Origin of the sequence: Pedobacter sp. UYP30 (assembly GCF_040547165.1) — a bacterium.
In the GTDB taxonomy this organism is placed as follows: Bacteria; Bacteroidota; Bacteroidia; order Sphingobacteriales; family Sphingobacteriaceae; genus Pedobacter.
On record NZ_JBEPPD010000001.1, the window covers coordinates 288,358 to 346,028 of the forward strand.

The 57,671-nt window shown below is 37.6% G+C and carries 56 protein-coding genes and 2 tRNA genes (2 of these 58 only partly in view); 26 read left to right on the plus strand and 32 right to left on the minus strand.

What is annotated here, in order from left to right:
• The 9 genes from dnaE to ABIB40_RS01345 all read left to right on the plus strand — a co-directional run.
• Nucleotides 1–2,215: the end of a DNA polymerase III subunit alpha gene (gene dnaE / locus ABIB40_RS01305; RefSeq protein ID WP_354355153.1), read on the plus strand. Its footprint begins 2,219 nt before the window's first position; 2,215 of the gene's 4,434 nt are visible here — the last part of the coding sequence; its start codon lies beyond the left edge, outside the window; the stop codon is at nucleotides 2,213–2,215.
• Nucleotides 2,216–2,380: 165 nt separating this feature from the next.
• The gene (trxA, locus tag ABIB40_RS01310) at nucleotides 2,381–2,701 is read left to right on the plus strand and encodes a thioredoxin (RefSeq protein ID WP_354355155.1); all 321 of its coding nucleotides are present in this window, start codon (nucleotides 2,381–2,383) and stop codon (nucleotides 2,699–2,701) included.
• 86 nt (nucleotides 2,702–2,787) lie between these two features.
• Nucleotides 2,788–4,008: a PQQ-dependent sugar dehydrogenase gene (locus ABIB40_RS01315; protein ID WP_354355157.1), complete on the plus strand. Its 1,221-nt coding sequence runs from the start codon at nucleotides 2,788–2,790 to the stop codon at nucleotides 4,006–4,008.
• 469 nt (nucleotides 4,009–4,477) lie between these two features.
• On the plus strand, nucleotides 4,478–5,062 hold the full coding sequence (locus ABIB40_RS01320) for a sigma-70 family RNA polymerase sigma factor (protein WP_354355159.1): 585 nt from the start codon (nucleotides 4,478–4,480) through the stop codon (nucleotides 5,060–5,062).
• A gap of 80 nt (nucleotides 5,063–5,142) precedes the next feature.
• Nucleotides 5,143–5,409 (plus strand): hypothetical protein, encoded by a 267-nt coding sequence (locus ABIB40_RS01325; protein ID WP_354355161.1) that lies wholly within the window; start codon nucleotides 5,143–5,145, stop codon nucleotides 5,407–5,409.
• A 126-nt stretch (nucleotides 5,410–5,535) separates the two neighbouring features.
• Entirely contained in the window at nucleotides 5,536–6,030 is a 495-nt protein-coding gene (locus tag ABIB40_RS01330; protein WP_354355163.1) for a YkgB family protein, read from the plus strand.
• A 54-nt stretch (nucleotides 6,031–6,084) separates the two neighbouring features.
• Nucleotides 6,085–6,243, plus strand: coding sequence for a hypothetical protein (locus tag ABIB40_RS01335; RefSeq protein WP_354355165.1), 159 nt, complete (start codon nucleotides 6,085–6,087; stop codon nucleotides 6,241–6,243).
• Nucleotides 6,244–7,464: a lactonase family protein gene (locus ABIB40_RS01340; RefSeq protein ID WP_354355167.1), complete on the plus strand. Its 1,221-nt coding sequence runs from the start codon at nucleotides 6,244–6,246 to the stop codon at nucleotides 7,462–7,464.
• A 130-nt stretch (nucleotides 7,465–7,594) separates the two neighbouring features.
• Nucleotides 7,595–8,365, plus strand: coding sequence for a flavodoxin family protein (locus tag ABIB40_RS01345; protein WP_354355169.1), 771 nt, complete (start codon nucleotides 7,595–7,597; stop codon nucleotides 8,363–8,365).
• Nucleotides 8,366–8,824: 459 nt separating this feature from the next.
• Here the strand turns inward: ABIB40_RS01345 and msrA are convergent, their stop codons facing one another.
• From msrA to ABIB40_RS01365, 4 genes are all read right to left on the minus strand, one after another.
• Nucleotides 8,825–9,316 (minus strand): peptide-methionine (S)-S-oxide reductase MsrA, encoded by a 492-nt coding sequence (gene msrA / locus ABIB40_RS01350; RefSeq protein ID WP_354355171.1) that lies wholly within the window; start codon nucleotides 9,314–9,316, stop codon nucleotides 8,825–8,827.
• Nucleotides 9,317–9,375: 59 nt separating this feature from the next.
• A complete protein-coding gene (gene msrB, locus ABIB40_RS01355) occupies nucleotides 9,376–9,687 on the minus strand; it encodes a peptide-methionine (R)-S-oxide reductase MsrB (protein ID WP_354355510.1) in 312 nt (103 codons plus the stop codon).
• 43 nt (nucleotides 9,688–9,730) lie between these two features.
• Nucleotides 9,731–11,713: a M1 family metallopeptidase gene (locus ABIB40_RS01360; RefSeq protein WP_354355173.1), complete on the minus strand. Its 1,983-nt coding sequence runs from the start codon at nucleotides 11,711–11,713 to the stop codon at nucleotides 9,731–9,733.
• Between the two features lie 480 nt (nucleotides 11,714–12,193).
• Nucleotides 12,194–12,267: transfer RNA gene (locus ABIB40_RS01365), tRNA-Ile, on the minus strand.
• 314 nt (nucleotides 12,268–12,581) lie between these two features.
• On the opposite strand from ABIB40_RS01365, the gene ABIB40_RS01370 reads away from it, so the two are divergent.
• From ABIB40_RS01370 to ABIB40_RS01380, 3 genes are all read left to right on the plus strand, one after another.
• On the plus strand, nucleotides 12,582–13,826 hold the full coding sequence (locus ABIB40_RS01370; protein WP_354355175.1) for a Pycsar system effector family protein: 1,245 nt from the start codon (nucleotides 12,582–12,584) through the stop codon (nucleotides 13,824–13,826).
• 155 nt (nucleotides 13,827–13,981) lie between these two features.
• Nucleotides 13,982–14,866: an SdiA-regulated domain-containing protein gene (locus ABIB40_RS01375; protein WP_354355177.1), complete on the plus strand. Its 885-nt coding sequence runs from the start codon at nucleotides 13,982–13,984 to the stop codon at nucleotides 14,864–14,866.
• Nucleotides 14,867–14,897: 31 nt separating this feature from the next.
• On the plus strand, nucleotides 14,898–18,503 hold the full coding sequence (locus ABIB40_RS01380; protein ID WP_354355179.1) for a BamA/TamA family outer membrane protein: 3,606 nt from the start codon (nucleotides 14,898–14,900) through the stop codon (nucleotides 18,501–18,503).
• 738 nt (nucleotides 18,504–19,241) lie between these two features.
• Here the strand turns inward: ABIB40_RS01380 and sucC are convergent.
• From sucC to ABIB40_RS01440, 12 genes are all read right to left on the minus strand, one after another.
• Nucleotides 19,242–20,435 (minus strand): ADP-forming succinate--CoA ligase subunit beta, encoded by a 1,194-nt coding sequence (gene sucC / locus ABIB40_RS01385; protein ID WP_354355181.1) that lies wholly within the window; start codon nucleotides 20,433–20,435, stop codon nucleotides 19,242–19,244.
• Nucleotides 20,436–20,640: 205 nt separating this feature from the next.
• On the minus strand, nucleotides 20,641–21,135 hold the full coding sequence (locus tag ABIB40_RS01390) for a hypothetical protein (RefSeq protein WP_354355183.1): 495 nt from the start codon (nucleotides 21,133–21,135) through the stop codon (nucleotides 20,641–20,643).
• Between the two features lie 138 nt (nucleotides 21,136–21,273).
• Nucleotides 21,274–21,981 carry an LOG family protein gene (locus tag ABIB40_RS01395; RefSeq protein WP_354355185.1) on the minus strand — a complete coding sequence of 236 codons (708 nt, stop codon included), beginning with the start codon at nucleotides 21,979–21,981 and terminating at the stop codon, nucleotides 21,274–21,276.
• 17 nt (nucleotides 21,982–21,998) lie between these two features.
• Entirely contained in the window at nucleotides 21,999–23,477 is a 1,479-nt protein-coding gene (locus tag ABIB40_RS01400) for a sodium:solute symporter (RefSeq protein ID WP_354355187.1), read from the minus strand.
• Between the two features lie 367 nt (nucleotides 23,478–23,844).
• Nucleotides 23,845–24,162, minus strand: coding sequence for a hypothetical protein (locus ABIB40_RS01405; protein WP_354355189.1), 318 nt, complete (start codon nucleotides 24,160–24,162; stop codon nucleotides 23,845–23,847).
• Between the two features lie 158 nt (nucleotides 24,163–24,320).
• Nucleotides 24,321–25,238, minus strand: coding sequence for a hypothetical protein (locus ABIB40_RS01410; RefSeq protein ID WP_354355191.1), 918 nt, complete (start codon nucleotides 25,236–25,238; stop codon nucleotides 24,321–24,323).
• Between the two features lie 200 nt (nucleotides 25,239–25,438).
• Nucleotides 25,439–25,753, minus strand: a complete 315-nt coding sequence (locus ABIB40_RS01415) for a pyridoxamine 5'-phosphate oxidase family protein (protein ID WP_354355193.1) — start codon at nucleotides 25,751–25,753, stop codon at nucleotides 25,439–25,441.
• Nucleotides 25,754–25,764: 11 nt separating this feature from the next.
• Nucleotides 25,765–26,181: a VOC family protein gene (locus ABIB40_RS01420; RefSeq protein ID WP_354355194.1), complete on the minus strand. Its 417-nt coding sequence runs from the start codon at nucleotides 26,179–26,181 to the stop codon at nucleotides 25,765–25,767.
• An 84-nt stretch (nucleotides 26,182–26,265) separates the two neighbouring features.
• The gene (locus tag ABIB40_RS01425; protein WP_354355196.1) at nucleotides 26,266–26,610 is read right to left on the minus strand and encodes a hypothetical protein; all 345 of its coding nucleotides are present in this window, start codon (nucleotides 26,608–26,610) and stop codon (nucleotides 26,266–26,268) included.
• 89 nt (nucleotides 26,611–26,699) lie between these two features.
• The gene (locus ABIB40_RS01430) at nucleotides 26,700–27,596 is read right to left on the minus strand and encodes a DUF6999 family protein (RefSeq protein WP_354355198.1); all 897 of its coding nucleotides are present in this window, start codon (nucleotides 27,594–27,596) and stop codon (nucleotides 26,700–26,702) included.
• Between the two features lie 8 nt (nucleotides 27,597–27,604).
• Nucleotides 27,605–29,455, minus strand: coding sequence for a beta-ketoacyl-ACP synthase III (locus ABIB40_RS01435; protein WP_354355200.1), 1,851 nt, complete (start codon nucleotides 29,453–29,455; stop codon nucleotides 27,605–27,607).
• Nucleotides 29,456–29,458: 3 nt separating this feature from the next.
• Complete coding sequence (locus ABIB40_RS01440) at nucleotides 29,459–30,178, minus strand: sterol desaturase family protein (RefSeq protein WP_354355202.1); 720 nt, start codon at nucleotides 30,176–30,178, stop codon at nucleotides 29,459–29,461.
• Between the two features lie 190 nt (nucleotides 30,179–30,368).
• Between ABIB40_RS01440 and ABIB40_RS01445 the strand changes: the two genes are divergently transcribed.
• The 3 genes from ABIB40_RS01445 (at nucleotide 30,369) to ABIB40_RS01455 (ending at nucleotide 32,372) form a co-directional block, all read left to right on the plus strand.
• Nucleotides 30,369–31,286 (plus strand): DUF58 domain-containing protein, encoded by a 918-nt coding sequence (locus tag ABIB40_RS01445; protein WP_354355204.1) that lies wholly within the window; start codon nucleotides 30,369–30,371, stop codon nucleotides 31,284–31,286.
• Between the two features lie 94 nt (nucleotides 31,287–31,380).
• A complete protein-coding gene (locus ABIB40_RS01450) occupies nucleotides 31,381–31,851 on the plus strand; it encodes a peroxiredoxin (RefSeq protein ID WP_354355206.1) in 471 nt (156 codons plus the stop codon).
• Complete coding sequence (locus ABIB40_RS01455) at nucleotides 31,848–32,372, plus strand: DsbA family protein (protein ID WP_354355208.1); 525 nt, start codon at nucleotides 31,848–31,850, stop codon at nucleotides 32,370–32,372. The genes ABIB40_RS01450 and ABIB40_RS01455 overlap by 4 nt, the downstream gene beginning before the upstream one ends.
• 243 nt (nucleotides 32,373–32,615) lie before the next feature.
• Here ABIB40_RS01455 and hppD read toward each other — a convergent pair whose 3' ends face one another.
• Together hppD and ABIB40_RS01465 are read right to left on the minus strand one after the other, a co-directional pair.
• Nucleotides 32,616–33,746: a 4-hydroxyphenylpyruvate dioxygenase gene (gene hppD, locus ABIB40_RS01460; protein ID WP_354355210.1), complete on the minus strand. Its 1,131-nt coding sequence runs from the start codon at nucleotides 33,744–33,746 to the stop codon at nucleotides 32,616–32,618.
• Between the two features lie 79 nt (nucleotides 33,747–33,825).
• Entirely contained in the window at nucleotides 33,826–35,028 is a 1,203-nt protein-coding gene (locus tag ABIB40_RS01465; protein WP_354355212.1) for a homogentisate 1,2-dioxygenase, read from the minus strand.
• 210 nt (nucleotides 35,029–35,238) lie between these two features.
• Between ABIB40_RS01465 and ABIB40_RS01470 the strand changes: the two genes are divergently transcribed.
• Nucleotides 35,239–35,691, plus strand: a complete 453-nt coding sequence (locus tag ABIB40_RS01470; RefSeq protein WP_354355214.1) for a hypothetical protein — start codon at nucleotides 35,239–35,241, stop codon at nucleotides 35,689–35,691.
• Nucleotides 35,692–35,790: 99 nt separating this feature from the next.
• Here ABIB40_RS01470 and ABIB40_RS01475 read toward each other — a convergent pair whose 3' ends face one another.
• From ABIB40_RS01475 to ABIB40_RS01485, 3 genes are read right to left on the minus strand one after another with little or no spacing between them, the layout of a single operon-like run.
• On the minus strand, nucleotides 35,791–36,405 hold the full coding sequence (locus ABIB40_RS01475; RefSeq protein ID WP_354355216.1) for a hypothetical protein: 615 nt from the start codon (nucleotides 36,403–36,405) through the stop codon (nucleotides 35,791–35,793).
• The gene (dcm, locus tag ABIB40_RS01480; RefSeq protein WP_354355218.1) at nucleotides 36,405–37,706 is read right to left on the minus strand and encodes a DNA (cytosine-5-)-methyltransferase; all 1,302 of its coding nucleotides are present in this window, start codon (nucleotides 37,704–37,706) and stop codon (nucleotides 36,405–36,407) included. Before dcm ends, ABIB40_RS01475 begins: the two co-directional genes overlap by 1 nt.
• Entirely contained in the window at nucleotides 37,696–38,022 is a 327-nt protein-coding gene (locus ABIB40_RS01485) for a helix-turn-helix domain-containing protein (protein ID WP_354355220.1), read from the minus strand. Before ABIB40_RS01485 ends, dcm begins: the two co-directional genes overlap by 11 nt.
• A gap of 262 nt (nucleotides 38,023–38,284) precedes the next feature.
• On the opposite strand from ABIB40_RS01485, the gene ABIB40_RS01490 reads away from it, so the two are divergent.
• From ABIB40_RS01490 to ABIB40_RS01500, 3 genes are read left to right on the plus strand one after another with little or no spacing between them, the layout of a single operon-like run.
• Complete coding sequence (locus ABIB40_RS01490) at nucleotides 38,285–39,289, plus strand: fumarylacetoacetate hydrolase family protein (RefSeq protein WP_354355222.1); 1,005 nt, start codon at nucleotides 38,285–38,287, stop codon at nucleotides 39,287–39,289.
• The gene (locus ABIB40_RS01495) at nucleotides 39,286–39,885 is read left to right on the plus strand and encodes a DUF2238 domain-containing protein (RefSeq protein WP_354355224.1); all 600 of its coding nucleotides are present in this window, start codon (nucleotides 39,286–39,288) and stop codon (nucleotides 39,883–39,885) included. The genes ABIB40_RS01490 and ABIB40_RS01495 overlap by 4 nt, the downstream gene beginning before the upstream one ends.
• A gap of 1 nt (nucleotide 39,886) precedes the next feature.
• Entirely contained in the window at nucleotides 39,887–40,774 is an 888-nt protein-coding gene (locus ABIB40_RS01500; RefSeq protein ID WP_354355226.1) for a flavin reductase family protein, read from the plus strand.
• 15 nt (nucleotides 40,775–40,789) lie between these two features.
• Here ABIB40_RS01500 and ABIB40_RS01505 read toward each other — a convergent pair whose 3' ends face one another.
• Nucleotides 40,790–41,443, minus strand: coding sequence for an ankyrin repeat domain-containing protein (locus ABIB40_RS01505; RefSeq protein WP_354355228.1), 654 nt, complete (start codon nucleotides 41,441–41,443; stop codon nucleotides 40,790–40,792).
• 416 nt (nucleotides 41,444–41,859) lie between these two features.
• Between ABIB40_RS01505 and ABIB40_RS01510 the strand changes: the two genes are divergently transcribed.
• The 5 genes from ABIB40_RS01510 (at nucleotide 41,860) to ABIB40_RS01530 (ending at nucleotide 46,582) form a co-directional block, all read left to right on the plus strand.
• The gene (locus ABIB40_RS01510) at nucleotides 41,860–44,418 is read left to right on the plus strand and encodes an FtsK/SpoIIIE family DNA translocase (protein WP_354355230.1); all 2,559 of its coding nucleotides are present in this window, start codon (nucleotides 41,860–41,862) and stop codon (nucleotides 44,416–44,418) included.
• Nucleotides 44,419–44,479: 61 nt separating this feature from the next.
• Nucleotides 44,480–45,130, plus strand: coding sequence for an outer membrane lipoprotein periplasmic chaperone LolA1 (lolA1, locus tag ABIB40_RS01515; protein ID WP_354355232.1), 651 nt, complete (start codon nucleotides 44,480–44,482; stop codon nucleotides 45,128–45,130).
• A 250-nt stretch (nucleotides 45,131–45,380) separates the two neighbouring features.
• Entirely contained in the window at nucleotides 45,381–45,653 is a 273-nt protein-coding gene (locus ABIB40_RS01520) for a hypothetical protein (RefSeq protein ID WP_354355234.1), read from the plus strand.
• Nucleotides 45,654–45,681: 28 nt separating this feature from the next.
• The gene (locus ABIB40_RS01525; RefSeq protein WP_354355236.1) at nucleotides 45,682–46,446 is read left to right on the plus strand and encodes an MBL fold metallo-hydrolase; all 765 of its coding nucleotides are present in this window, start codon (nucleotides 45,682–45,684) and stop codon (nucleotides 46,444–46,446) included.
• A gap of 52 nt (nucleotides 46,447–46,498) precedes the next feature.
• Nucleotides 46,499–46,582, plus strand: a tRNA-Leu gene (locus ABIB40_RS01530).
• Between the two features lie 305 nt (nucleotides 46,583–46,887).
• On the opposite strand, the gene ABIB40_RS01535 is transcribed toward ABIB40_RS01530, so the two are convergent.
• From ABIB40_RS01535 to ABIB40_RS01570, 8 genes are all read right to left on the minus strand, one after another.
• Nucleotides 46,888–47,628, minus strand: coding sequence for a LytR/AlgR family response regulator transcription factor (locus ABIB40_RS01535; protein WP_354355238.1), 741 nt, complete (start codon nucleotides 47,626–47,628; stop codon nucleotides 46,888–46,890).
• A gap of 113 nt (nucleotides 47,629–47,741) precedes the next feature.
• Nucleotides 47,742–48,842, minus strand: a complete 1,101-nt coding sequence (gene aroC, locus ABIB40_RS01540) for a chorismate synthase (protein WP_354355240.1) — start codon at nucleotides 48,840–48,842, stop codon at nucleotides 47,742–47,744.
• 135 nt (nucleotides 48,843–48,977) lie between these two features.
• Nucleotides 48,978–50,276: a 3-phosphoshikimate 1-carboxyvinyltransferase gene (gene aroA, locus ABIB40_RS01545; RefSeq protein WP_354355242.1), complete on the minus strand. Its 1,299-nt coding sequence runs from the start codon at nucleotides 50,274–50,276 to the stop codon at nucleotides 48,978–48,980.
• An 88-nt stretch (nucleotides 50,277–50,364) separates the two neighbouring features.
• A complete protein-coding gene (locus tag ABIB40_RS01550; RefSeq protein ID WP_354355244.1) occupies nucleotides 50,365–51,504 on the minus strand; it encodes a chorismate mutase in 1,140 nt (379 codons plus the stop codon).
• 86 nt (nucleotides 51,505–51,590) lie between these two features.
• Entirely contained in the window at nucleotides 51,591–52,424 is an 834-nt protein-coding gene (locus ABIB40_RS01555) for a prephenate dehydratase (RefSeq protein ID WP_354355246.1), read from the minus strand.
• Between the two features lie 325 nt (nucleotides 52,425–52,749).
• On the minus strand, nucleotides 52,750–53,655 hold the full coding sequence (locus ABIB40_RS01560; protein WP_354355248.1) for a sterol desaturase family protein: 906 nt from the start codon (nucleotides 53,653–53,655) through the stop codon (nucleotides 52,750–52,752).
• Nucleotides 53,652–54,722, minus strand: coding sequence for a 3-dehydroquinate synthase (gene aroB, locus ABIB40_RS01565; RefSeq protein ID WP_354355250.1), 1,071 nt, complete (start codon nucleotides 54,720–54,722; stop codon nucleotides 53,652–53,654). Before aroB ends, ABIB40_RS01560 begins: the two co-directional genes overlap by 4 nt.
• The gene (locus ABIB40_RS01570) at nucleotides 54,722–54,928 is read right to left on the minus strand and encodes an RNA-binding S4 domain-containing protein (protein ID WP_354355512.1); all 207 of its coding nucleotides are present in this window, start codon (nucleotides 54,926–54,928) and stop codon (nucleotides 54,722–54,724) included. The genes aroB and ABIB40_RS01570 overlap by 1 nt, the downstream gene beginning before the upstream one ends.
• 93 nt (nucleotides 54,929–55,021) lie before the next feature.
• On the opposite strand from ABIB40_RS01570, the gene ABIB40_RS01575 reads away from it, so the two are divergent.
• Both ABIB40_RS01575 and ABIB40_RS01580 read left to right on the plus strand, forming a co-directional pair.
• A complete protein-coding gene (locus ABIB40_RS01575; protein ID WP_354355252.1) occupies nucleotides 55,022–56,209 on the plus strand; it encodes a proline dehydrogenase family protein in 1,188 nt (395 codons plus the stop codon).
• Nucleotides 56,210–56,268: 59 nt separating this feature from the next.
• Nucleotides 56,269–57,033, plus strand: coding sequence for a Fic family protein (locus ABIB40_RS01580; protein ID WP_354355254.1), 765 nt, complete (start codon nucleotides 56,269–56,271; stop codon nucleotides 57,031–57,033).
• 19 nt (nucleotides 57,034–57,052) lie between these two features.
• Here the strand turns inward: ABIB40_RS01580 and ABIB40_RS01585 are convergent, their stop codons facing one another.
• Together ABIB40_RS01585 and ABIB40_RS01590 are read right to left on the minus strand one after the other, a co-directional pair.
• Nucleotides 57,053–57,370, minus strand: a complete 318-nt coding sequence (locus ABIB40_RS01585; RefSeq protein ID WP_354355256.1) for an Mpo1-like protein — start codon at nucleotides 57,368–57,370, stop codon at nucleotides 57,053–57,055.
• Nucleotides 57,371–57,373: 3 nt separating this feature from the next.
• A protein-coding gene (locus tag ABIB40_RS01590; protein ID WP_354355258.1) for an HAD family hydrolase crosses the window boundary here: on the minus strand, nucleotides 57,374–57,671 show its 3' end. The gene runs 338 nt beyond the window's last position; the window shows 298 of its 636 coding nt (coding positions 339–636); the start codon falls outside the window, past its right edge; its stop codon occupies nucleotides 57,374–57,376.

The window sequence follows — 57,671 nt, forward strand, 5'->3', positions numbered from 1 at the left end:
TCTTTTTGAAGCTGATAAGATTGCCAAGCTCATTCCTAACATGAAGCTTGCAAAAATATTTACGTTAGATGAAAAGCAGTTAAAGGCCGCACTTCGTGCCGATGAATATGAAAAGGTGGTCGAGCTGAAGTCGCTTCTGTTAAAAAAAGATTTAAGCGCAGAAACACTTACACAAGCTCAAATTTTAGAGGGTTCGCTTAGAAATACCGGCATCCATGCCTGCGGAGTAATCATCACACCAAGTGACATTACCGATTTTGTGCCTGTTGCTACTGCAAAAGATTCTGATTTGTATGTCACCCAGTTTGACAACTCGGTAGTAGAAAGTGCAGGTTTGCTAAAGATGGATTTTCTTGGTCTTAAAACACTTACTTTGATTAAAGACACCGTTAAATTGGTAAAGAAAAGACATGATATTCTGCTAGACCCAGATGCTTTTCCAATTGATGATTTACTTACTTACGAGCTTTTTCAACGGGGAGAAACCATTGGGATTTTTCAGTATGAAAGTCCGGGGATGCAGAAATACATGAAGGAATTGAAGCCTACGGTTTTTGATGATCTGATTGCAATGAATGCGCTGTATAGACCTGGGCCGATGGAATATATCCCAAGTTTTGTACGTAGAAAAAATGGCGAGGAACCCATTAAATATGATTTGGATGCTTGCGAAGAATTTTTAAAAGAAACCTATGGCATTACTGTTTATCAAGAACAGGTAATGCTTTTGTCTCAAAAATTGGCAGACTTTACCAAGGGCGAGGCCGATGTGTTGCGTAAGGCAATGGGTAAAAAGCAAAAAGCTGTTTTGGATAAGATGAAGCCAAAATTCATCGCGCAAGCTGAACAAAAAGGCCATGCAAAAGATGCTTTGGAGAAAATTTGGAAAGATTGGGAGGCATTTGCAGCTTATGCTTTTAATAAATCTCACTCCACATGCTACGCTTGGATCGCTTATCAAACCGCTTATTTAAAAGCACATTATCCGGCAGAATACATGGCCGCAGTATTAAGCAACAACATGAGCGACATAAAGCAAGTGGCATTTTTTATGGAAGAATGCAGGCAAATGGGCGTTGTGGTACTTGGGCCAGACGTGAATGAAAGTGATCTTAAATTCTCGGTAAATGCCAAGGGCGAGGTTCGTTTTGGCATGTCGGCGGTTAAGGGCGTTGGTGAAAAGGCGGTGGAAAGCATTGTAGAAGAGCGTGCTAAGAATGGCAGTTTTGCTAGCGTGTACGATTTTGCAAAACGATCTAATACTCGGGTAGTGAATAAAAAGGCTTACGAAAGTTTTGTTTATAGTGGGGCTTTAGATGCATTTGGAGGGCACAGGGCGCAGTATTTTTACATCGGCCCTAATGATAAAATGAATGGCATAGAGAAAATAATTAAATATGCCAATGATTTTCAAGCGAACGAAAGCACCTCTCAAGCCTCGCTTTTTGGTGGATCAAAAGCCGATATGATTTTAGAACCAAGCTTGCCGGTATCGCCAGAATGGGCGCTTATAGACCGCTTAAAATATGAGAAAGATGCCATCGGGATATTTCTATCCGGACATCCGTTAGATAATTATAAATTAGAACTCGAATTATTTTGCACGCACACGGTAAAAAACCTCTCTACCATTAACAAAGTGCGTATGGGTGATACCAATGAGGAAGTTTTGGCCGATTTTGAACCGCTAAAAAATCGAGATATCTGCGTTGGCGGCCTTGTGGTTGCTGCCGCGCAACGTGTTACTAAAAATGGCAAACCTTTCGGTACTTTCGTTTTTGAAGATTTTAACGACAGTTGCGAGTTGGCGCTGTTTGGCGAAGATTTTATTAAATTTAAGTCGTTTTTAACCGAAGGGTATTTTTTACAAATACGTGGAAGGGTAGGCGAGCGATTTGGCAAGGCTGGCGATTGGGAATTTAAGATTGGTTCTATCGCGTTGCTTTCTGATTTGCGAGATAAATTGGCGAAATGCATTACCATACAAGTTCCGCTAGATAAGGTAGATGATGTGCTGATGGAAGAAATACAGATTTTAGTGGACGACAACAAGGCAAGTACAGAACATCAAAATTGCGCACTTAATTTTTTGGTTTTCGATAAAGAAAAAAATATAAGAGTAGAATTGCCCTCTAAAAGCATTAAAATTAACCCGACAAATAAATTCTTAGAACAATTGAAGGGTTTACATGTTGTGAATTATAAATTAAACTAAGATTAAGGGTTAAAAGAGTTTAAAGATATTTTATTTGAAACTCCTTACACGATATTGAATCAGTGTAAAGAAAGAGTGTAATCCCTCAAACAAATGTCAAATTGGCATAGAAGGTGCGTTGGCATTACTATTGAATAAGTACATTTGAATACTAAAAAATAAATTATGGCATTAGAAATCACAGATGCAAACTTCGAGGAAGTTGTATTAAAATCAGATAAACCAGTATTGGTAGATTTTTGGGCAGAATGGTGTGGCCCTTGTCGCATGGTTGGCCCAATAGTAGAAGAGATAGCTAAAGACTTTGATGGTCAGGCAATTGTGGGTAAGGTAAACGTAGATAACAATCCACAAATTTCGATGCAATTTGGCATTAGAAACATTCCAGCTTTATTGTTTTTTAAAGGTGGAGAAGTGGTAGACAAACAAGTAGGAGCAGTGCCTAAATCGGTTTTAGCAGAAAAGCTCAACAAACAATTGGCCTAGTTTTTAGGTTTAACTGTTATATAATTTACGCCCAGCTCGATATGATCTAGCTGGGCTTTTTTCTGATAATTCTTTAATAAATAATTATGAACTATTTATCCAAAATTAATTCAACAATAGGTTTCTTTTCTATTGCGCTATTGGTTAACGCTGCTTCGGTAAACTTGGCCTGTGCCCAAAATCCTGTAGAAACTAAGCCTACAACGGCAGACTTTAAGCCTGCATTTGATGGGCAAACTCGTGCAAAAGGCGTTAAAACAACAACTCCTATCAAGATTGAGGTAATAAATAGTTCTCTACAATCCCCTTGGGGGCTTTCTATTATGCCCGATGGTAGGTTTTTGATCTCTCAAAAACATGGTACGATGGTTATTTTGGAAGCAGACGGAACAACTTCGAAAACCATAGAGGGTTTACCAGAAGTAAATGCAGAGGGACAAGGCGGATTGCTTGACAATACATTAGACCCAAACTTCGCAAAAAATAGAATGGTTTATTGGACCTTTTCCGAGCCGCAAGATGATGGAACTATTTTGTTGGCGGTTGTTAAAGGAAAATTATCTGACGATGAAACTTCTATCGAGGACCAAAAAATAATCTATCGTGCAACGCCATCTTATAAAGGTAAACTACAATACGGCTCTAGAATTGTGTTTGATAAAAATGGAAATTTATTTGTGAGTACTGGTGAACGCTCAGGTGCAGATATTCGCGTGCAAGCGCAACAACTAGATTCTTCTCTTGGTAAGGTCGTTCACATCACGCCCGATGGAAAAGCGGTGCCAAACGGCCCTTTTGCAGGTAAGGCGAATGCAAGACCAGAGATTTATGCTTATGGTTTTCGTAATCCCGATGGGTTCGCCATCAACCCGCAAACAGGCGATTTATGGGAAGCCGAATTTGGCCCAAAAGGAGGCGATGAGGTAAACATTATAAAGCCAGGTAAAAACTATGGTTGGCCGGTAATTACCTACGGAACAGAATATAGCGGTAAAATGGTTGGTGATGGCATCACTCAAAAAGCCGGAATGGAGCAACCTATTTATTACTGGAACCCCAGCATTTCGCCAGGTTGCATGGCCTTTTACGAAAGTGACAAGATTCCAGAATGGAAAGGAAATCTTTTTATGGGTGCGCTCGGCGGTCAGCATATTGCGCGTTTGCTGATTAAAAATAATAAAGTGGTGGGAGAAGAACGTTTGTTGGCGGATAAAGGCGAGCGTTTTAGAGATATGGCGCAAGGGAAAGATGGAGCACTTTACACCGTAACCGATGGCGGAAAGCTGTATAAAATTTCAAAAAAATAAAAATTCAAGTAAATACTTTTAGCCTCCTTGCAGAAATGTAAGGAGTTTTTTTTGCCCCAATTTTTTTCCTTTTCTAATTAAACGCTTGTCTGCCCTGCGTTTGGAGATAAATATAGTTTATGAGTTTATAATGTCCAACGTTTGTATTAAATCTCTCGATTAGTCCCTGCCGACCCCCGATAAATAGAAAAAAGATGTTTCTCGTGAAACAAATCTTTAGGTAATTGGTACTCGTATCTATAAAAATAATAGAAATTATTGCAGCTACTAAGACAGAACGAGGATGCGGAGACCTGCCAAATTAAATACAATTGCTCTTTTATACCTAAAACTGAAACCCTCTGAACTTCGATAAGTTAATTACTAAACAAAATTTAAAAAAGTTTGTAAGGAAAACTTCTTTTTTACGACAAACAATTAAGGTAGCACGGAAGAAAATCAAATTACAAATTATTTAACCCATTTGCTAATGGACAATATGGTTGAGGTAAAAAACAAGAGCGATTTAACATCTATCGGTGCAAACCCAAAGGAATGGGTATGTAATTATGCGGATTTTCTTTATCAGTTTGCTTTTAGCAGATTAAATGATGACGAACTTGCGAAAGACTTGGTGCAGGAAACCTTTTTATCTGCCCTGGAGAAAATAGGAACTTTTAAAGCAAGAAGTTCTGAAAAGACTTGGCTTACCGCTATTTTAAAGTATAAGATTGTAGACGTTTACCGTTCGCGCTCCTCTGCCATGCAGGCAGACAATAATCAAAACAAATTCTTCGAACAACAAGATGGACATTGGAAAGTAGAAGCCAGGCCAAAAGAATTTGGGATAGAACATTCTACTGCTTTAGAAGACAAAGAATTTCAGCATATATTAAAGTATTGTTTAGGAAAACTTCCAAAACTGTGGCACACGGTGTTTGCAATGAAATTTATTGATGACGAACAAGGTGGCGACATTTGCAGCAAACTAAATATTACCTCGTCAAATTATTGGGTGATTATGCATAGGGCAAAACTAAATCTTCGGGCTTGTTTACAGAAAAATTGGCTTTAGAAATAGAAGTTCGGCTGATTTCAGACCTTTTTGTAGAAAAAGGGCATCATACCAAATACCAACACTAAATTTATATACAGATGACAAAAAGAAAAATCGATAACGATTGCGAAAGAGCTACACGCCTTATAGAGCAAAAGCAATTTGATAAACTTTCAGTTACGGATGCGGTAGATTTGGTAGTTCATTTGGCAGACTGCTATGAATGCATGATTTATCAAAAACAAAGCGAACTTATAACAACGCTCTGCCGTAAGGTTTTAGGCGAACCACCAACAGGAATTTTACTCGACGATGCTTTTAAGGAAGCACTACAGAACAAGATTAACGAGATGCACGAGGACTAAAATCCCGACCGACCAAATAAAAAAAAAGGAAGAATTTTGTAAGGATTATCCAAAAAGTACGACAAAGTTATAAACGGATATTTTATTTTAAACCCGCTTATACATTTTTAAAAAACAATCGATACAATGGAAAATTTAAGTACAAACACAATTTCAGAAAATTCAGTAAACCTGCAAAAATGGGGAATTTTAGTAATCCGATATGGCCTGGCGCTTGTCTTGATATGGATTGGAATATTAAAGTTCACTTCTTACGAGGCGGAGGGAATTGCTCCTTTGGCAAGCAATAGTCCTATCATGTCCTGGCTTCCTTCCATGCTTGGGGTTACAGGGTTTGCCAAATTGTTGGGCGTGATAGAAATCACCACAGGCCTGTTGATATGTTGTAGGCCAATTGCGCCCAAAGTATCTGCTTGGGGAAGCCTTGCCGCATGCATTACGTTTATTATAACACTAACCTTTCTTTTTTCAACGCCAGGGATTGTACAGAAAGGATATTCATTTCCCTTTATCTCGCCAATGCCAGGCCAATTTCTTTTAAAGGATATTGTGCTCTTAGGGGCTTCTCTTTTTACGGCGGGTGAGGCTTTTGCTGCTGCACCACAAAAATCGATGTGGTAAGCATTCTTACCATTTACAAAATCAACTTTCAAATCAACAAAATAAAAATAAATTATGAAGCCTTTAAAAAGTAAGTTTACACTAATATGCACGGTTGCTATAAGCAGTATGCTGGTATTAAACAGCTGCAAGAAAGATCGGCAACACGGTAGTACCGACAACGATGTCTCTGGTTTTCTCTACACCACTACAAATGGAGAGGGTACCAACTAAGTGGTTAGATTTTCTCGCCATGCAAATGGAACCCTTAGCGATGAAAAAGCTTTCAGCACCAACAGTTTAGGTGGCGCAAATGTGGGCGCTGGTGGCGATGCCCATGGCGATTTTGATGCCCAAGGTGGTGTGCAGATTATAGGAAATTATTTACTTGCCGTAAATGCAGGCGGTAATGATGTCTCAGTTTTTGGGCTAGATAAAAAGACAGGCGACTTAACCTTTAAAAATAAGGTGGGTTCTGGAGGTACAAGACCGGTAAGTATTGGCTATACAAAGAAAAATGGCAGTGCAGATGAGTATTGGTTAGTAGTGGGCAATCAATGGAACAATCCAAAGGTGCAAAAAGATGGTGCGGCGATAGAACGCTATCCCAACAATGCTTTCTTTATGCAAGATCTTACTTTGCCCGATGCTACCGACAATGAAAGAAACATCCAACTTTTTACATTTAATGCCAGTACAGGGGCACTTACAAGTGTAAAACAATTAGATAAGTACGATCGCGAAAATGGAGGACCAACCACGGTTAGCTTTAGTGATGATGGTACTAAATTAGCTGTAGCCACATGGGGCATTGCCCATTTTGGCACTAAAGTTACTTCGCTTAATGAACAGCATCCAAGTCGGGTGTATGTATATGATTTTGCTAACGGAAATGTGAGCGGAGGCAGGTATTTTGAAGAAGCGGGTATTGCCGGTACAATAGGTTTTAGCTGGGCTAAAAATAAAAATACTACATTGTTCGTTTCAAATTTTAACGTCATTCCTTCCAAAATGGATAATAGCGTTACCGTTTTAACTGATGGAGGCTCATCGGTTACAAAAACGGCTAATTTTAGTTCTACACCTAATTTGGGCATTAATGAATCATGCTGGACAACTTTAAATCCGGCAGGCGACAAACTTTACGTGTCGAGTTTTCAAACAAGCCTTGTTTCTGCATTCAATGTGAATGGCACAAACTTGAGTTATTCATCCACCCAGGTTAGGGGCGATCTTGCACCAAAAGGAGGCGATTCTAAAGAAGTTTGGATATCGCCAGATAATAAATATTTATACAATACGGGCGCACTTCAATCTTTTTCGATTAATCTATTCAATATAGATAGCGATGGATTTACCTATAAAAAACAGTACATTCTTTCTACTACCGCAGATGGCGCAGGTATTGCAGGAAAGTATAACTTTTTGGGTTTAGTAGGTTATGATATTCCATAGTTCGTTTTTTAATGTGTTTTGATTGTTTTGCAGGATATTCCGATCTATAAGGAATATCCTGTTTTTTTAACTGTTGGCCATTTAACTTTTACCGTAGTAAAGAGTTTCGGCTCAATTAACAAGACAAAAGATGAAAAATATAAATTTTAGCAATTTAAGTGTAGTCTACATAAATTGTACTTTAAAAAAATCGCCAGAAACTAGTCACACAGATTTGCTAATGCAGGTTTCCAAAGCGATTATGCTTAAAGAAAAAGTTAAAACTGAGGAGATTCGTTTTATCGATCATGAGGTGGCTACTGGAATATATCCAGATATGAAGAAATATGGCTGGGAAGCGGATGAGTGGCCAGATTTATTTAAGAGAATTATAAAGGCAGATATAATTATTATAGGTACCCCAATTTGGCTCGGCGAGAAATCTTCTGTCGCTCAAAAGTTAATTGAAAGACTTTATGCAATGAGTGGCGAAACTAACGATAAGGGACAATATATTTTTTATGGTAAGGTAGGAGGGTGCATTATTACTGGAAATGAGGATGGAATAAAGCATTGTGCAATGGGTTTATTATATGCGCTGCAACATATTGGTTATTCCGTTCCGCCCCAAGCAGATTCTGGATGGATTGGAGAAGTTGGGCCTGGTCCAAGTTATGGCGATGAGGAATGGAAAGGTAAAAAGCTTAAAAAGCCAGTCGGTTTTGAAAGTGATTTTACCAATAGAAACACCACATTTATGACTTACAATTTACTTCATTTGGCTGCCATGCTGAAAGCAAACAAAGGCTATCCAAAATATGGCAACTCTAGGAAAGACTGGGATAGTGGCGAACGCTGGGGATTCGAAAACCCAGAATATAGACAAGGAAAAAAGAACGAAAATAAAAAACAACAGACTTAAGCTAACGTTGTGTGCTGCTCAGTATCGACAATAAATTTGTTCAAATAATACCTCGAAGCTCTGCTTCGGTGGTCAAAGCTGAAAGTTTGAAAACGAAGTTTTTTCATAAGGCTAACAATAGACTCTCTGCCACCAATACCCCGATAGCTCTGCCTCGTAGTCATTTATTGACATTAAAGATAGCGATGCAAAAATTAGCGAAATAAAACTGGTTCATTTGCCCGCATAAAATGCTCGGTTTTGTCTCTTGTTATCACGAAAAAGAGAGATGCCCATCTTGCTTAACAATATTCAACATCTCTAGTGGGCTCTTTATCATCTTGTTACAACCTCTGCTTAAAATCAAAATATTTTGAGCAGAGGTTGTAATCAAAAGGCTCGGCACAATCTTTTAAAGCAGGCGCCCTGAAGTTAAGCAGCCTTAAAAAGATACATGCATCATCAATTTTTTTGGTTTATTTATAAAAACGTTCCGAATCGCTCAAAATGGCAGGTATATCCATTCGGAATTCTAAGTAAATAATCCTGATGTTCAGGTTCTGCTGGCCAAAATTTTGCAATAGGTTCCAATGTCGTAACGACTTTTCCGCTCCATCTTTTGGAATTATTAACGATTTGGATAACCTCTTCAGCCACTTTTTCTTCTTCTTCATCTTGAATGAAAATTGCTGAGCGGTAACTAGCTCCTCTATCATTGCCCTGTCTGTCGACTGTTGATGGGTCATGAATTCTATAAAAATAATCGAGAATTTCTTTGAAATTTGTTTTTGAGGGATCGTACGTTAATTCAATTCCTTCTGCATGGCCAGGATGATTTCGATAAGTTGGGTTTTCGTTTTCGCCACCAATGTAGCCTACCTCGGTATCGATTATTCCAGGCCGCACCATAAATAAATCTTCCATTCCCCAGAAACAACCACCAGCTATATATGCTTTTTTATAGTTTTCCATATTTTTTTTATTTTATGTGTTGAGCCCAACTTATTTTATTAGTGAAACACTAATAATTGCTACAAGTTTTCTTTTACAAGATTAATTGATTCTGAATTAATACAGTAACGCAATCCACTGGGTGCGGGTCCATCAGGAAAAACGTGTTCCCGATGGGTATAGCAAACATTGCACATCACTTCTACACGCGTCATTCCAAAAGCATTATCGTTTTGGTATTTAATTGCATTTTGTTTGATAGGCGCTGTGAAACTCGGCCATCCTGTACCTGAGTTAAACTTAATGGTCGAATCGAACAATGGTGTATCGCAACAGATACAATTGTATTGTCCAGCATCGTGCGCACGGCAAAACCCTCCCGAACCGGCAATTTATCAAAAATTGAAGGTAACCTAAACATCTCATTTAAAAAAATCAATCCTTCCAAACATTGTTTTTTCTATTACTGTCTGGTAATTTTTGATTGGGATCCACTGTTACAGACTGAATTGATTGTGTGGTTGCTAAATGAATGGTTTGCACGCTGCTCTGCATCCAGGTTTCAACTGGCAACTTTATCAATTTTTTGCTTCCGTCTTTTAAAGTAACCTGAAGAGTAAGTGGTAAAGCCATTTTTTGCAGATTTACCAAAGTTATGTCGATACCTTTTTTAGCATCGTTGTTGGTGTAAACAACAGACTGTACGGCCACATCAAATTCCCAGTTATTATAAAACCATTCTTTCCAAAACCAAGAAAGATCTTCGCCTCCTTCACTTTCCATCGTTCTAAAGAAATCATCGGGCGAAGGATGTTTATAAGCCCAACGCTCTATGTATTTTTTAAAAGCATAGTCGAAACGGTCTTTTCCTAATATCTCTTCGCGCAGCAACACCAAACCAAAAGCAGGCTTAAAATACACCAATGGATGACGATATTGCTCCGTAAGCATATCAGCCCTCGCCATCATGTTGGGTGCATCTTGATCTTTCAGCAATGGAATAATCTCGTCGGCCGGGTTTCCTTTTTCTGGGGCGTACTCTCCATCTCTTTTTGGCGCATACTCTCCTTTGTTAAACTCATCTGCCGCATAAATATCTATAAAGGTGTTAAAACCTTCATCCATAAATGCATAGCGCCGTTCGTTGCTGCCAACAATCATTGGGAACCAATTGTGGCCAATCTCGTGGGCGGTAACCCAATACAGTTCATCGCCTTTGGCTTTCCAACCGTCAAAAACGATGCCTGGGTATTCCATTCCACCTGCAATACCGGCTTCGTTTATGGCAACAGGGTAGGGATAGACGAACCATTTTTCAGAGAAATATTCCATCGATTTTTTCAAATACTCCGTTGCCCTACTCCAAGCTTCCAATCCAAAACTTTCCACCGGATAAACTGACATGGCGAGTGCAGTTTTACCTTCTGGCAAATTCACTTTCGCGGCATCCCACATGTAGGCTTTTGATGCGCCAAAAGCCACATCGCGTGTATTAAACATTTTAAAATGCCAGTCTTTGGTTCCTTTATTTTGGTTGCTATTTTCTTTAACCACATCCTCCGCCGAGCGAATCATAACGGTTTTATCGCTTTGCTTGGCCTTAGAAAAACGCGTAAATTGTTCCGAAGAAAGTACTTCTTTTTCATTTTGTAACTCACCGCTTCCCGCAACAATCATTCCCGAAGGCACGGTAACGGTATAATCGAAATCGCCATACTCACAATAAAATTCGCCGCTGCCTAAAAATGGGAGCGTATCCCATCCATGCAAATCGTCGTAAACGCACATCCGCGGATACCATTGCGCTATTTCATAGATTTTTCCATTTTTGGTTTCGAAGAAATCTGTCCTACCCCCAAATGACCCGGGAATTTCATAGCTGTAATCAATATGAATGTCTATTTTTCCTTTTGATGAAAGAACTTCTGGTAAGCGAATCTGCATCCGCGTATCATTAACAACATAGTTGGCTTTAAATTTTTTTCCTTTATAGGTTAGGCTGATGCTTGCGAATTTATATCCATCGGTATGTTGATTTTCTGTAGAAACCGAATTTTTTGAAGATTTCAAATAAAAATTAGACCGTGCATCGTTGCGGTAGTTATTTTGATCTATTTCTAACCAGAGCGAAGAAAGGTCTGTCGGACTGTTGTTGGTATAATGAATGGTTTCTGTACCAGTTAGGGAATTTTGAAGGGTATCTATGCTTGCATGTAGCACATAATCTGCCCGATTCTGCCAATACTTGTCGCCAGGACTGCCATTTGCTGCTCGAAACTCGTTCCCGTTTTTTGTATACGCATTTTGCGCAAACAGTTTCAATGGATTATAAACAGATTTTTCTTTTGTGGTTTGTGCCGATAAAGAAAAGCAAGTTGAAAGTAAAAACGCTGATAGAGTGATTTTTTTGAGGTTCATGTGGCGTGAGTTGGCAAATTCGAGTTTGTTATTTAGCCAGAAGCTGGCATTTCGATCGCTAAAGTAAGCGAAATTTAGGAAACTATTTCGCGAAAAATTAGGTGTCAAAGTCGCCTACAGCAAAACTAAAGACTAGTTCTTGATTTGCAAAATATTTTGCTAGCGTCTGCCATGCTTAGAAAACATTTTACGCTTAATGTGGTATTCCCAAAAGGAACATAGAAGCTCAGAATGACAAGCGTATCTCGATTGTTCGATGTGCTATTAATGTAGAAAGTATGCTATAACATTATCGTTCAAAATCGAGTTGGAACCGAGAAAACAGAAAAAATTTTATTATTAAGAACCACCCTTGCATTAAATACGGCTCAAAAAACCTCGTAAATGACTCGTAACAAATCGAGTTTTGGGCTTTAAGTTGATCAAAGCTCAAAATCAATAATTAAAAAAACCGCTCCAAAATTTGAAGCGGTTTTTTTGTGGGCCCACCTGGGCTCGAACCAGGGACCAAAAGATTATGAGTCTTCTACTCTAACCAACTGAGCTATAGGCCCTGCAAAACATTGTTTTTTGCGATTGCAATGTTACGAAATTGTGCCCGATAATTGAAAAAAATTCTCAATTAAAAATAAATAGAATCCTCTTGAAACTCATTTTCAAGGAATTAGACTTCTTGCGCATCTCTCTTATTATTGCTTTAGGCTGTGTTTTAGACGACCCAAAGCAACAACTATTAAATTTTTCCTTCAGGTTTTGAGTTTTTAATTCCTTGTCGCCCTAAAACAAAAATATTTTTAACGTATTTTAGCATTGAAAAAAAGCTCTTTAATTGTAATGCCCAGCCAAATATTTTTAACAACAACCCTACATGGATTATAACCAGCTATTGCACGAGGTAAAAATATACGTAACCAATTATTACGAAACACATAACGACCCAAAATTGACCTACCATGATTTTGGTCATACAGAAAACGTTGTTAATGCAGCAACGCAAATTGGCAGTCACCACCAGTTAAAAGAACAAGATATGTTTATGCTGGTTACTGCGGCTTATTTTCATGACATTGGTTATTTCGATGACCCAAAAACCCACGAGGAAATTGGCGCAAGAATGGCAAAAGACTTTTTGACTGAAAAAAAAGTTCCGCTAGAAATGATTGCCCAGGTGCAAGCGCTAATTAACAGCACAAAAATGCCACAAGCACCGCACACAAATTTAGAGGAAATGTTGTGCGATGCAGACCTGTTTCATTTAGGGTTGAAAGATTTTGCAGAAAAATCAAAAAAAATACATGCGGAGGTTGCTCAGCTTGTAAATTTAAATTTGAGCAAAAAAGAGTGGCGAGAAAAAGACATTGCTTTTTTACAAAGCCACCATTTCCATACCGGTTATGTGAAGAAACTATTGCAGCGGCAAAAGCAAAAAAATTTAGATAAACTTGAAAAGAAAGTTGCAGCTAAACATTCAAAAAAAGAGGATAAACCATTAGAAGTTGTAAACGAAGAGTCTTCTGAAAATGAAAAGTCGCCACCAAAAATATTTGATGTACAAAATATAGAGCAGAGCAAAAAGAAGGGCGTTGCAAAAGGCGTGGAAACGTTGTTTAGAATCACTTCTACCAATAATCAACGCCTAAGCGATATGGCCGATAACAAAGCGCATATTCTTATTACGGTAAATTCTATCATGCTCTCCCTAATTGTCAGTTTGGTTTTAAGACGCTTAGATAACAACACTTTTTTAGTAGTGCCAACTTTTCTGTTGCTCTTTGTTTGCCTTACCTGTGTGGTAATATCTATTCTTTCTACTCGGCCAACCATACCTGCGGGCACTTTTACACAAGAACAACTCGATACTAAGAAGGTTAACCTCATCTTTTTTGGCAATTTTTATAAGATGAGTTTACAACGATATAGGGAAGGAATGATAGACGTAATGAACGATTTGGACTTTTTATATGGTACACTCATTACAGATGTGTACTCTCAAGGTGTAGTACTTGGAAAAAAGTACAAGTTAATTCGCTTGGCCTACAATGTTTTTATGTATGGCCTTATTGTCTCGGTACTTTGTTTTGTAATTACCTATTTCTGGTACGGAAAAATTTAGATACCTCGGTCAATGCAGAAATTATTTTACTCAACTTAACGAATACCATCAACTAAAACATACACAGACAGCTCGTATTGTAAACAAAAGTTGAAAAATATTGTTGATTTTCAAAAATATTTCACCAAATAAAATTAGATATGATCCACTTAAATATGTCCTTAAAAAAAATAGTGTTTTATACGTTAAGTGCAGTTTCCATAGCATTTCTAACGCTTTCTTGCGTAAATGCCGCTAAAGAAAAATCAGCGACCTTAGAAGCAAACGCAATGAAGAGCTATGACCTGAGTAAACCAGTGAAATTTAACATGGCGCAAACGCTGTTCGAAATTTCTGGAATTGCGTTTAATAAAGGCGATGCTAAGGAAATTTATGCCATACAAGACGAGGACGGTGAATTATTTCAGTTTAATTTAAATGATAAAACCCCGAAAGCGCTAAAGTTTGGTGGCCATGGCGATTACGAAGATTTAACCATCGTTAACAACCAGGTAATTGTTTTAAAAAGCAACGGAGAATTGCATCAGTTTCCATTATCTGCAATAAATGGTGCAGAAGTAAAAGATGTAAAGAAAATTAAAGACCTTGTTCCAAAGGCAGAGTATGAAGGTATTGCGTCCATAGAAAAAAGCAAAATGGTGTACATTTTAACAAAAGACAGCAAAGCCGATAGCAAAGAAAAAGCATCTACAGTTTATTCTTTCCATCTTAATGGTAAGAACGAATTAGAACCTAAGTCTATTTTCAAAATTTCGCATAAAGAAATCGAGGAATTAGATGGCAGTAAGAAAAGCCGTTATCGCCCGTCGGCTTTGGTTTTTAATCAGAAGACCGAGGAGTGGTTCGTGCTAAGTTCTGTAAACAAACAGTTAACCGTTACCGATGCAAATTTCAAAGTCAAAGCAACGTATAAGTTAAATGGCAATATTTTTAATCAGCCAGAAGGCATCGCTTTAGATAGCAACAATAATTTGTATATTTCTAACGAAGGCGGAAAGCTTGCTGCGGGAAACATTTTAATGTTCAAATATCATCCTTAACGCTAAAAAAAAACATTCAATCAAAACATATATGGTAAAAAAAATTACGCTAGTTCTTCTTTTTATTAGTTTTTTCTGTAGGGTTTATGCTCAGGAAGGCGTTAAGTATAGGATTATTCTTATAGGCGATGCTGGAGAAATGAACTCCATACAGCAACACGATTTAAAATATGCAGCCGAAAAAGTAATTGACGGCAAAACCACTGTTGTTTATCTTGGCGATAATATATATCCTAACGGGATGGCAATACCTGGAGATGCAAACAGAGCAGAGACAGAAAAAATCATAAAATCTCAGTTTTCGCCTATGCGAGAGGCTGGTGCGGCAGTTTATTTCGTTCCTGGAAACCACGACTGGGATCAATCTGGGCCAAATGGACTTGCCAAAATTAAAGCCCAAAGCGATTTTATTTATGCGCAGAAAGATTCACTCTTAAAACTCTTGCCCACAAATGGTTGTCCGGATCCGGTAGCCATTAATTTAACAGATAAACTTACCATCATTGCATACGATAGCGAATGGTGGCTTTTTCCGTACAATAAACAAAACCAAAAAGGCGAGTGCGATTGTAGAACTAAGCAAGACGTAATTGTAAAGATGGAAGATTTGCTTGCTGCTAACAAAGGGAAGCAGATTATTTTGGTTTCCCATCATCCTTTTCAAAGCTATGGCCCGCATGGCGGATTTTTTAGTCTACGAGATAATATTTTTCCGCTCACTTCTTTTTCGAATAGCTTATATATTCCTTTACCCATAGTCGGCTCGCTTTACCCAATTTTGAGAACCACTTTTTTAAGTCCAGAAGATTTAAATCATCCGCTCTACAAAGACATGGTTAAACAAGTAGAAGGCGTTTTTGGAGATTATCCAAATGTTACTTATGCAGCTGGGCATGAACACGGTTTGCAGCTAATAAAAAATAAACAGTTACAAATTGTGAGTGGGTCGGGCGCTAAAGTCTCGTCGACACGCGGCGGAAAATATTCTCTTTTTAATGAAACACAGCAAGGCTTTGTGGTTGCAGATCAACTTAAAAATAACGATATGCGTTACGAGTATTACATCTATGCAGACAGCGCGGCAAAAAAGGTATTTAGTTATACCAAAAAATTCGAAACCATTAAAATCAAGGCAATTGCTCCCGTTAAACCGATTACTCAAGATAGTATATTAGTGGCCTTAAAACCCAAATATGACAGCGTTGGCCGTTTTCATCGGTTTTTGTTTGGCGAAAACTACCGCAAAGAATTTGCTACGAAAGTTAATGTACCAGTATTGCGGGTTTCTGAATTGAAGGGAGGTTTACATGCCACAAAAAGAGGTGGAGGAAACCAGTCGAAGTCTTTACGTTTGGAAGATTCGAATGGGAAGGAATGGGTATTGAGAAGCGTAGAGAAGTATCCAGAAGTGCTTTTGCCGCCACAATTAAGGGAAACCTTTGCTAAAGACATTATCCAAGACAATCAAACAGCACAAAATCCTTACTCTGCATTGGTGGTTCCGGTATTGGCCGAAGCTTCAAAAATCCCTCATACAAACCCAATTATTGGTTGGGTATCGCCAGATAAAGGACTTGGAGAGTTTGCCAAAGGGTTTGTAAATACGCTTTGTTTGCTGGAAGAACGAGAGCCCGTGGGAGAATCAGACAGTTCGCCGAACATGGATGAAAAGTTGACTGATGACAATGACAATTCCGTTGATGGAAAAGCTTGGTTAAGGGCACGTGCGCTAGATGTGTTGCTTGGCGATTGGGATAGACATGAGGACCAATGGCGTTGGAAAGAGACCAAAAATAAAGGCAACTCGCATTATACGCCGGTTCCAAGAGATAGAGATCAGGTGTTTTTCAGGTCAGATGGCTTTGTACAACGTTTTGCGCAGGGGTCTTCTTTGTTGCCCCAAATGCAGGGATATGAGCGAGAGATAAAGAACATCGATTGGTTTTTATGGGAGGGAAGAGAGATAAGCAGCCGGCTGACGGCAAACATTGGTAAAGACGAATGGGATAAGATTATTAAAGACTTTTGCGCCAATTACAATGATCAGGTTTTAGAAAGAGCACTGCAACGCTTTCCAAAAGAAGTATATGGTTTGCACCATGATACAATTTTGGCTCAAATGAAGCAGCGAATTATAGATCTTCCTGTAATGATGGATAAGTACTATAATTTTTTTAACCGCATTGTAGATATAGAATTAACCGATAAAAATGAACTTGTTCATATTGATGATGCGCCAAATAAAGGCTTGACCATTAAAATAAACAAAATCTCTAAAAAGAATGAGGTTGAACAAGAGCTTTTTAATAGAACGTTTGATCCAGCCGTAACCAAAGAAATTAGGGTTTATCTTCATGACGGAAAGGATAGCCTTGTGCTAAACAACAAAACATCCAACATAGTTCTGCGCATTATAGGTGGCAAGAACAAAAAGGTGTACAATATAGAGGAGAGCCATGCAAGCGTAAGGCTTTACGATAAAGAAGATAAGAATGTTTATCTGGGAACGGGAAAAAACAATATTCGCAAAATTTTATCAAACGATACGGCTAACGTAAGTTACATTCCTAAAGACATGTATCGTAGAAATTCCATAGCGATAAATCCAGGCTATAACGTAGATGATGGAGTTCTATTGGGTTTGACGTATTGGCAAACAAACCCAGGTTTTAGAAAGCAACCTTGGGGCAATAAACAAACGGTATCTTTCTTGCATTCTTTTGCCACTTCTGCGTTTCAATTTAACTACAAAGGCGAATGGTTAAAAGCATTGGGCAAAGCAGATGTTATTTTAAAGGGGGATGTGTATGCTCCAGACAATACCCAGAATTTTTTTGGTTTAGGAAATGAAACGGAGTATAATCGAGACATAAAACCCATTTCTTATTACAGAACAAGGTTTAACATCTACCAAGTTGATCAAAGCTTTAGGTGGCGGAGGCCAAAATCTTCTTTTAGCGTTGGTCCATCGTTTCAATATTATCGATATGATAAAGGAGATAACCTTAATAAGTTTATTAGCCAAAATAACTTTACGAATGCACCAGATAGTATCGCTATAGAAAAAGACAAGGTTTTTGCAGGGGTAAAAGCAAATTTTTCTAACGATACCAGAGACAACGACTTATTGCCTGCACTTGGCAGTTACGTAGATTTTAACTTACTTATATATAAAGAGTTGACCCATTATGGCCACTCTTTCGGTCAATTTACAGGAAGTATTTCCCTATATAAAAATTTGGATGAAGGAAAGCACTTTGTAATTGCCGATAGGTTTGGCGGCGGAATAACGTTTGGTAAACCTGCCTTTTATCAAAACTTATATTTAGGTGGTGAGGGCAATTTGTTAGGTTATAGACAATATAGGTTTGCTGGCCAACATAGTTTTTACAACAACGTACAGTTTAGGGCAAAAATTGGCAATTTGGTAAATTATATACTTCCGGGGCAATTTGGAGTAATTGGATTTTACGATGTGGGCAGGGTGTTTGCAAAAGAAGAAGAATCTGACGTGTGGCACCATGGTGTTGGTGGAGGCGTATATTTTGCGCCGGCCTCTTTTACAGTGGTTAGGTTTGTTATGGGGCACTCAACAGAAGGATGGTATCCTTACGTAGGATTAAAGTTTAGATACTAAAGCTTCGGCTGTGCGGGCAAAAATTTAAACCCTGCTTAAATTTAGATAAATAAAATTGCCATAGCCAACCCGGTGGGATCGGCCTAGCAACAGTTTGGAGGAAAAAACGTCTGAAGCTGCTTGCAGAGAATTGTCGGATTACTCGTGCGAAGAGGATTCGCAGCCGCGCGCAGGAAAAAGCAAAGGAAAGGCCTCGACTCATCGATATTAAACAGCTTGGCGAATTTTAACTAAAGAGGTGCCAGCCATGAATGTATTCACGAGTGGATATTGATTAAATGCGTTCATGAACTCGCAGAAGTGCTCGGTTTTGCTAATTTTTGTCAAGAAAAAAGTAGGGCTCCCGTCCGGATAGGACAGCGTTGGTAAATTAGAGGTCGATTTTGGGAAGTTTGAAGACCGCAGAGAGAAATGAGATAGGATGCAATTGTCTTCAAAATTAACAACTTAAAAAAATAGTAGATGATGGCTTTTCTAAGTTTTTTTGGTCAGAAGTCTCAGATAAACAATAAAATTGTAAAATTTAAACCCTGATTAGTTTACATTTTTAATTGCTATACTCTGCAGCTGCTAGAACGCAATTTACCATCTCAACACAACTCAAAATAAACACGCTTCGGGTTGCTATTACCTCTAATAAAGACAAAGTTGAGCAAAATGTTTAAACATTAAAAAGGGCACTCTTTCAGCTTTAACCGCCAAAGGAATGCCCATAATATTATTATTTCTAGTTGAGTTTTAGCCTGCTAAAACCTTGCTAACCAAGTCTGCTGCTTCTTTTAATGCTATTGCAGAATATACTTTAAGGCCAGAATTATCTATTAGTGCCTTAGCTTCCTCCGCATTGGTACCTTGCAGTCTACAGATTATAGGTACAGGAATATCTCCAATTTCGCTATAAGCATCTATAACACCCTGCGCAACACGATCGCAACGAACAATACCGCCAAAAATATTGATTAAAATTGCTTTAACATTTGGATCTTTTAAAATGATGTTAAAAGCTGCTTTAACCGTTTGAGCATTTGCTGTTCCACCTACATCTAAAAAGTTTGCAGGCTCGCCACCGGCAAGCTTTATAATGTCCATGGTAGCCATAGCCAAACCTGCGCCGTTAACCATACAGCCAACGTTTCCATCTAAATTAACAAAGTTTAAGTTGCTTGCGCTTGCTTCAACTTCCATGGGATCTTCTTCTGTAACATCCCTCATGGCCGCATAATCTGGATGGCGGAACAAAGCGTTTTCATCTAGGTTAACTTTTGCATCAACGGCAATCACTTGATCATCGCTTGTTTTTAACACAGGGTTAATTTCAAACATAGAAGAATCTGTTGCGTCATAAGCTTTGTATAAAGAGGTAATAAATTTTACCATGTCTTTATGTGCGGCTCCCGTAAGTCCTAAGTTGAAAGCAATTTTTCTAGATTGAAAACCTTGCAAACCAACTTTTGGATCAATTTCTTCTTTAAAGATTAAATGAGGAGTATGCTCGGCAACTTCTTCAATATCCATTCCGCCTTCGGTGCTGTACATGATAATGTTACGGCCTTTAGCACGGTCTAAAAGTACACTTACATAAAATTCTTTAGTGGCAGAGGCTCCAGGATAATAAACATCTTGAGCAACCAAAACCTTACTTACCAGTTTTCCTTGAGGGCCGGTTTGAGGAGTAACCAACTGCATGCCGATAATGTCGGTAGCTCTTTGTTTAACTTCTTCTAAATTTTTCGCCAATTTAACACCGCCGCCTTTTCCGCGACCACCTGCATGAATTTGCGCCTTGATCACAACCCAATCAGAATTATAATCTTCTTTGAGTTGCTTTGCAGCTTCAACGGCCTTTTCTGGTGTATCGGCAACGATTCCTTCTTGAATCTTTACGCCGAAACTTTTTAAAATTTGCTTACCCTGATATTCGTGAATGTTCATTTGCTAAAATTTGCTCAAATCTACAATTTCAAAAGCCTCTTAACAAATAGATTCGCGGTTTTTTTACACAAAAGGAGGGGTAACGTTTGTTTTAAAGATGCATTCTTCCTATTTGGGTTTTATCAAAATTCATCTTTTTCGAGTTGGAAGTTGTTAAATTAAGCTTAGATGCAGGCGAGAAAAGCAAACTAATTGCAAAACCTTTTTAAAAGCTACCGCGCACAAAAAGCCCAATAAGTATTACGCCGATAATTAAAAACAATAACCTAGAAAAATATTCTCTGATGTATAAACCTGTTAAAATAGTCAATTCCTCATCTACATTGCTCTTAATCATTCCGCTGCCAGTTCTTGCCTTGTAGAAAACCTGTTTGTCGGTTCCATTATTTAAACTCCACTCGGTAATCCAATTTCTCTGGTACAAAAATTTAAATGAATCGCCATTTGTAAATTTAATTGTTGCATTTAAAGCAAGCCAGTTAAACGTAATAACTGCAAGAACCTCATTCCTATTGTTTAAGAGCAAGGTTTCGGCCTTACTAAGGCCTTGGGTTTTGAAAAGATAAATACCTGTCTGCGTGGTTGCAATGGCAGAGTTATGCCATGACTCAAAATTGAGCGCATATTTGAGCAACCCCTGGCTAAGAACCTGGTATTTACTATCAAATGTGTCTTTGTTCCAATTAAAGTCGTGGTTCATTAAAAATTCATTCTGTTATAGCTTTACGACCTTTAAAAACTTTCTTTGTTACAGCAATTAGCCAAAACCCTTTGATATTTGACCTTCGGAAGATAATCTAGGTAGGCTCGAAGCAATATCCTCGATTTTTTATAAAGCTTAGAAATTTGGTTTAAGCACATATTTATTGTAAAATCTAAAAATATGTTCGGCTGCCTCTTCTGCGGTATCTACCAATCTAAATAGATTTAAATCCTCTTCGTGTATGTTGTGTTCTGTTTTGAGCATTACATTTTTTATCCAATCTATTAAACCAGACCAATAAGGTTTACCCACTAAAATAATAGGAAAGCGCGCTATTTTGCCCGTTTGAATTAATGTTAACGCTTCAAATAACTCATCCATTGTACCAAAACCGCCTGGCAGTACAACAAAGCCCTGGCTGTATTTCATAAACATCACCTTGCGGATAAAGAAGTAATCAAATTCTAGCAGTTTGTTATGGTCTATGTATTTGTTGTGAAATTGCTCGAAGGGAAGCTCGATGTTAAGGCCAACAGACTTTCCGCCATTGGTGTAAGCGCCCTTATTTCCAGCCTCCATAATGCCCGGGCCACCGCCCGTAATTACGCCATAACCTCTTTCGGTAAGCAATTTACCGCATTTTTCTGCTATTTTATAATATTGGTGCGTTTCTGGCGTACGCGCTGAACCAAAAATGGTAACACAAGGGCCAATTTTGGCAAGCTTTTCAAAGCCATCTACAAACTCGGCCATTATTTTAAAAATCTGCCAAGAATCTGTTACTTTTATCTCTTGCCAATCTTTATTCTCGAAAGCACTTCTTATTTTTTCTTCACTCGTCATTTAATCGTATTTAAATTTTAGTATCTCGTCTGTTCTAAAGACTTTTTGCCTGTAAACCAAAGTAGTAAAAAGGTAATTAGCCCGTTTAAAACAATAAGTTCGAAGCCCAACGCATAGTTAAACCATTTTACAGAATGTTCTGCAATAATGTAGCACAGCACTGGCGAAAGTAAACAGATGTAGGGCACTAATTTATCGGCCACAGCTTTATTTGTTAACATTCCAAATGCAAACAAACCTAACAATGGCCCATAAGTGTAGCCCGCCGCGGTAAATATAGCATTAACCACAGAATCATCATTTATAATTTTAAAAACTAAGATTACAGCAACCATCACTACCGAAAAGCCAGCATGTACCCAATGTCTTTTACTTACCAACTTTGGGTCGTTTTGATCAGCCTTTTTATCAAAATGTAAAAAATCTACACAAAAAGAAGTAGTTAGGGCGGTAAGTGCAGAATCTGTTGTGGCAAAAGTTGCTGCGGTAAGTCCGAGCATAAATATAATTCCCGGGATGATGTTTAGATGTCTGAGTGCAATTTCTGGATATAAGCTGTCGGGCGTTTTCAAGGCTGCTACGTCTATTCCATTTTGTGCTGCATATAGGTAAAGCAAGGCGCCCACGCTTAAAAAGAAAATGTTCATCACCACAAATACCCCGGTAAACGTAAACATGTTCTTTTGCGCTTCCTTAATTGTTTTCATGCTGAGGTTTTTTTGCATCAAATCTTGGTCTAAACCAACCATGGCAACGGTAACAAAAACTCCGCCCAGAAATTGCTTAACAAAGTGCAGCTTGTTTCCCAAAAAGTTATCCCAGAAAAAGATTTTGGAGTAGCTGCTGTTTTTTACCGCTTCGAAGGTGCCCGCTACATCTAAATTTAACGATTTGGCGATGAAAACAATCGACAGCAACACCGAAAGAAGCAAAAATACGGTCTGCAAGGTATCGGTTATAATAATGGTTTTTAATCCCCCTTTATGCGTATAGGCCCAAATAAGTACTAGGCAAATGACAATGGTGATCCAGAAAGGAACATTCCATGCATCGAAAATAAATTTCTGCAATACAATGGCAACTAAATAAAGCCTAAAGGCAGAGCCAACGGTTCTGGAGATTAAAAAAATAACCGCACCAGATTTATAACTGTATTTGCCCAACCGCCGATCTAAATAGGTATAAATAGAAACCAAGTTTAGCCTATAATAAAGCGGCAACAATACTGTAGCGATGATAATAAACCCGACTGCATTACCCAAAATAAACTGAAAATACCCGAAATCGCTCTTTCCAACGGCTCCAGGTACAGAAATAAAGGTCACCCCAGATAGGGCAGTACCAATCATTCCAAAAGCAACCAGGTACCATTTAGAATTTCTATTTGCAATAAAGAAAGAAGAATTATCAGAATTGTTTTTAGAGGTTAGATAGGCAACTCCAATGAGCACCAAAAAATAACCCAAAAGAAAAGACAGCAGTACAAGTGGACTCATAAATTATATTTAGCCGTTAAATGTAGTAAAAACGGTTTTTAAAAAGACGGTTTTGTGAAATATTTACGTCGCCGCCATTAAGGCGTAATCAAAAAATACCAGTGGCTAAAAAAAAAGTCTCAACGGAAGCAATTATAGAGTTTTGGCCAGTTAGCAGTTTTTTAGAGCCCTAATTCCTACAATGCTGTAAATTTTATGGAGATGACTGGATGTTGAGCGAATCGTTAACAGATCTGTACCAAAATTATTCCGAGTAGTAAAGGTTCTGATTTGCTTTTCAGTGGATTTTAAATATTTTAGAGTATAATTTTTTCTAAGCGAATGAGCTGAAATCTAATATTTGACTTCCGAAGGCTAATTCAAAGTTTTAGTCACTTTGCATGTTAGAAAATCTCTTCTTGAGCATTTCCAAAGCACTGCCCAGCCAAAAATCAGTGCTTACAAGGCCGCTAGCTGTTTCTCCAGTACCAAAGCGTTCTACAAAGACTTTTTTGTTTGGCTCTAATTTATTACCTGTTAGATTTAAAAAAAGATCACTTAAAAGTTCGGCAAAACTTTCCTCGGTTTGCGGTCTTTGAAAAGAATCAATCTTTAGTTTCATCTCGTTCCAAAGAAGTGGATCGCCTTTAAGTTCCCAAGTAGCAGGTTTTTCTGTAAAAAGTGTGGATAATGGTAGGATTTGCATATTCTTAGATTTTAATTAATAGCACCATCGGATCCCTCAACTGATGGGTAAATTCCGGTTAGTTCTATTTATAACAGTAAATTTGTAATTTTGTTGTATTTCTATCTTGACATACAAGCATACTATGTTTTTTTAAAAACGATAATACTATCGTTTTGTCATTTAATTTGAAGTAGCCAGCTAATCAATTCGCGGTTGTCTACAATGCTCCAAGAGTGTGGATGGCGTTGATGATTTGGCTCCCGATAGCCTTTATTTTCTGTGGTAACTAGAATTGCATTCTTGTTGCCAAGCCTTCTCAGCTCGTTAATCATTGCCGAGCAGTCTAAAACATTCATGTTCGAAAAGTCGGCATTTCGATTTTTCAACCACCATTGTACATCTGGTTCGCAGTATATAATAATCGGAAAGTCTACTATTTTCTTAATAGCTGTCTGGCTAGTATCTGAATAAGAGTAGGGAGAAATTTTATAATAATTTTCCGGAACATCCTGCGGCTCGCCTCCCATCAGTTTTTTAATGTTGTCGACCATAAAAACATTCTCTTGGTTATAACTTCCATCAGTTGTAAGTATAATGTCTCTACTTGCCGAGATAAAAAATCTTTCAAAATCAAGAGTTGGGTCGATTGCAAATATTGCTGTAGGTTTTAAATCAGTTTCTTCTGCGAATTTAATAGCGCAGCTTCCACCAATTGAAAACCCGCCAATAAAGAGTTTTTCATTTTTCAGCCCGTGCTTTTTTCTAACATCTTGCAAAATCGATTTTAAAGATTCTTGGCTAAGGTTATCAATTCCGAAAGAGAGTCTGCCTTCTTGAAAAGTTGGTATAATGGTTAACAGTCTGCTTTGAGCCGCTAAAATTGGAAGGCCTGTTTGTTGCAACACACTTTCTGCAGTTTCTCCAAATCCTGGAATAATCACTAAATAACCTTTCAGCGGAAATTCAGCTGGATATAAAATCGTGTAGCAATTTCGCGTTGAGTCAGTTTTATCGAGAAAGACTTTTTCTTTTTTTTGTGCAAGGGCATTCAAAAAACTGAGAACTGTTAAGGTTGTAAATAGAATTTTCTGCATTTCTTCTAATAAGGATTGTGATGTTGGATAAACTTAATTGACCCTAATTTGTAGAAAATATTGCATCGATAAAGAAAATATGCGAGTTAGTAAATATGCAGTTAAAATGTACGTTTCTCAACTTTTACTAGTTGGTTGAAATCAGAATATCTTATCCAGATGGGTTCGGCACAGATGTATGCTATATCCGCCCATTTTTCCTATTCCTTTCCATCTGGAAAATTCTTAAAATAAATTTCTTTTAGTCTGTTCAGTTCTGCTTTCTTTGGAATTTTGGTAATTCCTTCATATTGAATGGTTTGTTCGTTCTCCCATCCAATTACAAATGAAATTAAAGAATTTGACATTATATTTGAATACTTACGAGATTTAGAAGATGTATCGAAAACGATTTTCAAATCTGGCGTTACTGCAATGCCAACAAGTGCCGATTCCGAATTTTTATCCGCTGATACAGTAGCTACGACGGCAACTTTGTTTTTATAGATAAAATCGTATAAAAATTCTTTTGTCATTTGGTAAAAACTTATTCATGATACCCACTTTCTACAAGCCGCTTTGAAATCCACCAGTAATTTCCACTTGGATCTATTACGCCAGATTGCCGATCTTGGTAATCCATGTCGGCTGGTTCAAATTCTACTTTAGCACCATGGTCTACCGCTCTTTTGTGCATCTCATCTACATTTTCTACGTACAAATAAAATGCTGTTCGCATTTCCATATATTGCCCTCTTGCCTGACTGATCATAAAACAAGAACTGCCTATTTTTAAAATCACATTCGCAATATCTTTGGTTTCGGGGTTGATGGATCGGTTGAGTTCTTCTGCATAAAATGCTTTTTTTAAAAAATCAATCAGTTCACTCGGATTTTCTACCATTAAATATCCGCTAACGGTGCCGAATCCTTCCGGGCGATAGGTGTTAAAGATTTTGATCATGATCTTGTTTTTTGCTGAAAGCCGCTTACGTTTAGCATCGAATATTCTAGAGTTAGAAAATTCTAACACGAATCATCCTTATTTTTAATCTATATACGCGGTGTCCTCGCCAATCTTATATCGAAGTGTATTGTTTCTCGAACTGTTTTTAATGTTTAACGCGCCACGCATGCGGTATTCAAATTTGCCAGTAACAATCATTTCATTTGTTTTACTATCAAAAACTATTTTATCTGCATGCGTAATTTCGAGTGCATCAGTTTTAATAGTAGCGTCGCCAAAAAGCTTCAAAATTGTTTTGTCTTTACTTAAGCTTGTACTATCATTACACTTATAAGACAAAATGGGAGTTTTTTTAGATGTTGTGCTTTCTTGAGCAAATGCATTGAAGCCAAAAAGAAGGAGGGACAGTAGGAGTAGATTTTTCATACTTGTGGTGATTGATTACTTATCTAAGATACAAAGGAAATGGGAAATGACAAAATGAGATTATTATACGAAAAAAATGTAAGGCATAACTACCTTATAGGCGTCAAGATGCCATCTGAGTTTTTATTGAGCTTCATTTTTACCAGTACTTCATGTAGTGTTTCGGCAGCTAAGCCGTGTAAAACCAATCTATAAGCTGCACTGTAGGTGGTTACAGGTACCATTGGATGTTTATTATTAATCAATCCCAAATGCCCGGGAGTTCCCAAAATTTGTGAAGTATAAATGGCAATTGTTTCATCCAATTGTAGTGAATTCGATGCTCTTACGAAATCATTTGAAGTTAAAAACAACTGATAAAAAGGCGTAAACAACTCGATGGCAGAACGTAGATCTAAAATATTTGTCCAGCGATTTGGAAAATCAATATGGTCAAATCGATCTTCCGTAATCATGTCGAAGTTAATTTTCTCTGGGCGCCCAATCGTTATATTCTTTTCTTTTAATTGTCTGTTCAAGTGAATAACAAAATTGTATAGGTTTAAATCGTGCTTTAAAAACAAATCATCCTTAACATCCTCAAAATTTTTGGGTTTTAAAGGATTTCCTACTATCGCAACATCTTTAACATTACCTCCAATAAACTGCAAAATCTCGGTGCCAATATTGAAGTGTCTAAATATAAGCAAGTTTGCATGTGGACTTACAAATCGGCGAAGTCCCCATGATAAGATACGATGTAAGACTTTTGAGGAGTTGATTAGCTTTGGAAAGAAAAACTTAAATATATGGATGAAAAACATGGTTATTTTAGACCAAAGCTGAACCAATGGCAACAAATACTTTGCTGATTTGGATGAATTATCTTTCATCAAAGCCAATTTTGTAGCGTGATTAATCGGAATGCTATCATCTAAAAGCAATGCCAACCAAGGGTTGGGATCTCTTTCATCGTGCGCCGACATGTCCATATTTTCGTCTATCATAACTCTGTTTAATAATTGCCCAATTCTTCTAATTGCATTTTGTATAATTTAGCTGTAATCTTGGCAGTTTTAACTAGCCGTTTAGCTACCTCCATATTCATTTTTGGATGATTTAATGCTTTTTCTAAGTTATGAAAATGGTTTTCATCGGCCACACCATGATAGGTAAAAAAAGACACCTGATTGTTTTCCAAATTTAATTGGTCTTTTATCATCTCTCCCCAAAAACCCGCTAGTCTTTTACCAATACCTTCTATAATAAACATAGAACCGAGCAAATCTATTGGGTTTGCCTTACTTGCTTGTTGAAACATAAATGAAGTAAGCGCAACAGTACCAATATTTTTTTCGCCCGCTTGTATCGTTTCGATGTGTTCCCCTAATGCTTCAAAATTTTTTTCGAGCATTTGATAGTCTTTATGCTCTGTGGCAGTATGTTTTATAAACGCCGAGCGCAACTCAAATAAATCTATATCTATATTGGATGCAGCACGAGATATCCATTGAGAACCATCTATTACCTGCTGCCTTAAATCCATCAACAATAATTTGTAATCTGAAATGCTCAGTTTACCATCGTGTATTTTAGTTATAATAGGCACTCTAAGCAATTCCGTTTCAAAGTCGATCCATATTTGCGCAAGGTTTCTAATCAGCCATTCAGAAGTTTCATTCTTATCGATAACTAATTCAGGAGATTCAATTTTTCTCAGAGGATATTTTTTTGCTTTCGATTCTGCTTTTCCTGTTACGGTAAGCTGCATAAACGACGTAACAAAACGACCACTTTCTGGTACCATGCAAAGTATTTTATCACCTTCCTTTAACTTTCCAGAATGCATCAACTCATCCAACATAATAAAAATAGAGGCCGCGCCAGTATTTCCTTTTGAACTGAGGTTGCTAAACCATTTATCATCAGCAATCTCGCCACCACCTTTCAGCATCAACTCCTTTATCGGCTCTTTAAATATCTCTGAGGAATAATGGCAGCATAGCCAATCAACGCTATCTTTTATGATTTTTCCTTGGTCAATCAACTCAAAATAATGCGCCACACCGATTTTAATCACCTTATCTAATAGCCTGGTGTCTTGCTTTAAATTGATTGCTCCGGCTTTAGAAGCTTCTTCATAACTTGGATAATCCAACCATGTTTGCTCTTCCTCATTTTTATTATCTGTTTTTCCGGTAAACATACAGACAGGAAATTCGTTCGCGTGAGATTTTATATCAATCCAATTTATTTTTAAGGAAATGCCGCTCTCATTTTTTTTGTTTTGAAGGACAAATGCTCCAGCACCATCAGAGAGCATCCATCTTAAAAACTCCGCATCGAAAGGCAAAGCGTCTACTTTTTGTGCTTCAAAACGAGATGCCTTAAACATTCTACTTGCCAACTCGCTGCCAACGCAAACAGCATTTTGTTTTTCGTTACATTTAATTTGAGAATATGCATTTTTGAGTGCCATAATTCCACTAGCACAAACGCTTTGAAAACTTGCTACCTCACATCTGTTAAAGTCTAGCCCAGCGTGTACCATGCTTGCAAAACCAGGGATGGGTAAATCTCCTTGGGTGGTTCCAGTGCACAATAATTCTACTTCAGAGCTTCTAAGGCTGCTTTTTTGCAATGCCTCGTTCACCGCATGTATGGCCAACTGCGCGTTAGAATGTGTAGTTTTTTGTTCTCTGTTTAACGCATAGTGGCGGGTTTTAATTCCATTTTGTTTTAATACACGTTCTTTAGCCCGACTGTCTTCGCCATTTATACGCCCTAAAAAATCTTCGATTTCTTCGTTAGAAACTGCCTCGTTTGGTAAAAACGTACCTGAACTTGTGATATATACTTCGTTCATCAATTATTTATTATGCTTAGAAAATAATTTATCCAAAAAATTAAGCGAAAAGCCATAGTTTCTTCTACCTCTGCTGTGGTGTTCATTATGGTAAGTGCCAAAGAGCGTCCAGCTTGTACCTTTTCCATCTCCAAATCGGTAGTTGCAATGTCCTGCAAAATTTATTAAAATACTCACTAATGGATATGTAAATACAGCGATGATAGAAAAAGGTATAAACGGAACGATGGTTAAGGGCATGGTGCTTAATAAAAGTGCTTCTACCCAGTGAAAACTGTACACAGAATAAGCGGTGGGTGTTTTTGATTTATGATGAATGAAATGAAAATGTTTCATCATAAATTTTTGATGCATTATTCTGTGCGCAATATAAAAATGGACTTCATTCCAAAGCGTAAGAATGATAAGGCCTATCAGAATATTAAGCCAAGTATTGGGTAATAAATTTATCGTATCAATCCTTATTAAATAGATGATTGGGATAATTGAAAACCCAAAAACAATGATTGATTTTATCGAGTGTTTTATTTCGAAAGTAATCTGCTCATTTGAAACCTTTTTACCTTCGATTTTATTGAGTAGGCGTTTGCGTTCTAGTATTTTGCAAATGGATAAAAACAAAAACCCTATGCCGAAGTATAAAAACAAGAAGTACGCAAAAGTTAAACCGTATAATACGATGTAAGAATCTTTAAATAAGATGTGCTCAATTAAAAGTCCCACTACTTATCGTAATTTATGTTGAATTGAGTTCTCAAACGGGTTTAATCTAATCTATGTTACGCCTTATTTCATCTAAGATATAAATTTTTACATCATCAAACTCATTTCTTTCTTTTTACAAGATTTCGTATCCTTAGAGTTGGGAATAGCTACGACATCATTTATCCAAAATCATTTTTAACTTTACCACATGCAGGCTTCTCGATTAGAAACAGAAAATAACTTTGGTAATTTAGAGCTCTTATCCAATCAAGTGGTTGAAGGTTTTATAACAGGCCTGCATAAAAGTCCTTTTCATGGATTTTCTGTGGAGTTTGCAGAACACAGGCAATATAATGTGGGTGATAATGTAAAGAATATCGATTGGAAATTATACGCAAAAACCGATAAACTGTATAGTAAACGTTATGAGGAAGAAACAAACCTACGTTGCCAATTTGTGGTAGATGCTTCTTCTTCCATGTATTTCCCGGAAGGAAAAAACAACAAATTGGCTTTCTCGGTAAAGGCGGCCGCTGCCTTAATGATGTTGCTAAAACGGCAAAGAGATGCTTTTGGACTAAGCCTTTTTACAGATGAAATCATCTTAAATTCTGATGCAAAATCTACTAACGCACACCAGAAATACCTATTTGCTCAAATGCAGAGTTTGTTAGATGAAGAAAATAAACCGGCAACAACCAATATAAGTTATGCACTTCACCAAATAGCAGATTTGGTGCACAAGCGTTCACTGATCATTATCTTCAGCGATTTATTGACAACTGAAGGAAATTCGGAAAGTATTGATGAGTTTTTTAATGCGCTACAACATTTGAAATTCAACAAGCACGAAGTAATTATTTTCAATGTATTAGACAAAGATAAAGAGGTAGACTTCGAGTTCGACAATAGACCGCACCAATTTGTAGATATAGAAACCGGAGAAACGGTTAAGGTGCATACCAATCGGGTAAAAGAAAATTATAAGAAAGCTTTCGTTGCTTATCGTCAAGAAATTGCATTAAAATGTAGTCAGTATAAAATAGATTTGATAGATGCGGATATTGCAGATGGTTATTTCCCAGTGTTGCAGGGCTATCTCATTAAAAGACAAAAAATGGGTTAAGTTTTTGCTAGCAGTTTTTAATTCGGCTTGTAAAGGCGCAAACATTCGCTCACTTTTAATGTTTGCTTTAAAAAAACTTTAAACCGATCAATACATGGAAATTTTACAAAAGGGTAGGCAAGCACCCGATTTTGAACTGTTTGCGACGCCCGATCAACGCCTAAAACTATCAGATTTTAAAGGGAAGAATGTCATTCTAGCTTTTTATCCAGCAGATTGGAGTCCAGTTTGCAGCGACCAAATGGCACTCTATAATGAGATGCTAAAGTTTTTTAATAAAAAAAATGCTCAGCTTTTAGGTATATCTGTCGACAGCGCTTGGTGTCATGGCGCATTTGGCAAGGATAGAAAATTACATTTCCCATTATTGGCAGACTTTGAACCTAAGGGCGAAGTAGCTAAAGCTTATGGCGTATATGACGAAAAGGCAGGAGAGAGCAAGCGTGCTTTGTTTGTAATTGATGGTGAAGGTAAGATTTCTTGGAGTTATCTATCGCCAACTGCCGTAAACCCTGGCGCAGATGGAATATTAGATGCATTAGATGAACTAGAAAAAAATAAATGATGAGTAAATTAAAAACAGCAGTAAACGAAGAAGACCACATTCAGGGAAGTAGCGATGCAAAGGTGATTGTGGTAGAATATGGTGATTATGAATGTCCGCATTGCGCCCATGCGCACCAAGTATTAAAAAATATTGTCGATTATTTTAAAGGACAAGTTGCACTGGTTTTTAGAAATTTTCTACTTACAGAAGTACACCCAATGGCTTATCCAGCCGCAATTGCCGCAGAAGCAGCTGCGAAGCAAGGCAAGTTTTGGGAAATGAACAATGGCCTGTTCGAGCATCAGGACGATTTATCAGAGGATTTATTCATCCAACTTGCAGAACAACTTGGCTTGAATGTTCAGCAGTTTCAAGAAGATCTTGACCAGTCGGGTGAATTAGAAGGAAAAATAGATGCAGATTTTGAAGGCGGTGTAAGGAGTGGGGTAAATGGTACACCTTCGTTTTATGTAAATGGAGAAAAATTTGACGGTGGGGCAGAAGATTTGTTCGATATGTTACGAGAAAGTAGTGAATAAAAAACCTCATATACGATTAAGTATATGAGGTATCAGATAAGGGTAACCGGAAAACTAAAAAACTGTTTATGAATTTTAGAGTTAACAAAACGGAAATCGCTTCTTGTGTTTTGTTATTTCAAAGGTGCAGTTTCTTTATGAAGAAAACATGAAGTTTCCCCATTTCAGGCCACCGCCGATATGTCCAAAAAATCCTATTATTTTAAACTTAAACCCAAACTGCTCAACAAGAGTGTATTATGTTTATAAATTACCTCTTAGTTCTTGTTCTCGTTCCAGCGATTCGAATAAGGCTTTAAAGTTACCAGCGCCAAAACTTTGTGCGCCCTTGCGTTGGATGATCTCAAAAAACAAGGTAGGCCTATCTTCTATCGGTTTGGTAAAAATTTGAAGCAAGTATCCTTCTTCATCACAATCTACCAAAATGCCCAATTCTTCTAAAATTTTTATCTCCTCGTCAATCTTCCCAACGCGTTCAGGCATCATGTTATAATAAGCCTCTGGCGGCGCGCTTAGAAATTCAACACCTCTTGCCTTTAACGCTTTTACCGTTTTTACAATGTCTTTGGTTGCTACCGCGATGTGTTGCACGCCTTCACCTTCATAATATTCTAAATATTCTTCAATTTGCGATTTCTTCTTTCCCTCTGCAGGTTCGTTGATGGGAAATTTAGAGAAGCCATTTCCATTGCTCATTACCTTGCTCATTAACGCAGAATATTCTGTGTTAATCTGCTTATCATCAAAAGACAAAATATTTACAAAACCCATAACATCTTCATACCATTTCACGGCGTCATTCATTCTATGCCAACCCACATTGCCTACACAATGATCGATATAGAGTAGGCCAACCTCTTCTGGATTATAATCACTTTCTAGCTTGCGAAAACCAGGCATAAATGCTCCTTTGTAGTTTTTCCGTTCTATAAATATATGTATCGTTTCGCCATAGGTATAAATTCCGCTCATTTTTACCTCGCCATCTTTATCTTTAATGGTTTTAGGCGTCATGTAAGGTTTTGCACCGCGGCTTGTAGTTTCTTCAAAGGCAGAATAGGCATCATCTACCCAAAGTGCCAATACCTTAACGCCATCTCCATGCTTTTTTACATGTTCTGATATGGGATGATCTGACTTTAAGGCAGTGGTTAGAACCAGTCTAATTTTTCCTTGTTGCAATACATAAGATGCATGGTCTCTAACTCCAGTTTCTGGCCCTGAATATGCCAATGCTTGAAAACCAAAAGCTGTTTTGTAATAATGTGCCGCTTGTTTGGCATTGCCTACATAAAACTCTATGTAATCTGTGCCGTTAATCGGTAAAAAATCTTGTGCCTCTGCTATTTTTTCTGCAAATGTTTGTGTGCTCATATTTGTTTTTTTGAAAATTTGATGTTGGCTAGTAGGTAATAGGTTTTAGGCTTTCCGCTTTGGTCTTTCCGCTTCCCCCTCATTCCTGCCAACTCTTATAGTAATTCTCGTCTTCGATGTCTAAAGCGTCTTGGGTAAGCATCAACGGTTTAAAAGGATCAATCATTACGGCCAATTCTTCTGTTTTTTCTTGTCCGATAGATTTTTCTACCGTGCCTGGATGTGGCCCGTGCGGAATGCCGCCCGGATGTAAAGTAATTTGACCTCTAACTACACTTTTTCTGCTCATAAAATCGCCATCAACATAATACAATACCTCATCGCTATCTACATTGCTGTGGTTATATGGCGCTGGGATAGAGTCTGGGTGATAATCGTATTTACGAGGAACAAAAGAACAGACCACAAAATTATTGGCTTCGAAAGTTTGATGGACTGGTGGTGGTTGATGTAGCCGTCCTGTAATGGGCTCGAAATCGTGAATAGAAAATGCGTAAGGATATTGGTAGCCGTCCCAACCAACATAGTCAAATGGATGGGTGCCATAAATATAAGGATAAATCAATCCCTGTTTTTTAATCAATACTTTAAAATCGCCATATTCATCATGTGTTTCTAAGTCCTCTGGCAACCTTAAATCTCGTTCGCAATAAGGCGAGTGCTCCATCAATTGGCCATATTGGTTCATGTAGCGTTTTGGCGACCTTATCGGGCTAAAACTCTCTACAATAAATAATCGATTATCTTCCGTATCAAATTCCATTTGATGAATAGTTCCTCTCGGGATAATAAGGTAGTCGCCGTAACCAAACTTGATGTTTCCGAAGCCGTTTTTTAATGTTCCAGAACCTTCATGTACAAAAATCATCTCATCAGCCTGGCTATTTTTATAAAAATAATCAGTCATTGATTTCTTTGGCGCTGACAGCACAATATGTAAATCATTGTTAACCAGCACAGGTTTTCTGCTTTTTAAATAGTCGTCTTCTGCTTTAATTTTAAAGCCGATTAAACTGGTGTGTTTTAAATGTTTTTCTCTTGCAATTTTTGGTTCTACAGAATGAGGTTCTCCCAATTCTTTTACCAAAGTTGGTGGATGGCAATGATAAACCAGCGAATACAAACTCGAGAAACCTTCAGTAGAAACAAGTTCTTCAGCGTACAAACTTCTGTCTGGTTTGCGAAAAACGGTATGGCGCTTTGCTGGAATTTGACCCAATTTATGATAAACAGGCATAATAATAGGATATTTTAGTTTAGAAAATAGAAAAGGAATTGGCATTAAAGCCAAAATAAAACTTAGGTGTAAAACCTGTTTTATTTAGAATATTGTGCCATGATCAGTTTAGAAAGCATCTTGTAACGGCGCGCTGCAATGGCGTCGTTTACTAAATTGATATGTAATGCTTTTAAAATCATGGTCTGAATGATGCTAATTTAGCATTTTTTTAGGACAAATTAAATTAACTTTAAGCCATTAAAATTAAAAACCATGAAAATTGCGCTAATAATTTTACTTGCATTTGCGATGTACTTTCCGAGCCAAGCCCAAAATCGAGGAAAATACAAGATAAAAGTTGTAGAACACAACCATAAAAGACACCGCGGTATTTTCTATGCAGCGAATGATAATGGGTTGATTCTTTATAGAAGAAAGGGAGATACCACCTTCGTAAAAGCAGAAAACATTTCAGCACTTTATATCAGTCGCCCTGGTATTGTTGTTCCTATGGCGGTAATAGGCGGAGTGGCCCTTTTTATAGTTGGTGCGACTACCCCTGGTATAGATGGCGCTGCATTAGCTATTGCGGGCGTACCGTTGGGGGTAGCCGGCGGCTTATTACTTTCTCAGCCGTTTGCAAATAAAAGATACTATAGAAAACTAGAAGCTAAAGATTTTCCGCTCATCAAAAGTGACCTTAGAAAATATACAGTAGTGAAATAATGATGTGGGATAATTTGTGTTAGGCTTAGGGTTTTGCTCTCAAGTAGTTTTGCCAAATCAATTATATTTTTCTTTGGGATTAAAATTTGCACTCATAAATTATTCTATTGAACCATGTAAGCAGCAGATTTCGATTAATTTCTGTTTTCTAAGTATAACGTTTACAGGACTTTCGGCAAGCTTAGTAGAGTGTGTGAAGTAATATGATAAATCAGGATCTTTAAATTGGTGAAATTCTGAATTTCTTGCTACTTCTTTTCCTTTATTTCTAAGTGTTTCTAGATCTAAATTTATAGCCTGAAGGATTGCACTTCTTTTAACTAAAACATACTCAACTTTATATATATCATCAATACTGTCAAAATCCTTTTTTGCAGTTAAAAATAGCAATTGATAATATGCTGTTTTTTTGCTTTTGTCTGTTAGCCAACCTTCAACTCTTTCTCCCCTTTTATTAATAAAATTTAATTCGAAGGCAAACGTAGGCAGGCCTCCCTCTAAATAATACAACTGAGCCTTTTCGTCTATAATGATGTTATTTAATCCTTTGGTTGGAATTGAGGAAACAATATCAGAGCCAGCAAATTGATCCTCAATTGTATTTGTTCTTAGGGCGTTTATAAATAAACTTTGGTTATATAGTTTACGGTCTAAAAACTCAGATAAAATTCGTTCTCTTCTCATATCATTTTCACGAAACGTATTGTAAGTCATTACGGGTTTGATTTAATGCTTGATGAATGGACTTTAATTTTTTCACTTAACGAAATTCCTATTTTTTCTATAACACCAACAACTAGCGCATTTCCCATAAAAAAGGCTCTTTTTGTGTCAGAAATTCCATCAAATTTCGTGTGGTTATCAGGAAACATATTTAAACGCTCTAATTCAATTGGCGATAATCTTCTAAAACCTTTTTGAGTTTGAATAACGTGTTTAAATCTCGATGCAGATTTGCCGCCTTCGCCCGTAATAATTGTTCTCGAAGGTTTTTCTAAAGAATCGGGGAAAATCATTCCGCCTTCGCTATAGTTGTATTCAAAACCGTCTGCATTGGTTCGCATTTCTTTTTTTGGGCCTTTCAGGTATTTCCATTTGTCTAAATCCTCGTCATTTATATAAAAGTCTTCGGTAGCTTCTCCATTTTGGATCAAGTCTTTTAGAATGGTAAACTTTCCATCGTATTTCGGCTTAGTTTTAATTGTTGTTACATTTCCGTCGATCATTAACCCCGAATTTTCAAACAAACCTGTTTTTCCGTTTTTATTAAAATTTTCAGAAATGGAGACAATATCGCCTTTTAGCGTAAGCTCGGTTGCAGACAAAGAAACTTCTGTTGTTACAGGAAAAGAATTTGCTAAAGTACCATCTCCCAAAATCCATTCAATAGCCGAAGTGTTTTTTATGTCCTCGTAAATGCCTGTTCCTTGTAGGTAAGCCAAAATAAAAATTCTTCTCCGTCTTTGTGGCATTCCAAATTCGGCCGCATTAATAACACGCCATTCAACAGCATAGCCTAAATCGTTTAAACTTTTTAAAATTATTGCGAAATCTCTACCACGTTGTCCTGATGGCGAAATTAACAACCTATCAACATTTTCTAGGAAAATATACTTCGGTTTGTTTTCTTTTTCTGAAAGAATTTTATGAATTGACCACCATAAAACACCTTTTTTACCTATTAATCCTTTCGAGTTTTTCAGCGTTGTTGCAACAGAATAATCTTGACAAGGAAAACCGCCAACCAATAGATCGTGATCTGGCATTTCTGAAACTTCGACACTGGCAATGTCTTGGTTTGCATGTCCTATTTTTCCAAAACGGCTTTCATAAACCGTTGATGCGTGTTGCACTTTTGTTGATGGTTCCCATTGATTGCTCCAAACTACAGCGTAGTTAAGGTTTAATGGTTTTTTATAGTTTGATGATGCCGATTTTCCATTCCATCCTTCAAGCCCAAGCCTAAAACCACCAACACCTGCAAACAGTTCTAAAACTTTTATTTTATTTTCCATTATTTACGCTCTTAAGGTATTTTACTTTTTCTTCGGCAAACTTTAGGATTTCAATGTCCGCTTCCTCGTCGATAATTTTGTAAGCTATTTGTTCGCTCAAAAATTCTGATTGCAGTTCTTTTTTGTCAACTTGAAAATATTCAGCAATTTGGCTAATTATTTGTGTCGTCGGATGTCTTTCATTACGCTCAATTCTTGCAAACAGCGAAGTGTCCATTTCCAAATTTTCAGTAACAACTTTCAAAGTCTGTCCGGCTCCTTCTCTCAAACTTCTTAAAAGTTCCCAAAAAGATGAATGTTTTTTTACAATAGCCATTTGGTCATATTTCGTCCAAATATACAAGTCTTTTGAAAATGGATAAATCAAGTCTAGTTTTTTTTATTTTTTGCTGAAGTTTGGTTTTAACGTTTGGCTTGGATAGTTATCCTGAAATAAAGTCTGGAACATAATTAATAACAGAACCGAAAGATTTTCCCCCAGTTAAAAATGACTTAAAATAATACACAGCGGTAAAATGATTGGTATGTTTTTCGCAGTGAAATTGTTAGATTTACCTCAACCATTAAATTAAAACCGCATGAAACTTCTATCATACAAAACTGAAGAACTAGAACATTTAGGCATTTATCTAAATGGCCATATATATAACTTAAATAGCTGCGATAAGCTAATTCCAGACAATATGAATGCGTTTTTGCAGGGTGGCGAAGATTTAATGGAACGCGCAAAACAGATTAACGAAAAAATTAGAGAGGGCTTTCTTGATGCCAAAGAAGAGGTCTTTTACGAGATTTTAGCTCCAGTTCCAAATCCCCCAAGTTGCAGAGATGCTTACACTTTTAAACAGCATGTAGAAACTTCGCGCAAAAATAGAGGTGTAGCAATGATTGCAGAGTTTGATGAATACCCAGTGTTTTATTTTACCAACCACAACGCAATTGTGGGCACAGGAGAAATATCATGTATGTTGGATCATTTTGAGCAATTAGATTTCGAATTAGAGCTTGCAGTGGTTGTTGGCAAAAGGGGCAAAAACATTCTTGCCGCAGAAGCGGATGAGTACATTGCTGGTTTTATGATTATGAACGATTTGAGCGCGCGCAGGTTGCAGATGGAAGAAATGAAGCTGAATTTAGGGCCTGCCAAGGGAAAAGATTTTGCCACCGCAATTGGTCCGTGGTTGGTTACGCCAGATGAGTTAGAGTCTTTTAAAGTTGCTGCAAAAAATAATCACGTAGGCAATGTGTACGATTTAAAGATGACTTGTAGAGTTAACGGCCAATTGGTTTCTAGCGGCACAGCAGCCGATATGAATTGGACTTTCGCTGAACTTATAGAACGTTGCGCGTATGGCGTAGAATTGCTCCCTGGAGATATTATTGGATCCGGAACAGTTGGAACTGGTTGTTTTTTAGAGTTGAATGGCACAGGTAAATTAAACGACGCTAATTATAAGCCGCAATGGTTAATGCCCGGCGATGTAGTAGAAATGGAAATAACAGGTTTGGGTGCACTTACAAATACCATTATAAAAGATAAAAGCGATTTTTCGATCCTTGCGCTAAAGAAAAAAGCAGTATGAGGTTTCCAATCACGTTGCTCGTTGTTTTCACAATAGTTTCCATTTGGTCTTTTATAGGGTGCAAAGAATTATTTACCTGGTTTTTAGAATGTTTGCCTGCATTTCTGGGCGTAATTATTCTAGTTCTTACTTACAAAACCTTTAAATTTAGCAACCTTACGTACCTCGCTATTTTTATTCAATGCGTTGTTTTAGTTGTTGGTGGGCATTATACTTATGCAGAAGTTCCGTTGTTCGATTGGATTAAAAACACTTTTCATCAAACAAGAAACAACTACGACAAACTTGGGCATTTTATGCAGGGCTTTACACCCTCTATAATTGTCAGGGAGATTTTCCTTAAAAAGAAGGTGGTAAATGGAAAGAAATGGTTATCATTTATTGTAATATCTATCGCGTTGGCGATCAGTGCTTTTTATGAATTAATTGAATGGTTTGTTTCTGTAAATACCGGTTCATCGGGCGATGCCTTTTTGGGAACACAAGGCTATATTTGGGATACACAATCTGATATGCTTACCGCACTGATTGGTTCGGCTGTAGCCATTTTTTTATTTAAAAACATACAAAATACATCAATAAAAAACACTAACTAATATGCTATCATTTAAAGTTGAGGATTTACAACCTGCACAGGTGCAAAATTATTTATATTATGCCGTGGCGCCGAGACCGATATGCTTTGCATCTACAGTAGATAAAGAAGGAAATGTTAACCTTAGCCCCTTTAGTTTCTTCAACCTTTTTAGCATAAATCCACCAATCTGTATATTTTCTCCCGTTACGCGCATGCGAGACAATTCTACCAAACACACCTTAGACAACGTGCTTGAAGTGAAGGAATGCGTTATAAACATTGTAAATTATGCAATGGTACAGCAAATGAGTTTGGCAAGCACCGAATATGGAAAAGGGATTAACGAGTTCGAGAAAGCTGGTTTTACCATGGCTCCATCTACCTTGGTAAAGCCACCAAGGGTTTTAGAAGCGCCGGTGCAGTTAGAATGCCGCATAAAAGAAGTGGTTAAGCTTGGCGATCAAAAAGGGGCGGGCAACTTGGTGATTGCAGAGGTGGTAGTTATCCATGTACAAGAAGATATTTTAGACGACAAAGGCAATATAGACCAGCAGAAGATAGATTTGGTTGCACGCCTTGGTGGAAATTGGTACGCTAGAATTACACCAGAAAGTTTATTTGAAGTAGAGAAACCGCTAAGAACTTTGGGTATAGGCGTAGATGCCCTGCCAAAAAGCGTTAGATTATCTATGGTGTTAAGTGGTAACGATTTAGGACGATTGGGAAACCTAGAGACTTTGCCAACTGCAGAAGAAATTGACCAATCCATGCACCTACCGGCCGTAAAAGAAATATTAGATGCCACCATCGGCGATGCAAAGACTCGAGAGATTGAGTTGCATACCCTCGCAAAACGACTGATACTTAGTGGCAATATTAAAGACGCACTAACTGTAATTTTACTTTAATTATAAATTACGACTTTACTCTTCTCTCAAAATCACTGCAATTTCTTCAAAGCCTTTTTCTTGAGCAAGATCAGCCGGTAGTTTTCCGCCTTCCATTCTCAGAGAAACTTCTGCGCCATGTTCCAAAAGCAAGATAATAAGCTCTATATTACCCAATTGAGCTGCTGTATGTAATGGAGCAATGCCAGCTTTTTGGCAAACATTAGGATACGCACCCGCTTCTAAAAGCATTTGGGTAATGTTGTAATTGTTTGCAGCAACAGCCGAGTGTAGAGGAAAGACATTAAAGCCATTTTTAGACGGCAAATTGACGTCAGCACCTTTTAACAATAGAAATTTAGCCAATTGTTCATGGTTGAATAAGCAAGATAGTCCTAGAGGAGTGAAGCCATCTGCAGAAAATTCATTTATCAGCCCTGGATTTTTAAAAATAGCTAACGTTACCTCTTCAAATTTACCAACAGCGCAGGCATCAAAAATAGTAAGGTTATTTATGTATTCGCTGATCAGCGATGCAATATCTTTACGCTTATAATAGCAGGCAAGCATTAATGCCGAGGTTTGATGAGAAGTTTGACATCGAGCCAAGTCTGGTTTCTGTAGTAAAATTTCTTTAACAGCTGCGATATTACCAACTTCTATTTGTTCTTCAAGATGCTCAATATCCATAACTGAAAATGCGATGACCCCTTTGGGTTTTTTTGCTGATAAAATTAATTTGAAACCTCCACTAAATTATACATTTGAATTCATAAACAACCTTTTTGTAGGTATTTTTTTGATAACTACTCTGTATTGTTGGCGTAAAAAAAATCCCGCTCCGCAAAAAATGCGAAACGGGATAAACCTAAAAACAAAAATCAATAATCCTAAAACCTCAAGTGTGATGCTAAATAGACAAAAAAATAAGCCTAAGGTTTAATACCCTCAACATTTTTTATCTTAATTTAAACTGTGTGTTCAATCGATGGTTAGGCAGTAAACATTGATTAAATTCGAATAACCTGCAATTTTCTCAAAGCTTTTTGTAAATCCTGCGCAGATTTGCATAAGTTTGTTATCATTTTAAAATTTTAACGAAGAAGATGTCCGCACGTGGTAATCAGTTCAAAACCAATTCTTTCAAAAATAACAATACAGAAAATACCTCTGGCAAATCGGCTAGATCTAGGCAGCCCAGAGAAAAAACAGAATATTTACCAAAGTTCGATTTGCAAGACGGACGCGCCGTTAAGGTTTTCGGCCTGTTTTTCATCGTTTTATCACTTTACTTTTTAATTGCATTTACTTCTTATCTATTTACGTGGCAAGATGACCAAAGTTATGTAATAGATGCAAACGGTGGTTGGGGCAATCTCTTCAAAACTACCGAAGAACTTAAAAACTTGGGCGTTAATACCTCTGTGGTACAGAACTGGCTTGGTAAGTTTGGTGCTTTGTTGTCTCATCAATTTATTTATGAATGGTTTGGAATTGCATCGTTTTTGTTTGTGTTGGCATTTTTTATTATTGGCTATAGGTTGCTGTTTAAGGTAAGAATACTATCTATTTCTAAAACTTTAGGTTATAGCTTTTTCTTCTTAATTTTTATCTCTATAACGTTGGGCTTTGCCCATGGCTTTTGGACAGATTCGCCACATTTTTTAGAGGGCGAATTTGGTTTTTGGAGCAATAAAATTTTATCTGCACAAATTGGCACTGCAGGTGTTGCAGGACTCATTTTATTTGCAGGTTTAACTGCGTTGATCGTGGCTTATAACATCGATTTTAAGTTTCATAAAAGAGAGCGCTTTGAAGATGATGAAGACGTAGATGGAGAAGTTAAGCAGAACCAGCTGGTTAACGAAGATAGAACAAAGATGGCGCCATATACCGAATCTGGAAAGCGACCTACGTTGAACGAGAAATTGGCACAGAACGTGTCGGTAGATTCGTCAAAACAAGATTTGGAAGATTTTGTTCCAGTAACACCTATTAACAAAAAACCTTTACCGGTTAACAAGATAGTTGCACCTCCGCTTATTGTTGAACAACCAAGAGAACAAGAAGAGCCGATTGTTTCACCACCATTAACAGTCGAAAAAAGTGCAGAGGATATAAAATCTGAAGATTTGGTGGAGCAGTTTGGAGCTTATGACCCCACGCTCGATCTTCCGGGGTATAAAAAACCTACATTAGATTTGCTAGAAAATTACGGATCGGGCAAAATATCGGTGAATGCCGAAGAGCTGGATGCAAATAAGAATAAAATTGTAGAAACGCTCAATCATTACAACATCGAGATTGACAAAATAAAAGCAACGATAGGGCCTACCGTAACACTTTATGAAATTATTCCGGCGCCAGGGGTTCGTATTTCTAAAATCAAGAATTTAGAAGACGATATCGCTTTATCTCTTGCCGCCCTTGGCATTAGGATTATTGCGCCAATGCCCGGAAAAGGAACAATAGGTATTGAGGTGCCAAATTCGCATCCAGAAATGGTTGCTATGCGAAGCATGATTGCCACAGAGAAATGGAACCAGACCAATATGGATTTGCCAATTGCGTTGGGAAAAACCATCAGCAATGAGGTATATATTGCAGATTTAGCTAAAATGCCCCATTTATTAGTAGCAGGAGCTACAGGCCAAGGTAAATCTGTGGGTATAAACACTATTTTGGTTTCGCTACTTTACAGCAAACATCCAGCTGAGCTAAAATTTGTACTCGTAGATCCTAAAAAAGTTGAGCTTACGCTATTCAACAAAATTGAACGCCATTTTTTAGCAAAGTTACCAGGAGAAGAAGATGCCATCATCACGGATACGAAAAAAGTAATAAATACCCTAAACTCACTTTGTATAGAAATGGATCAGCGTTACGATCTATTAAAAGATGCGCAAGTAAGGAATTTAAAAGAGTACAATGCCAAATTCATCAAGCGAAAGCTAAACCCAGAAAATGGGCACAGGTTTTTACCTTTTATCGTGTTGGTGGTAGATGAGTTTGCCGATTTGATGATGACGGCGGGTAAAGAAGTAGAAACGCCAATTGCCAGGTTGGCCCAATTGGCCAGAGCCATTGGCATCCATTTGGTTCTCGCTACACAACGACCTTCGGTAAATATTATTACGGGTACCATAAAAGCCAATTTCCCGGCAAGGTTAGCTTTTAGGGTTTTGTCTAAAATAGATTCGCGGACCATTTTAGATACTGGTGGCGCAGATCAGTTAATTGGTAGGGGAGACATGCTTTTGGCAACAGGAAGCGAGTTAATCAGACTTCAATGTGCATTTGTAGACACGCCAGAGGTAGATAGAATTTCAGAATTTATCGGCAATCAAAGGGGATATTCTGACGCTTATTTGTTGCCCGAATATGTAGACGAAAATGGAGAAGGTGGGAAAATGGATTTTGATGCTAATGAGCGAGATTCGAAATTTGAGGAAGCAGCAAGGTTAATTGTGATGCATCAGCAAGGTTCTACATCGCTAATCCAACGAAAGATGAAATTAGGCTATAATCGTGCTGGCCGGATAATAGATCAGTTAGAGGCGGCCGGAATAGTTGGGCCTTTCGAAGGAAGCAAAGCTAGAGAGGTTTTATATCCAGATGAATATTCTTTGGAACAGTTCTTGAATGGTATAGATAAAAAGGGATAGATTAAACCATGAGGTTAAAAATCACTCTATATCACAACACATAAAAAAAAGCATATATAAAATGAGAAAATTAGTAGTAGCCATGATGGTGTTGGTAGGATTTACAACCATAGCCCATGCCCAGCAGGATGCAAAAGCCAAAACTATTTTGGCGGCAGTAAGTAAGAAGTACAAATCATATAAATACATTAAAACAGAGTTTTCGTTTACGCTAAGCAACCCAAAGGCAAATGTAAAAGAAACGCAGCAAGGCGTGCTTTACGTAAAAGTTAATTCGAACAAGTACAAAGTGTCCATGACGAACCAAGAACTGTACAGCGATGGTAAAACTCAATGGACTTATTTAAAAAAGGATAAAGAAGTTCAGGTAGGCAATGTAGACAATAGCAGTGATGCCATTAATCCTGCTAAAATTTTTACCGTTTACGAGAGTGGTTTTAAATACCTGTACACAGGGGAGAAGAAAGTTGGTAAGAAAACCTATCAAATGATAGACTTAACACCGATTAACGGCAAAAAAGCCATCTTTAAAGTTCGGTTAAGCATAGATAAGGCTGCAAATCAGATTGCTAGTGCTGTTTTATTTGATAAAAACGGGAATACGTACACCTATAACGTAAAGTCTTTTGCGCCAAATTCAAGTATGTTAGAAAGTACGTTTACGTATGATGCCAAAGCGCATCCAGGTGTAGAAGTAGTAGATCTAAGGTGATAACCCTTACTTAAAATAATTGAGGTTCGGCATAAATGTCGAACCTTTTTTATTTAGACCCATTTTATTTTTTAGCTTCTTTGAGTGTTACGATGGTATAGTAGCAAGGTATTCCTTGTGGGTCAACCAAGCTTTTGCCCTTTAAAGTAGGAGTTATATTTGCTCTTGGCATAATCTTGAAGATGCCATGCCAAAAAACGATTTTAGAAAAAATTATTCGCTTTAAAATGGTATCGTTACCTTTGTTAGCATGGTTCTATCGCTTACAAAACACACGCTCGAGAAGTTAGAGCTGCTTTTATTGGCTATGGGCTATAAAGTTAGGTATGAGAAAGGAAGCTTTAAAACAGGATCTTGCTTATTGGAACACAATAAGATTGTGGTGGTGAATAAATTCTCTAATTTAGAAGTTAAAATTTATGCACTTGCAATGCTCGTAAAACAAAGCGGGCTTAACGAGGTTAATTTGCACGAGAAGCAAAAGCAGTTTTACCAATCATTAATGCAAACCGAACTGTTTTAATCTTCGAAAAGATGGGAGAATTTAATTGATGACAATAACATTTTTAGGTACTGGAACCTCGCAAGGTGTACCGGTAATAACTTGCCCCTGCGACGTGTGCAAATCCAAAGATCCGCACGACAATCGGCTTAGAACTTCTGTATTGATACAAACAGAAGATAAATCTTTCGTAATCGATAGCGGTCCAGATTTTAGATACCAGATGCTGAGGTCGAATGTTCAAACGATAGATGCGGTATTGTTTACGCACGAGCATAAAGACCACATCGCCGGATTAGACGACATTAGGCCTTTCAACTATCTTCAAAAAAAGATAATAGATGTTTATGCTACCGAACGTGTACAATTGGCACTAAAGCGAGAATTTAGTTACATCTTCGCAGAGACTAGATACCACGGGTTACCGCAGATAAACGTTCATACAATTGTAGACGGACGAGCTTTTAATATTGGTAAAACGGCAATAATGCCCTTTGAGGTAATGCACCATTTATTACCCATAACTGGTTACAGAATTGGCGATTTTACGTACATCACAGATGCCAAAGCGATCTCTCCATCATCCATTGAAAAGATTAGAGGAACAAAGGTTTTGGTGTTGAATGCGTTACAAATAACAAAACACATTTCACATTTTACCCTGCAAGAAGCCATAAATTTTGCACAGGAAATTGGTGCTGAGAAAACATACCTAACGCACATTAGTCACAACTTGGGTTTACACGAGGAAGTTTCTAAAGAATTGCCGAAAGGCATTATTTTGGCCTACGATGGTTTAACGATAGAAGTTTAAGTTTCAAAAATCTCTATCAATAACAAAAACTTATTTATATTTGCGCCCACCTACCCGGGTGGCGAAATTGGTAGACGCGCCAGCTTGAGGGGCTGGTGCTGGCAACGGCGTGGCAGTTCGAATCTGCTCTCGGGTACATTATTATCTTTTTAAAGCCTAATAATTTAATTATTAGGCTTTCTTTTTTTAACTGAAATCCATTATTTTTCAATTTCTTATACCAGCAATTAAAAGCCATGTATATCGCGTTCGGTAGAGCAATTAAATTCTTAGCTTACCTTTTCTTTTGAAAGGAAATATTTATGTTCTTTATAACTAACATAATATGGCAGAGACACTCACAGTAAACAATGTTTCAATCTGGATACCATTACAAAGACCCAAGAACTAAATTTTAAAACGATGTTTCTGCAAAACTCTTGGAAAACTTTATTTCTAGTCTTATTTCAAAAACCTAGATATGGTATGTCTGCCTATGGAGTTTTCCAACAAATACTGTCGGCTTGAGGTTGTAATGGGCACTGAAAAATCACAATCGAGATAGCATTTATTTGTGCTAAGGGTTACAATATGATTTATATTGATGATGTACTGTTTATGCACTCTGACAAAGTGATGGGAGGGAAGCTGTAGATCTAAGTTTTTTAAACTCACTAACACAACATGTTGTTCTGTGCCGGTAAAGATTTTAGAAAAATCCCCGTTGCTTTCTATGTAGATCACATCATGAAATTTAAGCTTCGAAATTCCTCTTGGTTCTTTAAAATAAAAATAATCGTCCTCCTCTGTTTTTAACGGGGAAGAAATATCTTTTACTTTTGCCTTAAGTTTTAGGTAATCGGTGGCCTTTTGTATTGCTTTCAACAGTCGATCAAAAACAATGGGTTTTTCTATATAATCTATTGCATTAACGCTATAAGCATCTAATCCATACTCTTTATAGTTGCTTATAAAAATGAATAATGGTGGATTTGGCAAACTTCTTAACAATTCTATGCCAGACAATTCGGGCATCCGTATATCCGAAAAAACAATATCTACTTTATTATTTAGCAAAAAGCGGAGTGCCTGCACACTACTAGAACAGACGGATGCCAAACCTAATTCGCTTATTTTGCGAACGTGCATCTCTAGAACGTTCCGATCGATTTCATTATCATCTACTATTAAACATCTGTACATCTTCTATTCTTTAAGTTATACTGAATCTAACAGCACAAAAAATAAAAAATTCTCTTTGCTAAAGATAACCTAAAATCTGAAATACACTACATTATTGTCGTTTTTGTGTCTGTTTAATTAATTTTCACTCTCAAATTTCTAAGAAAATGATCTGCAATGACCAACGCCGCCATTGCTTCTACAATTACCACCGCTCTTGGTACCACACATGGGTCATGCCTACCTTTCCCTTTAATTTCTGAAGATTCGCCCGCGGCATTAATGGTCTGTTGGTTGTGCATGATGGTTGCAACAGGTTTAAACGCAACTTTAAAATTAATATCCATTCCGTTGGAAATTCCACCCAAAATTCCACCAGCGTTATTGGTTTTTGTCTCAAAAATTTGTACATCTGCCGATTTTGCCAATGGGATATCATTGTGTTCTGATCCTTTCCATTCGCTGCCCTCAAAGCCAGAACCATATTCGAAACCATGAACGGCATTAATGCTCAACATCGCCTTACCAAGATCTGCATGCAGCTTGTCGAAGACTGGCTCGCCCAAACCAGCGGGGCATCCCTTAATAATACAGCTAATTTTGCCACCAACAGTATCTCCATCTTTCCGAATTCCATCGATGTATTCGATCATTTTTTCGGCAATGCCAGCATCTGCACAACGTACTATGTTCTCTTCTCTCGTTTTTAGCAAGGCCGATAAATCATTACCCTGCAACCCTGATGCATTTAACACACCAACAGAGGTAACATGAGCAAAAATTTCTATTCCTTTTTGTTTTAACAATAGTTTTGCCACCGCACCAGCAGCTACCCGAGCCGCAGTTTCTCTTGCAGAAGATCTTCCACCACCGCGATGATCTCGAATCCCGTACTTTGCATCATACACATAATCTGCATGGCTTGGTCGATAAACATCCACATTGTGGCCGTAATCTTTTGAGCGCTGATCTTCGTTTGGAATAAGCAATGCGATAGGCGTGCCAGTTGTCTTTCCTTCAAAAACTCCAGATAATACCTGAACAGTATCGCTTTCCTTACGCTGTGTGGTGATTTTAGATTGGCCAGGCCGCCTTTTATCCAACTCTGATTGGATAAAATTAAGATCAAAATCTAGCAACGGCGGACAGCCATCAATAATAACACCTATAGCCACACCATGCGATTCGCCGAAAGTGCTGATACGAAATATTTGTCCAAATGAGTTGCCAGCCATATTTATTTTAGATTTACGATTTTAGATTTTTAAATTTGAGAATTGAGTTTTTCCACTTTTATTGTACTAAATTCTGCTCACTGTCTCATTACTTGTTTTTTTGATTTTAACGGAGAAAGTCTGATGTCTCAAATCTCATGTCTCACATTTTTTTTCTACCTCAAATCCTGCCTTTTTTAAGTCCTCCCAAAAGTATGGATAAGATTTCTCTACCACTTGCATGTCTTCAATTTCCACCTCATCTATAAGTAGTGCGAGAGGAGCAAAGGCCATTGCCATTCTGTGATCTTCATAAGTTGCAAAGCTAACTTTGTCTGGAAAATGAAGATCATCGCAATTTAACGTGTACATTAAATCCTTTTCTATAAATTTTACCCCAATTTTAGCCAGTTCTGTTTGAAGCGCCAAAACTCGGTCAGTTTCCTTGATTTTGAGCGTTTCCAAGCCCGTAAAAGTTAAATTTTTTCCTAGCGCAGCTGCTAAAACCACAATGGTCTGGGCTAAATCTGGGCAAGTTTTTAAATCTAATACACCGCAAGCCTCTAAAGGTGCTTTTGACTTATTTATAGAAATTCCTGTATCAGTTTTGGTTGTTGCTATGCCGAAAATTCTCATGATCTGCTTGATCTGGCTATCGCCTTGCAAACTCTTTTGTTTTAAAGCAGGCAAGTTAATTTCTGCCTTTTCAGCAAGTGCGGCAATGCTGTACCAATAAGAAGCAGCGCTCCAATCTGGCTCAATCGTTAAAGTTGTTTCCTTAAAAGCTTGCGACTTTACGCCTATAATGTTACCTTCCCAAGTGTGTGCTATTCCCACCTCTGCAAGCATATCTAACGTCATATCTATATATGGTTTAGAAGTAAGCGCTCCTTCGATCTCTAGCCTTAAGCCCATGGCCAAGGTTGGGGCAATCATTAGCAGCGCAGAAATATACTGACTGCTAACATCGCCCTTCACTTTTACCAAATCTGTTTTTTGATTAAATGGGCCAAAGATCCTCAAAGGTGGGAAACCGTTTTTCTCGGTATAAGAAATATTTGCACCCAATGTTTTCAATGCCTCTGCCAAGATCCCAATAGGACGTTGCTTCATACGCTCGGTACCTGTTAACAAAAAGTTTCCATTTTTGGCAGCAAGGTAGGCAGATAAAAATCGCATGGCTGTTCCCGCAGGCCCCACATCAACCAATTGATAACTTTCGGTTCCCTGTACTTCGTCCTGGTTCAACTGGGTATCGCTTGATTCAAGTTTATTCAATATTCCATTTAAAGTTACCGTGTCTGCAGCGTTAGAAACATTCGCCACTTTCACCAAGCTTTTGCTCAATGCACTAATAATCAATGCTCTGTTACATTCGCTTTTAGAGCCAGTTAGGTTAATTTCTGTATTGATATGTTTGGTTCCTTTAAAAGATACCAATGCGTTTTTTGACATTTACTTTTTACTGGTTTAGGGTAAGGGGCTGCGCTTAAACGTGAGTTTACGTTCACCCTTTATAAAAATTGAGCGCTTTATGTGGCGTTTAAGCTTTAACTTCTACGTGCTTTTCAGCTGCGATTACTTCTCCGGCCTTGTTTGCGTTCATAATCTCAGTTTGTCTTCTAATAGATTCGCCATGCACAAGCTCCAAAAATTTCTCTGTAAAATTAACATCAAGCTTTAACGCTTTCGCAAATGCAGTTCCCTTTTTAATAATAGCATCCCAACGGTTTACTTGTAAAATAGTAACTTGGTTATCTCTTTTGTATTCGCCAATTTTTGCAACAATAGCCATACGTTCGCCTAATTTCTGCAACAATATATCATCAATTTTATCAATCGACTCACGTAGTGTAGTCAAATGATCTTTGAAATCTTCGTTGGCAGATTCTGGTTCTCTAACAGTTAATTTATCTACAAGTTCTACCAAGGCCGCTGGAGTAAGTTGTTGCTTAGCATCTGTCCATGCCACAGTAGGATCTACGTGAGACTCGATCATTAAGCCTTGCATATCTAAATCTAAAGCTTTTTGAGAGATGTAGGGGATTAATTCGCGGTTTCCACAAATATGGCTTGGGTCGTTAAAAATCGGTAACTCAGGACAAAGGGTTTTCAACTGAATGGCAAGTTCCCACATAGGTTCATTACGGAAAGAAGTTTTTTCGTAAGAAGAAAATCCACGATGTATTGCGCCAATTTTGGTAATTCCAGCACGGTTAATCCGTTCTATAGCGCCAATCCAAAGTTGTAGATCAGGGTTAATAGGGTTTTTAATCAATACAGGGACGTCGTGGCCTTGTAATGCATCAGCTATTTCTTGTACGGTAAAAGGGTTAACGGTAGAACGAGCACCAATCCAAAGAATGTCTACGCCAGCGGCAAGCGCTTCTTCTACATGCTTTGCATTTGCAACCTCAACAGCAATAGGCAATCCTGTTTCTTTTTTTGCACGGTTTAACCACTCTAAACCTATGCTACCAATGCCTTCAAATTCGCCCGGACGCGTACGTGGCTTCCAAATTCCGGCTCTTAAAACCGATACTTTACCAGTAGCTGCAAGCAAATGGGCGGTAGTTAACAATTGTTCTTCAGTTTCTGCACTGCACGGCCCAGAAATTAAAAGTGGTTCGTTTTTAGTGTCTATCCAAGAGTTTAGCGGTTGGATGTTTAAATTAAGTTTCATATTGATGGATTTTTGGGTTTTCTTAAAGTTTGATGTGAATTATTTTATTTACTTGCTATTATTGGTAATTTATAATGAGATGAAGGTTAAACTGTATCGTTTTTTTGATATTCGCCTAAAATATTAAAGTTGGAGGTAAACTTAACGACCTTTCGAATGGCCTTTTCATATTTTTCTGTATTTGGCCATTCTAAATCTACATAGAAGTAATATTCGTTTCTCTTGCCCAACACTGGCATCGATTGTATTTTTGTTAAACTTACTTCTTCTTGGGCAAAAAGGTTTAGCACAGCAGCCAAAGATCCCACTTTGTGCCCTACTTGAAAACAAATAGAGGCTTTGTTTATTTTTTTGTCTTCGACAGTTTTGTCCTTTTTAATAATGAGAAACCTAGTGAAGTTTTTCTTGTTAGACTCTACCCGACGTTCTAAAATATTTAGGCCGTAAAGCTCAGCGGCTAAACTGTTGGCAATAGCCATGGTATCTTTTAGTTGTTCTTCTTTAATTCGTTTGGCACAAGCAGCTGTATCGCTGCTCTCTACAATTTTTATATTTGGATAATCGTAAAAGAAATCTACACATTGTCTAATCGCTATCGGATGTGAGGTTACAATTTTAATGTCCTCGAATTTAACTCCAGGCAATGCCATTAAATGCAATTGAATCGGCAAATAAATCTCGCCTACCACAGAGAAACCATAATCTCTAATGAGCGTGTAATTAGGCAATAAGCTGCCAGCAATAGAATTCTCTATGGCCATAACCACAAAATCAGCTTCATTTCTTTCCAGCCTGTCGCAGGTTTCCTTAAAAGAATTGCATTCTAAGGTTTCAATATCATTCCCAAAGAATTTATAGGCAGCTTCCTCGTGAAAAGATGCCTTAATGCCTTGAATTGCTATGCGTTTTTTTGGTTCCATTGTTTATAAAACAAAAAAGTCCTGGCTGTGTGCCAGGACTTTTTATACATGTTAATATTTTTATCTATTTTTCTGCATATTAGCCCCGGCATTTACTAAAATAGTAAAAGTAACCAAAGTAATATGTTGTAAATTTTTTCATCTCTTTATTTGATGTGCCAAATGTAGCAACAAAATTTAATTTGTCAATAGAAATTTTAAATTATTTTAAACAGAATTTAATTTTGTGGTAATTTTATTGCAACACAGCATAAAAGTACAAGACCTTATGCGCCTTTCAACTCGAACAAGTAAGAAGTTGGCCCCAGCAAAATTAGTACACAAACTAAGAAACTCCTTTAAAGTTCTCAGCTTCATGCAATTCTCTTTGTATCACTTTTGCAATTTTCGTACTTCCGTCATGGCTCCATCCGGGTGGCATTACTAAGTATTTTACTTTATCAACGAATGTCGGCGCTTTTTTTACATCCGCTTTAAGCGCAATAAACTCGTGAAAGATAATATTAACAGCTCCAGTATCTTCTGGCTGTGTGGTTAGGCCATATTTAACTTCGTCTTCTGGCAACTCTTCTTGAAACGTTCCAAACCATCTGTCCCACAAAATTAAAACCATACCCATATTTTTATCGAGGTAGCGCACATTGTGTGCATGATGCACGCGGTGATGTGAAGGCGTTACAAAGACATATTCAAACCAAGGGTGAAGCTTACCAACCGTGCGTGTATGCACCAAGTTGCCATAAATTTGGGTAACCAGGTAAGCAAATAAAATATCTATCGCTGTAAAGCCCATAAACGCCAAGGGCAGGTAAAAGAATACACGGTAAAACGGCTCGAATACTGTAGATCGAAAGCCAGTAGTTAAATTAAAGTGCTCTGAGGAGTGGTGCGTAACATGCATCGCCCAAAAAAACCGAACATAATGTCCAACGCTGTGTAAAAACCAATATAAAAAATCTTGCGCCAATACCAACACAATCCAGTATAACCAAATATTTTGTATTTGAAACAGTTTAAATTGGTAGCAGTAGTCTAACAAAAAGAACGTAGCCGTTTTCATGATTAAGTTGACCACGATTGCAGAAACCATCAAATAAACGTTAGTCCATGTGTCTCGCTTCGCATAAAGTTTTCTATCATGCACGTAGCTAACATACATTTCTACGAATGTAAGCACCACCACAAAACCAAATAGAAATCCTACAGTTATGTCGCCACTAGAAAATATCATGATAGCGTGTTGTAATATTTTAATGCGCTAAAAACGTCTTTCTTATTTACGCGACAGTTATAGGTGCAATGGCCAATGTTTTCTAAAAGCGAGAAAAGAATATTTCCATCTTCATTTTTTTTATCGCTCTGCATCAGCAAATAGAGTTCTTCAAAAGTTTCCTCCTTAATTTTGTAGTTGGGATAAATTGAAGTAATATAATCTGCTATTTCTTTTAGCTCATTTTTAGGAAGGTTGCTGTTATTTACAGAAAGTGCAGCTTCGCAAACAAAGCCTATTGCAATAGCCTCGCCATGAGTTAGAGGTGATTCATCATGCAATAAAGAATAACTTTCTACGGCATGGCCGATCGTGTGTCCAAAATTTAAGATTTTCCTAATATTTTTTTCTTTCGGATCTTCTGTAACCACATCGTTTTTTATCTTCACCGAATGATAAATGTCTTCGGGAAGAGGTGTACGATAATCGCTTTTTATCAACTTATAGAAGAAGTCTTTATCTGCTATTAAACCATGTTTAATCATTTCTGCAAAGCCAGATAAAAGCTCTCGCTCTGGTAGTGTGTGCAAAAATTCTGGCTCTATGAAAACCATTTGAGGCAAACTAAAAGTGCCAACCATGTTTTTTGCAGCGTCTACATCTATTCCGGTTTTACCCCCAACAGATGCATCTACCATAGAAAGTAGGGTGGTAGGGATGTTTATAAAATCTATTCCGCGTTTGTAAGTGGAGGCAATAAAACCTCCCATATCGGTAACCACGCCGCCGCCAAGATTGATCATCAAACTTTTACGGTCGGCCCCAAAATCTAATAAAGTCTTCCAAATGCCTATACAAAAATCTATGGTTTTGTTTTCTTCTCCGGCCGAGGTTTCTATTAGGTCAAAGTCTTCAAAATTGGCCAGCATTTCTTGCAAAACAGGCAGGCATTTTACACTTGTATGCTCATCGGTTAGCAGAAATACTTTGCTGTATTTTTGCGCTTCGAGTAGCGAAGTCAACTCTTTTAATCGAGTTTGAAAAAAAATCTTGTGTCCGGCGCTATCTAAGGTTTCTAAAGGGGTCATCAAATTACTTTTATGGTGTGTTCGCCGAATACTACTACATCGCCGGTTTTTACTTTGAGGCGTTTTCTATAGTCGACTTCATCGTTGTATTTTACAAGGCCAGCACTTACCATGGTTTGTGCTTCGCCTCCACTGCTTACCAATCCGGTAGCTTTTAAAAGCTGAATAAGTGGAATAAACTCGCCTTCTAACTTAAACTCTATCATTTGCTTGCAAAAATACATAAATTAATGTTTTTGTGGTTTTAACAACCAAAGCTTTTTATAATTTTGCATACCACTGACTTTTATTTCCGATACATGGAATCCATTCAACCCAAGCACCCAAATTTCGACAATACCGAGATAGCGTTCCGCAATAAAACAAATCCGGAGTTAAAAAAAGCCTATTGGCTGTTTAAAGTTATCGGAAATAATTTTTTATCGACAATAGGCCCATCAATCACCAATTTTTTTCTAAATGTCGGTTTACCTATTAAGGCAGCGATCAGAAGTACTATATTTAGTCAGTTTTGTGGTGGAGAAACAATTGCAGAATGCGAGAAGGCCATAAACCAATTGGCAAAAGCAAACGTAGGTACTATATTAGATTATTCGGTAGAAGGAGAGGAGAAAGAGGAAATATTCGACGAAACCCGCGACGAGATTTTACGAACTGTTTTTCGGGCTGATGGAGACAAGCGCTTACCAATAACGGTTTTTAAAATTACCGGCATTGGCCGTTTTGCATTATTAGAAAAAATACAAGCTAAAGAAACATTAAGCGCTGATGAAAAAACTGAATTTGCAAAGGTGCAGGAACGTTGTGAAGCTATCTGTAAAGCCGCTTTTGATAGAATTGAGCCGGTAATGATTGATGCCGAAGAAAGTTGGATACAAGAATGTATAGATGACTTGGCGCTAGACATGATGCGCAAATACAATAAGGAACGGTTAATTGTGTACAACACTTACCAAATGTATAGGGTAGACAAGCTGGCCGATATGCAGGCAGATCACCTCATTGCAAGGGCTGCAGGTTTTATTTTAGGGGCTAAAATTGTTCGGGGCGCATACATGGAGAAGGAGAGAGCAAGGGCAGTTTCATTAGGCGTACCGAGTTTGGTTCAGCCAGATAAAGCGGGAACAGATAATGATTTTGATGCCGCTTTGCGTTACTGTACTGATTATGTAGAAGAAATTGCGCTAGTTTGTGGCACTCATAACGAAGAAAGCTGTCGGTTGCTTACCTACCTTTTGGATGAGAAAGAAATCAGACACAACCATCCAAATGTATATTTTTCTCAGCTGTTGGGAATGAGCGATAATTTAAGTTTCAATTTAGCAGACGCCGATTATAATGTGGCCAAGTACGTTCCTTACGGCCCAATTAAAAGCGTAATGCCTTATTTGTTTAGGAGAGCGCAAGAAAACACCTCGGTTGCAGGCCAAACAGGCAGAGAGTTGGCTTTGATAGAAAGAGAACTACAGCGCAGGAAACTAGACTAGGGGATTAACAGTCGATTTGTACAGGGAGGATTTACAAAAAAAATATAGAACTAAAAATTTTGTCTACAGATCTTTTAAGCGAATATTTATTAGCCGTTGCCAAGAATTTGCAGTGCGCATTTGATCAATTGTACGAAGCTGAATTATCTACGCCAAAATTTAGTTTTTACACTTCTGTAGCAGCTGTTTTTAGTAGTAAAATTGAAGGAGAAAAGATAGAATTGGATAGTTACATCAAGCATAAACGAGATGGAATACCTTTTTTGCCTGATTATACTAAGAAAATAGATGACCTTTATTACGCCTATATCTTCGCACAACAAAGCGAGTTGAACGAAAATAATGTCAAAGAAGCGCATAAACTTTTAAGCAAACATTTAGTTTCAGCCACTTGGCAGGGAAAATATCGTTCCCAAAATATGTACGTGGCATCAGAAGATGGAAAAATAGACTATGTAGCTGCAAGACCTCAAATCGTAGCTACAGAAATGAATGCTTTTTTTGAAGATATTCGGTTATTGGTAGGAGTTCGATTATCGATTGAAGAGATTTTCTTTTACGCTGCAATGATCCACTTAGTATTTGTTAAAATCCACCCTTGGTCTGATGGCAATGGGAGATGCGCAAGACTAATTGAAAAGTGGTTTATCGCCGAGAAAATTGGAGAAAAAGCCTGGTTTATTCAATGCGAGAAAATGTATTACTTGCACCATCAAGCTTACTATAAAAACCTTAAACGGTTAGGCATCGAATATCAAGAACTGAATTTTAACAATGGATTACCATTTTTATTGATGTTGCCGCAGTCTCTAATTAACAAATAATACCAAAAAAAACACCTACTTATTTTGCCTTAAAACTCTGCTTTCCTGTTAACAGATCATAGAATAAGATAAAATCGCTTGCTAAACTGTAACCGGGATATTTAAAAGTTGCAGGTTTGTTTTTTTCGAAAAAATAGTGGCCAACCCATGCAAAACCGTAGCCGATAACGGGCGTGACTAAAAAGAACCGAAAATCGTGGAAGAGGAAACCGGTAAAAAAACAGAACAATACCAATCCGATACCGATAAAGTGTAAAGTTCTGGAAGCTGTATTTGTATGTTGAGAGAGGTAGAAAGGATAAAATTCCTTTAAAGATTTATATTGTTGCGCTGCCATAAATTAAAGTAAACCCTTCAATTTTAAAAAGCTGCCGAGCTTAGATGGATGTTCGGTCATTAGCAAAGTTTGTAAACCCAACTTCTTTGCGCCCTCTAAATGTTGTGGACTATCATCTATAAATAGCGTTTCGGCAGGCAATAAATTATTTTCTTTTAAAACGTATTCGAAAATTTCTCTGTTTGGCTTTCTTAATTTCAGCTGTTGAGAAAAATATACCTTCTCAAAATACTCATCGTAATTTTCTAGATGAAATTCTTTTTTTATGTAATCCATAATCCAATCGTAATGAATTACATTG

What these genes read in the sequence shown, in the direction of transcription:
- dcm (WP_354355218.1), bottom strand. Translation starts at nt 37,706, where the DNA reads ATGGAAAATAAAATAAAAGTTTTAGAACTGTTTGCAGGTGTTGGTGGT.
- ABIB40_RS01550 (WP_354355244.1), bottom strand. Translation starts at nt 51,504, where the DNA reads ATGAAACTTAATTTAAACATCCAACCGCTAAACTCTTGGATAGACACT.
- ABIB40_RS01390 (WP_354355183.1), bottom strand. Translation starts at nt 21,135, where the DNA reads ATGAACCACGACTTTAATTGGAACAAAGACACATTTGATAGTAAATAC.
- ABIB40_RS01450 (WP_354355206.1), top strand. Translation starts at nt 31,381, where the DNA reads ATGGAAATTTTACAAAAGGGTAGGCAAGCACCCGATTTTGAACTGTTT.
- ABIB40_RS01400 (WP_354355187.1), bottom strand. Translation starts at nt 23,477, where the DNA reads ATGAGTCCACTTGTACTGCTGTCTTTTCTTTTGGGTTATTTTTTGGTG.
- ABIB40_RS01560 (WP_354355248.1), bottom strand. Translation starts at nt 53,655, where the DNA reads ATGATATTTTCTAGTGGCGACATAACTGTAGGATTTCTATTTGGTTTT.
- ABIB40_RS01415 (WP_354355193.1), bottom strand. Translation starts at nt 25,753, where the DNA reads ATGACAAAAGAATTTTTATACGATTTTATCTATAAAAACAAAGTTGCC.
- trxA (WP_354355155.1), top strand. Translation starts at nt 2,381, where the DNA reads ATGGCATTAGAAATCACAGATGCAAACTTCGAGGAAGTTGTATTAAAA.
- lolA1 (WP_354355232.1), top strand. Translation starts at nt 44,480, where the DNA reads ATGAGAAAATTAGTAGTAGCCATGATGGTGTTGGTAGGATTTACAACC.
- ABIB40_RS01435 (WP_354355200.1), bottom strand. Translation starts at nt 29,455, where the DNA reads ATGAACGAAGTATATATCACAAGTTCAGGTACGTTTTTACCAAACGAG.
- ABIB40_RS01320 (WP_354355159.1), top strand. Translation starts at nt 4,478, where the DNA reads ATGGACAATATGGTTGAGGTAAAAAACAAGAGCGATTTAACATCTATC.
- hppD (WP_354355210.1), bottom strand. Translation starts at nt 33,746, where the DNA reads ATGAGCACACAAACATTTGCAGAAAAAATAGCAGAGGCACAAGATTTT.
- ABIB40_RS01520 (WP_354355234.1), top strand. Translation starts at nt 45,381, where the DNA reads ATGGTTCTATCGCTTACAAAACACACGCTCGAGAAGTTAGAGCTGCTT.
- ABIB40_RS01325 (WP_354355161.1), top strand. Translation starts at nt 5,143, where the DNA reads ATGACAAAAAGAAAAATCGATAACGATTGCGAAAGAGCTACACGCCTT.
- ABIB40_RS01445 (WP_354355204.1), top strand. Translation starts at nt 30,369, where the DNA reads ATGCAGGCTTCTCGATTAGAAACAGAAAATAACTTTGGTAATTTAGAG.
- ABIB40_RS01395 (WP_354355185.1), bottom strand. Translation starts at nt 21,981, where the DNA reads ATGACGAGTGAAGAAAAAATAAGAAGTGCTTTCGAGAATAAAGATTGG.
- msrA (WP_354355171.1), bottom strand. Translation starts at nt 9,316, where the DNA reads ATGGAAAACTATAAAAAAGCATATATAGCTGGTGGTTGTTTCTGGGGA.
- ABIB40_RS01330 (WP_354355163.1), top strand. Translation starts at nt 5,536, where the DNA reads ATGGAAAATTTAAGTACAAACACAATTTCAGAAAATTCAGTAAACCTG.
- ABIB40_RS01495 (WP_354355224.1), top strand. Translation starts at nt 39,286, where the DNA reads ATGAGGTTTCCAATCACGTTGCTCGTTGTTTTCACAATAGTTTCCATT.
- ABIB40_RS01410 (WP_354355191.1), bottom strand. Translation starts at nt 25,238, where the DNA reads ATGCAGAAAATTCTATTTACAACCTTAACAGTTCTCAGTTTTTTGAAT.
- ABIB40_RS01335 (WP_354355165.1), top strand. Translation starts at nt 6,085, where the DNA reads ATGAAGCCTTTAAAAAGTAAGTTTACACTAATATGCACGGTTGCTATA.
- ABIB40_RS01500 (WP_354355226.1), top strand. Translation starts at nt 39,887, where the DNA reads ATGCTATCATTTAAAGTTGAGGATTTACAACCTGCACAGGTGCAAAAT.
- ABIB40_RS01430 (WP_354355198.1), bottom strand. Translation starts at nt 27,596, where the DNA reads ATGATAGACGAAAATATGGACATGTCGGCGCACGATGAAAGAGATCCC.
- aroB (WP_354355250.1), bottom strand. Translation starts at nt 54,722, where the DNA reads ATGACCCCTTTAGAAACCTTAGATAGCGCCGGACACAAGATTTTTTTT.
- ABIB40_RS01425 (WP_354355196.1), bottom strand. Translation starts at nt 26,610, where the DNA reads ATGAAAAATCTACTCCTACTGTCCCTCCTTCTTTTTGGCTTCAATGCA.
- ABIB40_RS01360 (WP_354355173.1), bottom strand. Translation starts at nt 11,713, where the DNA reads ATGAACCTCAAAAAAATCACTCTATCAGCGTTTTTACTTTCAACTTGC.
- aroC (WP_354355240.1), bottom strand. Translation starts at nt 48,842, where the DNA reads ATGGCTGGCAACTCATTTGGACAAATATTTCGTATCAGCACTTTCGGC.
- ABIB40_RS01490 (WP_354355222.1), top strand. Translation starts at nt 38,285, where the DNA reads ATGAAACTTCTATCATACAAAACTGAAGAACTAGAACATTTAGGCATT.
- ABIB40_RS01575 (WP_354355252.1), top strand. Translation starts at nt 55,022, where the DNA reads ATGGAATCCATTCAACCCAAGCACCCAAATTTCGACAATACCGAGATA.
- ABIB40_RS01570 (WP_354355512.1), bottom strand. Translation starts at nt 54,928, where the DNA reads ATGATAGAGTTTAAGTTAGAAGGCGAGTTTATTCCACTTATTCAGCTT.
- ABIB40_RS01370 (WP_354355175.1), top strand. Translation starts at nt 12,582, where the DNA reads ATGGATTATAACCAGCTATTGCACGAGGTAAAAATATACGTAACCAAT.
- ABIB40_RS01380 (WP_354355179.1), top strand. Translation starts at nt 14,898, where the DNA reads ATGGTAAAAAAAATTACGCTAGTTCTTCTTTTTATTAGTTTTTTCTGT.
- ABIB40_RS01345 (WP_354355169.1), top strand. Translation starts at nt 7,595, where the DNA reads ATGAAAAATATAAATTTTAGCAATTTAAGTGTAGTCTACATAAATTGT.
- ABIB40_RS01465 (WP_354355212.1), bottom strand. Translation starts at nt 35,028, where the DNA reads ATGCCAATTCCTTTTCTATTTTCTAAACTAAAATATCCTATTATTATG.
- ABIB40_RS01505 (WP_354355228.1), bottom strand. Translation starts at nt 41,443, where the DNA reads ATGGATATTGAGCATCTTGAAGAACAAATAGAAGTTGGTAATATCGCA.
- ABIB40_RS01315 (WP_354355157.1), top strand. Translation starts at nt 2,788, where the DNA reads ATGAACTATTTATCCAAAATTAATTCAACAATAGGTTTCTTTTCTATT.
- aroA (WP_354355242.1), bottom strand. Translation starts at nt 50,276, where the DNA reads ATGTCAAAAAACGCATTGGTATCTTTTAAAGGAACCAAACATATCAAT.
- ABIB40_RS01555 (WP_354355246.1), bottom strand. Translation starts at nt 52,424, where the DNA reads ATGGAACCAAAAAAACGCATAGCAATTCAAGGCATTAAGGCATCTTTT.
- ABIB40_RS01455 (WP_354355208.1), top strand. Translation starts at nt 31,848, where the DNA reads ATGATGAGTAAATTAAAAACAGCAGTAAACGAAGAAGACCACATTCAG.
- sucC (WP_354355181.1), bottom strand. Translation starts at nt 20,435, where the DNA reads ATGAACATTCACGAATATCAGGGTAAGCAAATTTTAAAAAGTTTCGGC.
- ABIB40_RS01375 (WP_354355177.1), top strand. Translation starts at nt 13,982, where the DNA reads ATGTCCTTAAAAAAAATAGTGTTTTATACGTTAAGTGCAGTTTCCATA.
- ABIB40_RS01420 (WP_354355194.1), bottom strand. Translation starts at nt 26,181, where the DNA reads ATGATCAAAATCTTTAACACCTATCGCCCGGAAGGATTCGGCACCGTT.
- ABIB40_RS01510 (WP_354355230.1), top strand. Translation starts at nt 41,860, where the DNA reads ATGTCCGCACGTGGTAATCAGTTCAAAACCAATTCTTTCAAAAATAAC.
- ABIB40_RS01485 (WP_354355220.1), bottom strand. Translation starts at nt 38,022, where the DNA reads ATGGCTATTGTAAAAAAACATTCATCTTTTTGGGAACTTTTAAGAAGT.
- ABIB40_RS01470 (WP_354355214.1), top strand. Translation starts at nt 35,239, where the DNA reads ATGAAAATTGCGCTAATAATTTTACTTGCATTTGCGATGTACTTTCCG.
- ABIB40_RS01535 (WP_354355238.1), bottom strand. Translation starts at nt 47,628, where the DNA reads ATGTACAGATGTTTAATAGTAGATGATAATGAAATCGATCGGAACGTT.
- ABIB40_RS01475 (WP_354355216.1), bottom strand. Translation starts at nt 36,405, where the DNA reads ATGACTTACAATACGTTTCGTGAAAATGATATGAGAAGAGAACGAATT.
- ABIB40_RS01405 (WP_354355189.1), bottom strand. Translation starts at nt 24,162, where the DNA reads ATGCAAATCCTACCATTATCCACACTTTTTACAGAAAAACCTGCTACT.
- ABIB40_RS01525 (WP_354355236.1), top strand. Translation starts at nt 45,682, where the DNA reads ATGACAATAACATTTTTAGGTACTGGAACCTCGCAAGGTGTACCGGTA.
- ABIB40_RS01585 (WP_354355256.1), bottom strand. Translation starts at nt 57,370, where the DNA reads ATGGCAGCGCAACAATATAAATCTTTAAAGGAATTTTATCCTTTCTAC.